50 protein-coding genes and 2 pseudogenes (1 of these 52 running past the window's edge) are annotated in these 50,580 nt (G+C 50.4%); 28 read left to right on the top strand and 24 right to left on the bottom strand.

The features are described from left to right. From OGV52_RS19580 to OGV52_RS19650, 15 genes are all read left to right on the top strand, one after another. Nucleotides 1–233 carry the 3' portion of a hypothetical protein gene (locus tag OGV52_RS19580; RefSeq protein WP_287108990.1) on the top strand. Its footprint begins 67 nt before the window's first position, so the window shows 233 of its 300 coding nt (coding positions 68–300); its start codon lies off the left edge, out of view; it ends in the stop codon at nt 231–233. Between the two features lie 2 nt (nt 234–235). Then, nucleotides 236–616: a DUF7370 family protein gene (locus tag OGV52_RS19585; RefSeq protein WP_287108991.1), complete on the top strand. Its 381-nt coding sequence runs from the start codon at nt 236–238 to the stop codon at nt 614–616. Nucleotides 617–788: 172 nt separating this feature from the next. Then, nucleotides 789–1,139 carry a hypothetical protein gene (locus OGV52_RS19590; RefSeq protein ID WP_142417436.1) on the top strand — a complete coding sequence of 117 codons (351 nt, stop codon included), beginning with the start codon at nt 789–791 and terminating at the stop codon, nt 1,137–1,139. Nucleotides 1,140–1,324: 185 nt separating this feature from the next. Further along, complete coding sequence (locus tag OGV52_RS19595) at nt 1,325–1,474, top strand: hypothetical protein (RefSeq protein WP_232584968.1); 150 nt, start codon at nt 1,325–1,327, stop codon at nt 1,472–1,474. Between the two features lie 63 nt (nt 1,475–1,537). Then, complete coding sequence (locus OGV52_RS19600; protein WP_232585356.1) at nt 1,538–2,002, top strand: HK97 gp10 family phage protein; 465 nt, start codon at nt 1,538–1,540, stop codon at nt 2,000–2,002. After that, nucleotides 1,999–2,382, top strand: coding sequence for a phage tail termination protein (locus OGV52_RS19605; RefSeq protein WP_287108993.1), 384 nt, complete (start codon nt 1,999–2,001; stop codon nt 2,380–2,382). The genes OGV52_RS19600 and OGV52_RS19605 overlap by 4 nt, the downstream gene beginning before the upstream one ends. Before the next feature lie 63 nt (nt 2,383–2,445). Further along, nucleotides 2,446–3,189: an Ig-like domain-containing protein gene (locus OGV52_RS19610; RefSeq protein WP_252838318.1), complete on the top strand. Its 744-nt coding sequence runs from the start codon at nt 2,446–2,448 to the stop codon at nt 3,187–3,189. A 57-nt stretch (nt 3,190–3,246) separates the two neighbouring features. After that, a complete protein-coding gene (locus tag OGV52_RS19615) occupies nt 3,247–3,924 on the top strand; it encodes a DUF6246 family protein (RefSeq protein ID WP_287108994.1) in 678 nt (225 codons plus the stop codon). A gap of 1 nt (nt 3,925) precedes the next feature. Next, a complete protein-coding gene (locus OGV52_RS19620; protein WP_287108996.1) occupies nt 3,926–6,865 on the top strand; it encodes a tail protein (tape measure) in 2,940 nt (979 codons plus the stop codon). An 8-nt stretch (nt 6,866–6,873) separates the two neighbouring features. Next, entirely contained in the window at nt 6,874–7,104 is a 231-nt protein-coding gene (locus OGV52_RS19625) for a hypothetical protein (protein WP_049003439.1), read from the top strand. A gap of 37 nt (nt 7,105–7,141) precedes the next feature. Beyond that, nucleotides 7,142–7,639, top strand: coding sequence for a hypothetical protein (locus tag OGV52_RS19630; RefSeq protein WP_287108999.1), 498 nt, complete (start codon nt 7,142–7,144; stop codon nt 7,637–7,639). Continuing rightward, the gene (locus OGV52_RS19635; protein ID WP_287109000.1) at nt 7,639–8,109 is read left to right on the top strand and encodes a hypothetical protein; all 471 of its coding nucleotides are present in this window, start codon (nt 7,639–7,641) and stop codon (nt 8,107–8,109) included. The genes OGV52_RS19630 and OGV52_RS19635 overlap by 1 nt, the downstream gene beginning before the upstream one ends. Then, the gene (locus OGV52_RS19640; RefSeq protein WP_287109001.1) at nt 8,072–8,488 is read left to right on the top strand and encodes an NlpC/P60 family protein; all 417 of its coding nucleotides are present in this window, start codon (nt 8,072–8,074) and stop codon (nt 8,486–8,488) included. The genes OGV52_RS19635 and OGV52_RS19640 overlap by 38 nt, the downstream gene beginning before the upstream one ends. Further along, nucleotides 8,475–10,952: a host specificity factor TipJ family phage tail protein gene (locus OGV52_RS19645; protein ID WP_287109002.1), complete on the top strand. Its 2,478-nt coding sequence runs from the start codon at nt 8,475–8,477 to the stop codon at nt 10,950–10,952. Before OGV52_RS19640 ends, OGV52_RS19645 begins: the two co-directional genes overlap by 14 nt. Nucleotides 10,953–11,010: 58 nt before the next feature. Then, nucleotides 11,011–12,741, top strand: coding sequence for a tail fiber/spike domain-containing protein (locus OGV52_RS19650; protein ID WP_287109004.1), 1,731 nt, complete (start codon nt 11,011–11,013; stop codon nt 12,739–12,741). Nucleotides 12,742–12,807: 66 nt separating this feature from the next. On the opposite strand, the gene OGV52_RS19655 is transcribed toward OGV52_RS19650, so the two are convergent. From OGV52_RS19655 to nhaB, 6 genes are all read right to left on the bottom strand, one after another. After that, nucleotides 12,808–14,241 (bottom strand): glucosyltransferase domain-containing protein, encoded by a 1,434-nt coding sequence (locus OGV52_RS19655; RefSeq protein WP_287109006.1) that lies wholly within the window; start codon nt 14,239–14,241, stop codon nt 12,808–12,810. Then, complete coding sequence (locus OGV52_RS19660; RefSeq protein ID WP_287109007.1) at nt 14,238–15,164, bottom strand: glycosyltransferase family 2 protein; 927 nt, start codon at nt 15,162–15,164, stop codon at nt 14,238–14,240. The genes OGV52_RS19655 and OGV52_RS19660 overlap by 4 nt, the downstream gene beginning before the upstream one ends. Next, nucleotides 15,161–15,523 carry a GtrA family protein gene (locus OGV52_RS19665; RefSeq protein ID WP_287109008.1) on the bottom strand — a complete coding sequence of 121 codons (363 nt, stop codon included), beginning with the start codon at nt 15,521–15,523 and terminating at the stop codon, nt 15,161–15,163. Before OGV52_RS19665 ends, OGV52_RS19660 begins: the two co-directional genes overlap by 4 nt. A 346-nt stretch (nt 15,524–15,869) precedes the next feature. Beyond that, nucleotides 15,870–16,211 carry a TehB family protein gene (locus OGV52_RS19670; RefSeq protein ID WP_016153372.1) on the bottom strand — a complete coding sequence of 114 codons (342 nt, stop codon included), beginning with the start codon at nt 16,209–16,211 and terminating at the stop codon, nt 15,870–15,872. A 110-nt stretch (nt 16,212–16,321) separates the two neighbouring features. Continuing rightward, nucleotides 16,322–16,852 (bottom strand): disulfide bond formation protein DsbB, encoded by a 531-nt coding sequence (gene dsbB / locus OGV52_RS19675; protein WP_003844060.1) that lies wholly within the window; start codon nt 16,850–16,852, stop codon nt 16,322–16,324. A gap of 141 nt (nt 16,853–16,993) precedes the next feature. Continuing rightward, a complete protein-coding gene (nhaB, locus tag OGV52_RS19680; protein WP_047502172.1) occupies nt 16,994–18,538 on the bottom strand; it encodes a Na(+)/H(+) antiporter NhaB in 1,545 nt (514 codons plus the stop codon). 236 nt (nt 18,539–18,774) lie between these two features. Between nhaB and fadR the strand changes: the two genes are divergently transcribed. Continuing rightward, a complete protein-coding gene (fadR, locus tag OGV52_RS19685) occupies nt 18,775–19,494 on the top strand; it encodes a fatty acid metabolism transcriptional regulator FadR (protein WP_016153370.1) in 720 nt (239 codons plus the stop codon). A gap of 75 nt (nt 19,495–19,569) precedes the next feature. Here the strand turns inward: fadR and OGV52_RS19690 are convergent, their stop codons facing one another. Further along, nucleotides 19,570–21,102: a SpoVR family protein gene (locus OGV52_RS19690; protein ID WP_003833557.1), complete on the bottom strand. Its 1,533-nt coding sequence runs from the start codon at nt 21,100–21,102 to the stop codon at nt 19,570–19,572. Between the two features lie 322 nt (nt 21,103–21,424). Between OGV52_RS19690 and OGV52_RS19695 the strand changes: the two genes are divergently transcribed. The 3 genes and pseudogenes from OGV52_RS19695 to OGV52_RS23590 all read left to right on the top strand — a co-directional run. Continuing rightward, nucleotides 21,425–22,723, top strand: coding sequence for a D-amino acid dehydrogenase (locus OGV52_RS19695; protein WP_016156783.1), 1,299 nt, complete (start codon nt 21,425–21,427; stop codon nt 22,721–22,723). A gap of 12 nt (nt 22,724–22,735) precedes the next feature. Continuing rightward, nucleotides 22,736–23,806: a catabolic alanine racemase DadX gene (dadX, locus tag OGV52_RS19700; RefSeq protein ID WP_016156782.1), complete on the top strand. Its 1,071-nt coding sequence runs from the start codon at nt 22,736–22,738 to the stop codon at nt 23,804–23,806. 53 nt (nt 23,807–23,859) lie between these two features. After that, nucleotides 23,860–23,982, top strand: a pseudogene (locus tag OGV52_RS23590) (hypothetical protein); the annotation flags it as partial. Here the strand turns inward: OGV52_RS23590 and OGV52_RS19705 are convergent. Continuing rightward, nucleotides 23,923–25,653: pseudogene (locus OGV52_RS19705) on the bottom strand (potassium/proton antiporter); the annotation flags it as partial. The pseudogenes OGV52_RS23590 and OGV52_RS19705 sit on opposite strands and share 60 nt — an antisense overlap. 97 nt (nt 25,654–25,750) lie before the next feature. Then, nucleotides 25,751–26,665 carry a muramoyltetrapeptide carboxypeptidase gene (ldcA, locus tag OGV52_RS19710; protein ID WP_200052074.1) on the bottom strand — a complete coding sequence of 305 codons (915 nt, stop codon included), beginning with the start codon at nt 26,663–26,665 and terminating at the stop codon, nt 25,751–25,753. A gap of 98 nt (nt 26,666–26,763) precedes the next feature. Between ldcA and emtA the strand changes: the two genes are divergently transcribed. After that, nucleotides 26,764–27,375: a membrane-bound lytic murein transglycosylase EmtA gene (gene emtA / locus OGV52_RS19715; RefSeq protein ID WP_016153365.1), complete on the top strand. Its 612-nt coding sequence runs from the start codon at nt 26,764–26,766 to the stop codon at nt 27,373–27,375. A gap of 11 nt (nt 27,376–27,386) precedes the next feature. On the opposite strand, the gene ycgR is transcribed toward emtA, so the two are convergent. Next, entirely contained in the window at nt 27,387–28,121 is a 735-nt protein-coding gene (gene ycgR / locus OGV52_RS19720) for a flagellar brake protein YcgR (protein ID WP_095715404.1), read from the bottom strand. Nucleotides 28,122–28,321: 200 nt separating this feature from the next. Here ycgR and OGV52_RS19725 point away from each other — a divergent pair, with 200 nt between their 5' ends. Then, nucleotides 28,322–28,576 carry a GlsB/YeaQ/YmgE family stress response membrane protein gene (locus OGV52_RS19725; protein ID WP_016153363.1) on the top strand — a complete coding sequence of 85 codons (255 nt, stop codon included), beginning with the start codon at nt 28,322–28,324 and terminating at the stop codon, nt 28,574–28,576. A 332-nt stretch (nt 28,577–28,908) separates the two neighbouring features. Here OGV52_RS19725 and OGV52_RS19730 read toward each other — a convergent pair whose 3' ends face one another. From OGV52_RS19730 to OGV52_RS19780, 11 genes are all read right to left on the bottom strand, one after another. Next, entirely contained in the window at nt 28,909–30,621 is a 1,713-nt protein-coding gene (locus OGV52_RS19730; RefSeq protein WP_287109009.1) for an alpha,alpha-trehalase, read from the bottom strand. A 171-nt stretch (nt 30,622–30,792) separates the two neighbouring features. Then, complete coding sequence (dhaM, locus tag OGV52_RS19735; protein ID WP_200052072.1) at nt 30,793–32,223, bottom strand: dihydroxyacetone kinase phosphoryl donor subunit DhaM; 1,431 nt, start codon at nt 32,221–32,223, stop codon at nt 30,793–30,795. Between the two features lie 10 nt (nt 32,224–32,233). Further along, nucleotides 32,234–32,866: a dihydroxyacetone kinase subunit DhaL gene (gene dhaL / locus OGV52_RS19740; RefSeq protein ID WP_016153354.1), complete on the bottom strand. Its 633-nt coding sequence runs from the start codon at nt 32,864–32,866 to the stop codon at nt 32,234–32,236. Nucleotides 32,867–32,877: 11 nt separating this feature from the next. After that, a complete protein-coding gene (dhaK, locus tag OGV52_RS19745) occupies nt 32,878–33,948 on the bottom strand; it encodes a dihydroxyacetone kinase subunit DhaK (protein WP_200052071.1) in 1,071 nt (356 codons plus the stop codon). A gap of 325 nt (nt 33,949–34,273) precedes the next feature. Continuing rightward, nucleotides 34,274–35,548 carry a Glu/Leu/Phe/Val family dehydrogenase gene (locus OGV52_RS19750; protein WP_016153352.1) on the bottom strand — a complete coding sequence of 425 codons (1,275 nt, stop codon included), beginning with the start codon at nt 35,546–35,548 and terminating at the stop codon, nt 34,274–34,276. Between the two features lie 321 nt (nt 35,549–35,869). Then, nucleotides 35,870–36,838, bottom strand: a complete 969-nt coding sequence (locus tag OGV52_RS19755; protein ID WP_200107845.1) for a Csu type fimbrial protein — start codon at nt 36,836–36,838, stop codon at nt 35,870–35,872. A 13-nt stretch (nt 36,839–36,851) separates the two neighbouring features. After that, nucleotides 36,852–39,137 carry a fimbria/pilus outer membrane usher protein gene (locus OGV52_RS19760; protein ID WP_287109012.1) on the bottom strand — a complete coding sequence of 762 codons (2,286 nt, stop codon included), beginning with the start codon at nt 39,135–39,137 and terminating at the stop codon, nt 36,852–36,854. A 55-nt stretch (nt 39,138–39,192) separates the two neighbouring features. Continuing rightward, the gene (locus OGV52_RS19765; protein ID WP_016153349.1) at nt 39,193–39,915 is read right to left on the bottom strand and encodes a fimbrial biogenesis chaperone; all 723 of its coding nucleotides are present in this window, start codon (nt 39,913–39,915) and stop codon (nt 39,193–39,195) included. 14 nt (nt 39,916–39,929) lie between these two features. Next, nucleotides 39,930–40,460, bottom strand: coding sequence for a Csu type fimbrial protein (locus OGV52_RS19770; RefSeq protein WP_016153348.1), 531 nt, complete (start codon nt 40,458–40,460; stop codon nt 39,930–39,932). A 320-nt stretch (nt 40,461–40,780) separates the two neighbouring features. Beyond that, on the bottom strand, nt 40,781–41,512 hold the full coding sequence (locus tag OGV52_RS19775) for a MerR family transcriptional regulator (RefSeq protein ID WP_032931597.1): 732 nt from the start codon (nt 41,510–41,512) through the stop codon (nt 40,781–40,783). Nucleotides 41,513–41,733: 221 nt separating this feature from the next. Further along, nucleotides 41,734–42,945 carry a diguanylate phosphodiesterase gene (locus OGV52_RS19780; RefSeq protein ID WP_016156768.1) on the bottom strand — a complete coding sequence of 404 codons (1,212 nt, stop codon included), beginning with the start codon at nt 42,943–42,945 and terminating at the stop codon, nt 41,734–41,736. Between the two features lie 319 nt (nt 42,946–43,264). Here OGV52_RS19780 and ycgZ point away from each other — a divergent pair, with 319 nt between their 5' ends. From ycgZ to OGV52_RS19805, 5 genes are all read left to right on the top strand, one after another. Then, entirely contained in the window at nt 43,265–43,501 is a 237-nt protein-coding gene (ycgZ, locus tag OGV52_RS19785) for a regulatory protein YcgZ (protein WP_016153345.1), read from the top strand. A 42-nt stretch (nt 43,502–43,543) separates the two neighbouring features. Further along, nucleotides 43,544–43,816, top strand: a complete 273-nt coding sequence (locus OGV52_RS19790) for a hypothetical protein (protein WP_047502190.1) — start codon at nt 43,544–43,546, stop codon at nt 43,814–43,816. A gap of 34 nt (nt 43,817–43,850) precedes the next feature. Then, nucleotides 43,851–44,117 carry a biofilm development regulator YmgB/AriR family protein gene (locus OGV52_RS19795; RefSeq protein ID WP_016153343.1) on the top strand — a complete coding sequence of 89 codons (267 nt, stop codon included), beginning with the start codon at nt 43,851–43,853 and terminating at the stop codon, nt 44,115–44,117. Between the two features lie 128 nt (nt 44,118–44,245). Continuing rightward, nucleotides 44,246–44,491: a hypothetical protein gene (locus tag OGV52_RS19800; RefSeq protein ID WP_016156767.1), complete on the top strand. Its 246-nt coding sequence runs from the start codon at nt 44,246–44,248 to the stop codon at nt 44,489–44,491. Then, nucleotides 44,491–45,042: a LuxR C-terminal-related transcriptional regulator gene (locus OGV52_RS19805; protein ID WP_141875267.1), complete on the top strand. Its 552-nt coding sequence runs from the start codon at nt 44,491–44,493 to the stop codon at nt 45,040–45,042. Before OGV52_RS19800 ends, OGV52_RS19805 begins: the two co-directional genes overlap by 1 nt. A 142-nt stretch (nt 45,043–45,184) precedes the next feature. On the opposite strand, the gene OGV52_RS19810 is transcribed toward OGV52_RS19805, so the two are convergent. Beyond that, nucleotides 45,185–45,976, bottom strand: coding sequence for an SDR family oxidoreductase (locus tag OGV52_RS19810; RefSeq protein WP_287109014.1), 792 nt, complete (start codon nt 45,974–45,976; stop codon nt 45,185–45,187). Between the two features lie 148 nt (nt 45,977–46,124). Here OGV52_RS19810 and OGV52_RS19815 point away from each other — a divergent pair, with 148 nt between their 5' ends. After that, a complete protein-coding gene (locus tag OGV52_RS19815) occupies nt 46,125–47,018 on the top strand; it encodes a LysR family transcriptional regulator (RefSeq protein WP_016156764.1) in 894 nt (297 codons plus the stop codon). Between the two features lie 24 nt (nt 47,019–47,042). Here OGV52_RS19815 and OGV52_RS19820 read toward each other — a convergent pair whose 3' ends face one another. Then, nucleotides 47,043–48,032, bottom strand: a complete 990-nt coding sequence (locus OGV52_RS19820) for an aldo/keto reductase (protein WP_047502198.1) — start codon at nt 48,030–48,032, stop codon at nt 47,043–47,045. A 26-nt stretch (nt 48,033–48,058) separates the two neighbouring features. Next, nucleotides 48,059–48,910 carry an aldo/keto reductase gene (locus tag OGV52_RS19825; protein ID WP_016153337.1) on the bottom strand — a complete coding sequence of 284 codons (852 nt, stop codon included), beginning with the start codon at nt 48,908–48,910 and terminating at the stop codon, nt 48,059–48,061. Nucleotides 48,911–49,771: 861 nt separating this feature from the next. On the opposite strand from OGV52_RS19825, the gene OGV52_RS19830 reads away from it, so the two are divergent. Continuing rightward, nucleotides 49,772–50,580 (top strand): branched-chain amino acid transport system II carrier protein (locus tag OGV52_RS19830; protein WP_287109094.1); only part of this gene is annotated, 809 nt, incomplete at its 3' end.

The raw sequence follows: 50,580 nt of genomic DNA on the forward strand, positions 1-50,580 counted from the left end.
GCGCAAAGGTGGAAGTAAGCGAAGAAACTGCGAATAAGTGGAAAGCCGCTGGCCTAGTGGAAATCGTGTCAGGTAGTGATCGCAAGCTTGAAGTTGCCACGCCGGGTGATAATCCTGCAGAGCAGGCAGAGCAGGCAGAGCAGGCAGAGCAGGCAGAGCAGGCAGAGCAGGCAGAGCAGGCAGAGCAGGCAGAGCAGGCAGACACCTCCGCTAAATCGAAAAAGGCGAAATAACCATGGCTGACCCAATCACAGCGGCAGACGTGCAGGCGTTCCTCGGTGAATTGGGTTACTCCATCCCGGGCGCGCTGCTGGATCCGATTCTCTGCGTGGTGAACAAGATTATCCCGTGCCTCGATGGCGCTGGCTATGACGAGTGCACCGCGAAGCTGATCCTGATGTATGCCGCAGCGCTTATGGCAACGTCGTCCGGGGCTCGCCGAATAAAATCACAGGGTGCGCCGTCTGGCGCGTCACGCTCGTTCGATTACGATGCTGACAGCATCACCTGGTTGCGCGACTCGCTGGCCAGACTTGATACCAGCGGCTGCACCAGTGAGTTGCCAATCAGCGCCGGTAACAGTGTTGGCCTGTTTCTTGTTGTTGGGGGCTGCTGATGACGTTCAAATCAGTTAAGCACGGGCTTCCGCGCTTATTCACCCGCGTCTGGGTGATGACTGACACCGGGCGGGAGACGACCGGCTACGTTAAATCGGACGGCGAGTGGTTCATTAACTGCCCGCGCATCCGGGCGACTGGCGCGAAGGTTTTACGCTGGAAGGAGGGCTGATGTCATCGGTAGCGAACTGGAGCTATACAGCCACGGCGACCATCTGGCGAAAGCTGGAAGGCAATGATGAATACGGCGATCCGCTGGGCTATGCCGAGCCTGAGCAAATCCTCTGTGATTACGAGGGCGGGCTCAGCAAGAAGTTAGCCAGCCTGGGTGCCGAAATCGTCGTCAAGAACACCGTCTGGACAGAGTTTGCGCTGGCGGCGGCGGGTGATTACTTGTTGATTGGCGTATCGACCGAAGCCGACCCGGTTGTGGCCGGTGCCGACGAGGTGCGGCAGGTTATCCGCTACGCCGACACTTTCGAGCGTGTGACTGATGATTACGCCATCCTTACTGGAATCTGATAAACCTGTGCAATAATAGGGGAAAAAATTACGTGGATTGAAAGGTAATGGGATTTCAATATTGGTTCACGGTGTGCGCGGTTTTTTTGGTTGGCCCAATCTCCTTGGTACAATCGTTTGTCTACTGTCGTCGGGGTGTTTATACCAAAACATTCAAAGGAACGCTCCGAAAGGAGTACATTCACGTGGATGAAAAGCCTATTGAATTCTGGTTCAGCATTATCTTTCACATGGTAATGGGCATGGCGATGATTGTTTTAGGCTTCTGGTTTTTAGATGACCTACCTGCTTTTCATGGTTGGTACACTGAAATTCGCGCAATGCTCCCTTTTTGATTCACCGTTTAAATGACACCAAACCTCGCTCAGGCGGGTTTTTTTTATTGCCTGGAGAAAGCTATGGGCATCAAAGTGAAGGGCATCAGCCAGGCGAAAAAGCACCTGAGCGATGTCATCAATGACGTTAAGGGCCGCAAGGTAATCCGCGCGCTGCAGTCGGCGATGATGCTTATCGGCACCCGGGCGGCATATTACACTCCGATCGACACCTCAACGCTGATTAACAGTCAGTTCCGGGAAATCGACGCTGGCGGCGTGCTCATCACCGGGCGAATCGGTTACTCAGCCAACTATGCCGCCTACGTGCATGAGGCGTCAGGCAAGCTGAAAGGCCAGCCGCGCGCGCACTTCGGCGTGACCAGCAACCGGTCTGAGTTCGGCCCGCAGAAACCGAAAGAGTTCGGCGGCGGGACCGGAAAGGGCAACTACTGGGATCCACATGGTGAGCCGCAATTCCTGACCAAAGGCGCGAATGACGAGCGCGATAACGTTGACGCGGTGATGCGCAAGGAGCTTTCGCTATGACACCCATGATGCACGAGCGGGTGCGCAACATGTTCGGTGACGCCGGGCTAACGACCGGATTTACGGTGCAGCAGCTGATGTACGACGACCCGGGTGACCAGTCGAAGGCGATCATGGTGTTCAGGCCAAACGGCGGCTCGAATATCCGCACCGATCTTGGCTCTGAGTATCACGTCCTGGTCGACGTCGTAGGCGCAAAAGATAAGCGCAAAGACGCGCTCAACGCTGTGCAGCGCATCGTCGATTATGTACAGTCCAACCCCATGGCAGACGAATGTGTCGGCTACATCCAGAACATGGGCGCAATCCCCGCGCCGGTGCTCACAGAAGAAGGGAGAATAGTCTTCCGACTCCAGTTCGCCTGTACTTACGGCGAATAGCCATTCCCAACCAAATAACCCGCTTAGGCGGGTTTTCTTTTATACGTCAAAGAGGAGTTTCACATGGCTAATTGCCAGAACTCGAACGAACGCCTGTTCGGCGGTGCGGTCGTGCTGGAAGTCGCCGATGGCTGCCCGGACGTCAAACCACTTGAATCTGAGTGGAAGGCGCTGGCTGCTGGTACGTCGAAAGGCTTCGACTTCAACCCGAACTCGGTTACCTCTGATGCGGATGACGGCGGCGGCTATGTCGAGACCATCATCACCAACAGTGACTTCACACTGAGCTTTGAAGGTGAAGTGCGCAAGAAGGACAAACTGGATCAGTACGGTGTTGGCAAGTTCATCAAGTATTTCGCTGACGAACTTAAGGCCAAGCGCCAGCCCGGTATCTGGGTGCGTATGGACTACGGCCCGGTCGAATTCATCGGTTACATGAACATTACGGCTCTGAGCTCTGACGGCGGAACCAACGACATCGTCACGTTCTCTACCGAGTTCAAAGTCGGCGATGCAAGCACTATCGAGGTGAACGAAATCACTGCGGTAGCGGTGACTGGCGTGACGGTAACTCCGGCAACCAGTACTGGCGCGGCGGGAGGTACCAGCACATTCACGGTGAACATCGCACCAACCGGAGCAACCAACAAAGATTTCACCGTTGCTTCCACCGATCCAGCCAAAGCCACTGCCACAGCTTCCGGGACCACAGTCACGGTGAACCGTGTCGCCGCTGGCAGCGCACAGATCATCATCAACACCGAAGACGGAAACTTTGTTGCCGTGCATACGGTGACCGTTACCTAACGGATATTCCAAAGGGCGGCGTGCTGCCCTTGATAATGACCGTTTACTGGAATGCCTATGACCGCTTTAACCGATATTGGCGAAATCTCCATCAGCGACAGCCGCGAAGGCGGGAAAGACTACCTGCTGCGGCCTTCATTCGAGGCCATGACCAGGATCGGCACTCCGGAAGAGATTGTGCAGGCGTATGCCACCATCCACGGCAATGACGTCGCTCAGCTCATTGAGGTTTGTGCTGGCACGCTGGGGCGTTTCCCTGCCTGGCTGTCACCATCATTCAACCGCGCCGCTGAAAAGCTTTTATCAACGTGTATGCATGTTTTACAGGCGTGCTGTGAGAGCGATCTGACGCCGATGATAGGCGAGTGGAAAGGTTGGCGGCATTGTGTCGTCTACCGCCCAGGCCAGATGCCGAAAAACGACATTATTGTGCTGGCTCAGCATCTCATGCAACACGGAGTGGTCGGTAAAGCCAAGGTTCGCCAGTTGCAGCGTCACGAGACGGGTGAACGTACGACCGAGTTTAAAGCCTTCGACTACATCAGCGCGGCACGCAGCCACTTTGGCATGAATCGCACTGAGGCCTCTCAGTTAACGATGACCGAATTTCAGATGCTGCTGGCAGCGAAATACCCTGATCAGAAGGGATTCACCCGCGAAGAGTACGACAGCATCGCCGACGAATACCTGGCTAAACAAGCCGCACGCAGGGCAAAAGCAATAACCGGAGAATGACATGGCAGGTGAGAAGAGCGCCGGTAGCATCGTTTATGAAATCAGCGCCGACGTTGAGCCGCTGTTACAAGGCGGCAAACAGGCCATTGATGCTCTGGATAAACTGGACGCTGCAGCCCAGCAATCCGGTAAGGGAATGGATAACCTCGACCAGAGTACCTCACAAACCGGATCCGCGTTTACCGAACTGGCTGGTTATGCCAACTCGATGGATAACCAACTGCGCAAGCTGAACACCAATGTGAGTGGCATTGCCCGCGCAATGGAAGAGGCTCGTAGCGGGACCGGCGGCGCTAACAGTGAGTTTAATCGCGCTGAATCCATCATCGAGGCGCTGGGTAACCAGTTGGCTGTGCTTGACGAAGCGCAGGAGAATGGCGCGCGCAGTGCCGCAGTCCTCGCTGCACAGCTTCGCGCAGGGTCGAAAGCGACAGACGAAGAGAAGCAAAAGATCGGCGAGTTGACTGGCCGCCTGTATGACATGAAGACTGGCGTTGAGAATGGCGCAAAAGGTACTGGCAGCTGGAAGTCCAGCATGCAGCAGGCAGGCTATCAGGTTCAGGACTTCATTATTCAGGTTCAGGGCGGACAATCTGCTCTGGTAGCGTTCGCGCAGCAGGGATCACAACTTGCTGGTGCGTTCGGCCCTGGCGGAGCGATTGTCGGTTCTATCATTGCGTTGAGTTCAGTTCTGGCTGGAGTTCTTATCACTTCGCTTAATGGCGGCAAGAACGCCATGGATGCGTTGAAGGATGCAGCGGAAGCAATGGATAAGGTCATCACCGTCTCTCAGAATGGTGTGGCCGCCCTTTCAGATAAGTACGCCAATTTGGCAAGAACTAACGCAGAAGCAGCAACCATCCTGAGAAATCAGGCAATGATTGAATACAATGCTGCCATTGCGAAGATCCCAAAATCTATAAACGATGCATCAAACTCTATTGTTGGCTTCACAGATAAGCTGAAAACGTCATTCGTAGGCGGTATCGCGTCGGTTGACGAATTCAATAAAAACCTTTCGACCGTCGGCGTAACTGCAGGCTCCTATTCGAAAGCCATGGAGCAGGCAAGGAATGCGGGGGCGGAATTCACCGTCAATGCAAACGCTATTCAGAATACCGTAACCACGCTTGCGGATAAATTTGGCGTATCGGAGCAGCGCGCATTCGAACTAAGCAAGCAACTCTCAGATGTGGCGAATAACCCAACACCTGAAGCGCTGCAAAGACTGGTTCTTGAACTCCAGAGCACTGAGAGTTCGACCAAATCAGGAGCTGATGCAATCAGAACTTTCCTTGGTCCTCTCACCGAGCTTGTGCGAGTGGCTGGAGAGGCGCAGATCAACCTATCCGGAATGAAAAAAGAGGTCGATAACCTTACTTCTGGGCAGAAGAACCTAATTAAACAGTCAGAGCGCAACCTGGCACTGTCGAAGTTGCAGGGTGAAGCCCGCGCGCGGTTGCAGGCACAATACGCTGCAGAAGATGCCGGGTTTTCGAAGGATGATCCGCATGCCAAGCAGATGGAAGATGACGCTGCAGCTACGTACAAAAATACGCAGGCGCAGAAGACGCTTAAGTCAGAGCAGAGCAAGGGAGCCTCGCAGGCGGAGAGAAACGCAAAGGTTCTGGAAGAGTATCGGCAAAAAGCAAACCTTTCAGCTGACTCAACTGCGGATCTTTCTCGGGAGCAGGCGATTCTTGCCGCTCGACAGAAGCTTACCAATCCGACACCTCAACAGATCGCTCAGGTAGAGCGTGATGCGGCGGCCGCTTGGGATAAAGCTGCGGCTCTAAAAGCACAGAATGCAGTTCCTACTCTCAAGGAAAACGCTGATTACGCAGCGCAGAAGAAAGCTCTTGAGAGCTTGAAGGGCCAAAAGGACGCTAACGGTCAGCTAATTCTCTCTCAGGAGCAATACAACCAGGCATCTGAAAAGCTTGAGCAGGACCATCAAGTGGCGCTTGCAAAAATCAGGGCGCAGCAGGTTGTAACCCCGCAGCAGTCGGCTAAAGGCGAAGTAGATCCGGTTCAGAGGCTTGCTAACCAGCACGCTCAAGAGTTGGCGTTAATCCAGCAGTTTGAAAGCCAGAAGGGGCAGTTAACCCAGAGAGGGCTTGAACTGACGAATGCGGCGAACAAGAAGTATGAGCAGGAGAGGATTGCAGCTCAGTGGGAGATATTCAGAAACCAAAACGCCGGGACGGAAGCGCTGGCCGCTTCAATCGACGCGCTGGCAGGAAATGCTTCCAACGCATTAACGGGAATTATCACCGGTAGCATGACGGCCAGTGATGCAATGCGCTCTCTGGGTAGCACAGTGCTAAACAGCCTTGTTAATACCTTTGTGCAAATGGGGGTTGATTGGGTCAAATCGGCAATTATGGGATCTGCGGCTCAGACATCGGCCATCGGAACTGTAACGGCCGTGCAGACCGCAGCGACTGGTGTTCAGACTGCGACAAGCGTTGCGGCCGCTGGCACGGTAGCAGCAGCATGGACCCCGGCAGCGATCCTGTCCTCCATTGCCTCGATGGGTACGGCGGCGGCTATCGGTCTCGGAGCGGTGGCTGGCGTTATTGGCGCAAACCTGCTTGGAAAACGCAAGAACGGCGGGCCTGTCTCGGCTGGCGGAATGTATCAGGTCGGCGAAGGCGGCATGCCGGAGATTTACCAGGCCAGCACTGGTAAGCAGTACATGATACCGGGTGACAACGGCAGGGTGATCAGCAATAAGGATATGACTGCAGGCGGAGGTGTGAACGTCATAATCAACGTTCAGAATATGACGGGGTCCACATTTGATGCTCAGGCTACAAGTAATGGAGATGGTACAATAACCGTGGATGCCATCATTGCTGATCTAAATAATGGCGGTCCAATTTCTCAGGGCATAACAAGTAATTTCAATGCCAAAAGAACACCACGCGGTCAAAATTGAGAGGGAACATGGATAGTATTTTGCCGGGCGAATCAAAAAGCATGCCACTTGAAAGCGGGAAGGTTGTCAAATACTCAACTAACCGGGCTGTTAATTTTGAGTTTTTGCTTACAGATGGCACTTACATTACCGGTGTTATTCCTGCTGGTGAGACACTTGAGTTCAAGAGTAACGGCTCTATTCAAGAATTTAACATTAAAATTTTTGAAGCTCCGAGACGACCAACTGCCATAGATTAAACCCGCTTCGGCGGGTTTTTTAATGCCTGGAGTTTAGATGCCAATAATCGACTATCCCGACTGGCTGCCGCTGGCGCAGAAAGCCAGCAAAAATATGACGATCGATACCGGGTTCCAGACAGATCAGCCAGCGGTCGGCCCGGCTATCTTTCAGAACCAGACCGATGACCTGAAAGTGACGTGGTCACTGACGTGGATCTTTACGTCGGCAGAGGAGCGTGCATTTCAGCAGTGGTTGCGCAGCCCTAACTACCTAAACCGTGGGCTAAATTGGTTCCGTATGAAGGTGAATCTCGGTGGCAGTGGGGTACAGTTGCAGGAACTCCACTTCACGCAGATGCCTGTTCAGGCAAACATCACAAACGGCGTTGTTACATGGACTGGAACCGTGATTGCAAACCACCTCTACAACGCTGACGACGAGTTTGACGACATCATTGTTGAATTGCCGCCGCCGTGGGATTCGTGGCTGGACATCGTGGTTACGGGTTACCCGGACGGTCGCGACCCAGAATCACTTCCGAGAGTTCCGTAATGTCTACATTCAGAGCTTATAAGCAGCAGCGCCCGACGCGCGGGCTGTACGACACCATCACGTTCTACCATCCATCCTTTGGCTACGTCCGCCTGGTCGATAAGCAGTTCTTCCCGAAGGCACTAGGAGGCCAGACGTACACGCCAGCGCGCTTTGAAATCGAAGAGAGCCAGCAGAGCGGCACGCCGGTGATAGACGCGACGGTCAAGTTAGGGCGCCTGTCGTCTGATATTAAAACTCTGATGAAGCAGTGGAAGGGTACGGCGCGACTGACGGCCATAACGGCCACCCGGCAAATCTTCGACAGTGGAGACGTGTCAGTGCCTATTAAGTCGTGGCAGTTATACGTCAAGACGGTCGATATTGATGCCGACGCCGCGTCGGTCACTTTGTCTGTCACCAACCCGCTGAACAACAACATAGGTCGACTTTATGATCCGCAGGAATACACCGGTCTGCAGTACCTCTGATTTCATCAGCAAGGTGATCGGCGTGCAGTGGGCTAATCGTGCCTGTTCGTTCGATAGAGTGGATTGCTGGGGACTGGTGGTGTTGTATTACCGTCACGTTCTCGGCATTGAGTTGCACCAGACTCCGGACTACGAAGCCGGAGCTGACTTCTTCACCTGCTATCAGGGCGACGTCGTTTTCTGGCGCCAGGCCGATAAACCTGTCGAAGGCGGGATATTTGTCGGGTACCGCGGCGCGAAACCGGCGCACGTTGGCCTGGTGCTTAACAGGCAGGCGCTGCACTCGAGGGGCGAGAACGGCAGCGTGCGCATGGACTCATTGCTGGTTATTAAACGGGCATTCACTAAAGTGGAGTTTTTCGAATATGGCGCTGGTTGAGATATCGAATTTTCCAGGAACGCCTAAGTTGCGTTGCAGGGTGCCAAACGGCACCCTTTTTTATGACTGGCTGTTTTCCAATGATGGCAACTTTCACCGTGATCTGCTGATCGTCCGAAACGGCGTGAGGTTAAATGATGATGATGAGCTGGCGTTTGAGCTGAGCGAACTGGATACCATCCAGATATTCGACCAGCCAAAGGGCATCATTAGCGACATTCTCAGCCCGATCTTCAAAGTTGTTGGCGCTGTGTTTTCATTCCTTGCCCCGAAGCCAGCAATAGCTAATAACGGTGGAAACACTGTCGATTCTCCGAACAACAGTCTGACCGGGCAAACGAATACCGCAAGGGTATACAAAGCGAAGCCTGATATTTACGGGCAGGTCAGATCGTTTCCAGACTTGATTCAGGAATCGATGTTTGAATATGTGCGCCAGAGTGAGAATGACGGCGGCCTGAAATACGTCACTGAGTGGATGTGTATCGGTATCGGTAAGTATGACTATGAATCTGTTCGTTACTCAGAGTCGAGTCTCGGATCGATGGCCGGTGCTGAGTATCAGTTTTATCAGCCTGGTGAAGTAATACCGACTATTAACGAGGGATATTCGTTCGATGATGTCGACGGACAGGAGATGCCAGGGCCAAACGAAAGCGACAATTTCCCGGTAGAATCGGCTACGGCCAATACCGTGGTAAGTGGTGAATATGCTGGCGGGCAGATAGCGATGAAAATCGTCAAGCAGGCTGAATTCGACTACTTCATGGGGCTGGCACTTCCACACTCCGTCACCTTTACTATCAACGTCACTTATGACACGACATCAGGCAGTATTACTGAAGATGTGCTTTTCTCTGGAACGTTAATTTCTGCTGTGCAGAGTGATGATGGTTCTGTGATAAACCCTATTAAGTGGTACACGTTCACCATGACAGATTTGCAGGGGCCACCTACCGTTCCATCTACAGCCACCATCAACACAACGAAATTTATTCTCAACGATAATGAGGCGCTTGTTGTGGGGCCTTTCTTCTCACCGGTTGAATCAACAGAGCTTTGGCTGCATACACAGTCATCACTGGGTGGCGGTAACTGGACTGACTGGACGGTGACAATCTGGAAAATCGACGACGATTACAATCAGATCCCCGGCACACAACAAACCTTTACCTATCACCAGGGAACGCCGCATAAGTCGACCAGCGAAGTGTTTTATCGCACGGATAAAATAATCCCGGCAGGAGGATTTGGTAAGTATGCCATCAACTTCCAGCGCACAAACAACTCAAATGATGCGTCCATTCTTAAGGTTGAGGAAATACACGCTGTCAACATCAGAAACAACGTAGTTCATCCGACCGATACGTTGGTTCGCGTCAAGGTGAGGGCGACAGAGAACGCACTGGGAAGCCGTGACCGAAAATATAATGCTCTGGTGACTCGTCAGACTATCAGTTACAACCTGACTACACAGACCGTCGATTATACATTGCGTCCATCGCGTTCCTTTGCTGACGCGGTTGCACATACCTGGCTTGTAATGGGCGGGCAGCCAGAAAGCAGCATTGATCTGTACGGGTTGTACTCTATAGCTGAGAGTCTACATGATGAGCGTCTTGGTTACTTCGACTATACGTTTGACGATGAGAACGACTCACTCGGCGACCGGGTGCAGGCGATCTGTAATGCGGCGTCTGTTATGGCGTACTGGGATGACGGTGTACTGACGTTCACCCGCGATCAGAAAGTCGATTACCCGGCAGCAGTGTTCAACCGGGCAAACATGAAGACGGATGAATACAAAATGACGTATGAGGCCACGCTGCCTGGCGGTTACGACGGCGTTCAGATCTCCTACGTTCACCCGACAACGAATAACAAGACGTACATCAACTATCGCGTACTTAACGGCGCCATCGTCGAGCAGGAGGCGGAGAACCCGAACAAGCTTGAGATAGTGGGTTTCCGTAATGAGTACCAGGCTCGGGACCGAGCGCTACGCGAAACAAAGCGTCTGATTTACTCGCGGGTGAAGATGAACGCCAAGGTATTCGAGGACGGGATTATCCAGGTTGGAAGCGTCATTCAGATGCCGGACATCTACGACAGCAACCAGCAACAGGGTTACATCACCGGCCGCACCGGGAATGACTTCGACACCAGCGAGCCGATCACATTTTTCGGTTCTATGTATGTTCTGGTCACAGATAGTCTTGGTAACCCGACACTGCGTTATTCCGCAATGCCACGCAGCGACACAAAATACGGCTTCACTGCGGCAATTCCCAATATTCAGCTCAACATATGGAACGGAGACACAGTGCAACTCCCGTCGCGCTATCTCATAGCGACTGTGGCAGAACTGGACAGTCAGCTATGGACGGTCAACAGCATCAAACCAAATTCAGATAATACGGTATCTCTTACCGTCGCAGAGTACAGCGACGCCATCTACCAATGAGAACCTTCACCGACCAACAAGACCCGGCCACCGTGCCGGGTTTTTTAATGGAAAAATTATGAGCACTACACCTACTAATCTGCCAGTACCAAGCGAAAAGCCGCAAGACCTGAGGTTCAATGCGGGGAAAATTGACGAGTTTGTCACGTCTATGGCTCTTCAGTACATCGATCGTTTTGGTCATGCTCATTATACGATTGAAGGACTTAAGCAGCTAACTCTCCAGCATATCTACAATCTCGGATGGAGTCTTGCAGGAACATTTCAGGGAGGGGGAACAGTAACCGCTGCTGGTGATGTATTGCAGGACACGTCAACAAATGTCTGGTATCGATGGGATGACCTGACAACATTACCTAAAACAGTCCCGCCAGGATCAACGCCAGAATCTTCTGGTGGAACTGGTGAAGGGAAATGGCAGCCGGTAGATATTAGTGATGTTTTGAGAAAAGATTTAGCCGCCGGAACAGGTTCACTTCTTGTTGGATATAACCTCAATCAACCATCATCAAAATTAACCACTGTAGACAGAAAACTCAGAAACTCTATCGACCTGGCTGCTGATTTTGTCCCTGGCGGGGTAATCACAGGTCAACCAGATCTGACAGCAAACCTGCAGGCCGCAATCGTTGCTGCTCACACGTTAGGGATTCCTGAGGTAACAGTAGTTGGTGATTTCTACATTTCGAATACGGTATTGTTATATCCTGGTGTTACGTTGAAGGGAGGAGGTTACGATAAGACTCTAATCCGCGCCTCATCAACTTTTCCCGTAGGAAACACAATGATCAGGTCACATAGACCATCTGGATGGGTTCCTGGATGCAATAATATTGGAATTAAGGACGTATATCTTGTCGGTCGTGCAGCCAAGGATATTCATGCCATAGATTTTGGTGATTGTAACTACTTTCATTTATATAGGTTAAGAGCTGATCTTTTCGATAAAGCAATTTCTTTTAACAGATGGATTGATGAGGGCAGGACAGGAACTTCACCAAACCTAACTTATCCGCGTGCTTTATTTCCATCATTAGGTGGGCAAGTATATTTTGGTAAGATTGAAATGTGCGCCGCTATTAATTGCGTTAGGGCATTATATTTTGCAGGTGTATATAATCGTAATACTGAAATCAGTTGTACGTGGTCATCTTGCGCATTAGCTTATGACCTAAGTAATGAGCGTGGTGTATACGAAACAAACACATTTATATCTACAAACGTTGAAGGTTGCGAAGAGGTATGGACATGGTTTTATAGCATAAATTCCCCTTATGCTAATACATGGATTACGATGTCTATCGATAATAGTAACGAATTTACTTGTCAGGCTCGCGATGGAGGAAGGCAAACATTCATCAACCTTTCATTATTTCCATACAACGATCCAAACAAAGTTAACTGGATTCTTGATAATCCAAACGGGCATAGAAGTACCGTCGTTGGTACTGATATAGGTGAAAATTTGGGCGATTATCAACTAAAAACCCAGTTTCGTGAAGAAATACATAGCATGGTGGGTTTTTATAATAAGATATTTGCTTCTGGGTCGTTATCATCAACGATTGCAGCAAATGGCGGAACATATAACACATCTGTTTTAGTTCCTGGGCTACCTTCAGGATCTGCAGTAAGTTGGACTCTGGGTAATCTATATCCTGGTATAGTTGTACAAGTAGCGTCAATATTAGCAGGGGCGGTTAATGTTCAAGTTGTCAATATTTCATCTAGTTCTATTACTATTAACACTAACATTCAAATTACAGGTATATCAAAAAGTTTCTTATAAGATATATCATCGATGCTCAATTTAGTTAGTAATGAGGCATGCCAAATTTATTGGCATGCCTTCAATTTACTTAAAGTAAATAATTGATATATTATTGTATACGTAATAATTATATACATTGTTTGATGTTGCTGGATTCAAGGATGCTATATTAGCACGTATAAAGTCAATTTCCTTATCAGAAGCAAATTGTTTCCTTGGCATTCCATTTGCTAACAATGTATACCTTCCACCATCATATCCACCTCTAAATACTACAGGTAACAAGTCTTCTATGATTGGGAAAGATCTTAGTGCTGGTATTGTCCTTGGTGCGTGGCTTGGCTTGCCTATGATGGCTATTTTTTCACCTGATCCATATTGTTGCATATCAAATATTATAGATTTTGATATGGAATCAGCTTGACTAATCTCAAATTTTGATGCGTTTAAAGTAGTAGAGCACAAAACCAATTGAGGTATAAGTAGGAACAAACAAACTGGTATGGCAATTATATTACTGGCTCTAACTTTATGTAATACAATGATAGGAAGTACTAAGAAAACAGAAAGACCACAAAAAACTCTAGGGAAGAATGATGCGAACTTACCAAAATATACTATCCCACATATAGAGAATGCACATGTAATTACAGCAATAAAATAAAAAATCAGGATGTAAACATCTCTGTTTTTCAGTGAACTGTGAATAACATACGCCAACGACACAATATAAGCGAAAGTGATTGGATATAATAATCCGCTTCCTAAAAGTTTTTTCACATATATTAGTGATGTGCTTATATTATTAATAAATATATTCACACCTTCAATGGATGGATCAATGGCTTTATTAAACTCAGTGAAATGGGAATTCAATGGAATAAATTTCAATATAAAAGCATATATTGCATAAGATAAAACAAAAATAATTGCACTATGCAAAATTGAAATTATTGATTTTTTTAAATCTCGGGTTTTGCAGTAGGCAACATAAGCATATATAGAAGTAAAGCCAATAAAAATATTTACAGATGACTGGTACAAACAAAAAGATGAAACCAGTGATATTACTGTTAATACAGACCATATCCATTTATTATCTCTATTCAATGCAAATGGAAGTGATGATAAAACCATGGCCAGAAGCATAAATGCTCCGTCAAATCTAAATAATAGATTTGAAATAAAGAAGGTGTTGGATAAAAATATAATTGGTATAATGTATTTAAAACTTCCTTCTTCATCGCAAAAGTTTTCTACTACTTTGTAAAAAACAAAAGAAAATAAAATTGAAGATGTCAGTAATGGTATAGGGTAAACATCTGGAAGATATGATGAATTTAATGGCAAAAATATCCTGTAAAAAATATCTGCCAAAGGTCGACCATCATCACCCCATAAAAAATAAGCATCTACAACTCTGAATAAATCATCTCCATAATAAATGTCTGCAATTATAAATTGCAAAATATAAGCTATTACGCTAAATAAAATTAAAAACTTCCAGTCCTTAATCATTTTTTAATCACCATCTTTTTTAAAATGTACCTAGGCCTTGATTTCGACTCCACGTAAATTCTACCTATATACTCACCAAGAACTCCAATTCCAATTAATTGAACTCCACCAAGGAAAAGTATAGACACTAACAGAGATGGATATCCTCTGACAGGGTTACCAAATGCTAATGTGTCAACAATCATCAATGCACCATACATGAAAGAAATACCAGCTACTACAATTCCTATGTATGTCCACATGCGGAGAGGGAAAGTTGAAAAACTTGTGATCCCCTCAAGAGCAAGATTCCAAAGTTTCCAGCCGTTAAATTTTGAATCTCCAGCCACACGCTCAGCTCTGGCATATTCAACAACATCAGTTTTTCCTCCTACCCAGCTAAGAATACCTTTCATGAAGAGATTACGCTCTGGCAATTGCTTTATGTTCTCAACCACCTCACGTGACATTAGTCTAAAATCTCCAACATTCTCCTCAATTTTAGGAGTGCTTATCTTATTGTGTAGTTTGTAAAACCACTCTGCTGTCTTGCGCTTAAGTCTACCATCTGTAGAACGATCGGAGCGTTTTGCCAATACCATATCGGCGCCGGATTTCCATTTCTCAATGAGTCGAGGGATGACATCTATTGGGTCCTGCAGATCAACATCAATCGGGATTATTGCGTCTCCAGTTGCATGATCGAGGCCTGCGAAAAGTGCTGGCTCTTTTCCAAAGTTCCTGGTGAATGATAATGGCATTACGAGCGAGTCAGAAACTGCCAGTGCATTGATAATTGACTCTGTATTGTCCTTACTTCCATCATTGATGAATATTATCTCAACTTCGTATGGTTTCAGATCTTCAAATTCTCTAACGGTTTTATAAAAAATTGGTATGGTGGCTTCTTCATTGAAGACAGGAACAACCAAAGAAATTTTCATTTCGCATCCCTAAAGACTATGAACTTAGAATAAATAAAACCGCACACCAGACTGATGGCGGAGAAAGCGATTAATGTAATGATAGGTGCTAGGCCGGATTTGTCAGCACCCCAACCAACAGCGGCACTCAGGGTGCCCATGAACCCGACATACAGCACATAGCGTAGCGTGGTAGTCGATGACTTAAACGTGAACCTTGCGTTAGCGAAGAAGCTGAACGAAACAGCGACAACGAATCCGGAAAAGTTGCCAAGCGCCTGCCCAGTATGGAATGCGTATATGCAAATAGCGAAAACCACCCAGTGAATTAGAGTGTTAATGACACCTATTGTTGTGTACTTAGCGAATAGCTTTAGCATTATAAAAATCAGTAAATTCCTAAAGATAGGGAGTTTATCATCTGAAAGGGCTGCGATCGACCTATGAAATTCAGGTGTAAGACAAAAAATCACACACAAAGCTTTGCAGGCTTGCAGGGTTTTGCATGTCTTAAGATGATGGGATTTGTTATGGGGCATCGATGGGGCAAAAAATTAGCGCAAAACAACTCAAAACCTATGTAGGAATTGATTCGTCTTGCGCTAACACTCTGCTTTATGACTGCCTTCAGCTCACTTCGACGTACAATAATTTAATAGTGCCGTCTATCCTGAACAAACCTTCATGGGCGGACTGAGCCGCCCATCGATTAGCAGGCGTTAAGGGTTAAGACTTTTTCGCCTGATACATCTCATCGGAGTGGTTGTCATCTTCCACCCAGAAGTTAATGTTGAATTGCGCATCGTCGCTTAATTCAACGCGATGCCAGTACTGCGGTGGGCTGGTCGCGAACTGACCGGCATTAATCACCACTTTCACTTCAGGTTCTTTTGCGTCTTCATTGGCAAAGCCATAATACGTTACCGTACCTTCCATCACGCAGAGCTGTCCAAACACGCCTGCTGCGGTGTTATGGTGAGAAAGAAGTGCTGCCGGGACGTTGTCTTTGGTAAAGAAGGGAGTAGAGCGTTTTACTTTCCAGTTTGCCGGGATGCGTAAATGGGACATCAGACATCTCCTTGGTGTGGCATCTATAAGATGCATTTAATATACATTTTATAGATGCCAGCAGGCAATGAATTTAAGGCAAAAAAAACGCTCCCGAAGGAGCGTCTCTGTTAGCGACCGAAGAGGTCACGTTTTTTCGGTTTAAACGGCTGTGCTATGACTACCAGCACGGCGACCACCAGGTAAGCGGCGAAGATCCCCAACAGCCACTGTGGCATTTCCAGGGTTAAAAAAGACCACTGGCGTTCAGCACAGTCACCGGATGCTAAAAACACCTGCGGCAGCCATTTGTCCAGCGGCAGCCAGCTCGGGAAGCGTGCGGCAAAATCACAGGTCATAAACGGTGATGGGTGCAACTGAATCATGGTGTGCTCATACGCTAACTGCAGTCCGCGCCAGGCACTGTAAATCCAGATAATCATCGCCACATAGCGCAGCGGCGTTTTTGGTGCGATAGCCCCCACCAGCCCCGCGCCCATCACGCCAAATAATGCGCTACGTTCGTAAATACACAACACGCAAGGTTTTAGCAGCATGACGTGCTGGAACCACAGCGCGACAAGCTCCAGCGCAAAGGCGGTTAACGCCAACAATAACCATGCACCACGACCTCGGGAGCACTGGTTTAAAAATCGCAACATAATAATTTCCCTGCAACATGCGTAGAGAGCGCAGTTTAAACCAATTCAATTTATGCGCCACTAGCAGGAATTGAAAATTTGAGTAATCGGATAATTATCATGCAAAAAGTCAAACCGGGCAGTGATTTGCCCGGTAAATTGTTATGAAAGTGTAGCTAACCAGCCCGCCTGGGTCATCCACTCAGTCACCGGTACAAGCGTGAACTCGACGCAAAGCAGACCAACCAGCGTCAGGACGAGAGTATAAGGCAGAGCCATCCACACCATGCGGCCATAAGAGAGTCGAATCAATGGTGCCAGCGCGGAGGTCAGCAGGAACAGGAATGCCGCCTGGCCGTTTGGTGTAGCAACGGAAGGCAGGTTAGTCCCGGTATTGATCGCCACCGCTAACAGCTCAAATTGGTTAAGGCTGATGGTCCCATGTTCCAACGCGGCTTTGGCTTCGTTAATGTAGATGGTGCCGACAAACACGTTATCCGAGATAGAAGACAGCAGGCCGTTAAAGAGATAGAACAGCGTCAGTTGAGCATGTTCAGAGGACTGCAAAACAAACTGAATAATCGGTGAAAAGAGCTGTTGATCGATAATCACCGCAACGATAGAGAAGAACACGGTCAGCAGGGCGGTGAAAGGCAGCGACTCGGTAAACGCTTTACCAATCGCGTGTTCGTCAGTAACGCCGGTCAACGACGTGGCCAGGATAATGACGGACAGACCGATTAATCCGACTTCCGCCAGATGCAGGGCCAGGGCAACCACCAGCCAGATACCGATAATCGCCTGGATAATCAGTTTGATTTTTTCCTGACGAGTACGCTGCTGACGGCTTTGATCGTCAAACTGTTGCAGGACATCGCGGACGGTCTCCGGCAGCGTTTCGCCATAGCCAAACCAGCGCAATTTCTCAACCAGCATGCAGGTTAACAGGCCGCAAATCAGCACCGGGACGGTGACCGGCGACATGCGTAGGAAAAAGTCACCAAAATGCCAGCCAGCCGCTTTGGCGATAATCAGGTTTTGCGGTTCGCCGACCATAGTCATTACGCCGCCTAACGCTGTACCGACACCCGCATGCATCATCAGGCTGCGCAGAAAACCACGGAACTGCTCCAGTACGATCTTATTGTGCTGATCGATATGGCTATCATCGAGCATATTGTTGTCTTCCGTGCGGGAAGAGGCGAAGCGATGGTAGATACCATAAAAACCAACCGCTACGCTGATTACCACGGCAACGACGGTCAGCGCATCCAGGAATGCAGAAAGGAAGGCGGCGGCAACGCAAAATGCCAGCGACAGCAGCATCTTGGAGCGAATCGTAAGCAGTAGGCGGGTGAAAATAAACAGCAGCAACTGCTTCATAAAGTAGATGCCAGCCACCATAAACATCAGCAGCAATAGCACCTCAAGGTTAGCGGCAACCTCTTCACGCACATGTGTGGCGCTGGTCATGCCGATGATGACCGCCTCGATGGCTAGCAGCCCGCCTGGTAGCAGCGGGTAACATTTTAACGCCATCGCCAGCGTAAAAATGAACTCGGCCACCAACAGCCAGCCCGCAATAAAGGGATTGATGAAAAATATAACCGGGTTAACGACTAAGAATACGAGTAGTGCAAGTTTGTACCAGTCAGGTGATTGACCTAAAAAATTGCGCCACATAGCGCGGCCCCATGATAGCTCCATGGTGATTTCCCTACCTTTAAAAATGAAATCATGTTTTTATGTTTGACCGCAAAGCTTAGCGGGAGGAGGGAGTACAGGCAAGCTATTCACGCGACGGACAAGGCTGGCTGTGCTTCAGCGTAATCTGGAAAATGAAGCCTTGATCCACTTTTTCTTCATTGCGTCAGCTATCAGCCATGTAGCCCGTCTGGTATGATAACTGTAACTATGTTTTGCTGTGTAATGGAATTATCACTATGGTCATTAAGGCGCAAAGCCCGGCTGGGTTCGCGGAAGAGTACATCATTGAAAGTATCTGGAATAACCGCTTCCCACCTGGCACTATTTTGCCTGCTGAACGTGAACTCTCTGAACTGATTGGAGTGACACGTACCACGTTACGCGAGGTATTACAGCGTCTGGCGCGGGACGGCTGGTTGACCATTCAACACGGCAAGCCGACGAAGGTGAATAACTTCTGGGAAACCTCCGGGCTAAATATCCTTGAAACGCTGGCGCGTCTCGATCACGAGAGCGTGCCGCAGCTTATTGATAATCTGCTGTCCGTGCGTACCAACATCTCGACGATCTTTGTTCGTACCGCGTTTCGCCAGCATCCTGATAAAGCGCAGGAGGTTCTGGCAACGGCAAATCAGGTGGCCGACCATGCTGATGCGTTCGCCGATCTGGACTATAACATTTTCCGCGGTCTGGCATTTGCCTCTGGCAATCCGATTTACGGTTTGATCCTCAATGGAATGAAGGGATTATATACCCGCATTGGCCGCCATTATTTCGCCAATCCGGAAGCCCGCGCACTGGCGCTGAGCTTTTACCGTAAGCTGTCAGAACTTTGTGATCAGGGTGCTCATGAGCAGGTATATGAAACGGTGCGTCGCTATGGTCACGACAGCGGCGAAATTTGGCATCGTATGCAGAAAAACCTGCCGGGCGATTTAGCTATTCAGGGGCGCTAATCGCAGCTTATCCGGCCTACGAAATGCATTGTAGGCCGGATAAGACGTTTTCGCGTCGCCATCCGGCAATAAGATTTACAGACCGTTCATCCTCGGCGGGCAACGCTCCAGCAGTTCCACACTGCCGTCTTCATTCTGCTGCTCCAGCATCACGTCAAAACCCCAGAGCCGGTGCACATGCTTGAGCACCTCTTTGCGTCCTTTATCCAGCGGAGCGCGGTTATGCGGAATATAGCGCAAGGTGAGCGAGCGGTCGCCGCGCAGATCGACATTCCAGATTTGAATATTCGGCTCAAGGTTGCTCAGGTTATATTGCGACGACAGCCTGTTGCGGATCTCACGATATCCTTCCTCGTTGTGAATCGCGGAAATCTCCAGATAATTATGACGATCGTCATCCAGCACGGTGAACAGACGGAAATCACGCATAACCTTCGGTGACAGAAACTGGCTGATGAAGCTCTCATCTTTGAAATCGCGCATCGCGAAATGCAGGGTTTCCAGCCAGTCAGAACCTGCTATATCCGGGAACCAGTATTTGTCCTCTTCGGTAGGCGACTGACAAATTCGTTTAATATCCTGGAACATGGCAAAACCCAGAGCATAGGGATTTATCCCGCTATACCACGGGCTGTTGTACGGCGGCTGGAATACCACGTTGGTATGGCTATGTAAAAACTCCAGCATAAACCGTTCGGTGACTTTACCTTCGTCATAAAGGTGATTAAGGATGGTGTAATGCCAGAAAGTGGCCCACCCTTCGTTCATCACCTGCGTCTGTTTCTGCGGATAAAAATACTGGCTGACCTTGCGCACAATGCGCAGCACTTCGCGTTGCCAGGATTCCAGCAGCGGGGCGTTCTTCTCCATGAAGTACAGAAGGTTCTCCTGCGGTTCAGAAGGATAACGTCGGGCTTCCGCAACGGTTTTCTCTTCCTCTTTCTTCGGCAGCGTACGCCACAACATATTTACCTGGCTTTGCAGATACTCTTCACGGCTTTTCTGTCGGGCTTTCTCTTCCTGTAGGGAGATTTTTTGCGGGCGTTTGTAACGATCCACGCCGTAGTTCATCAGCGCGTGACAGGAGTCGAGGAGCTTTTCGACTTCATCCACGCCGTAACGCTCTTCACACTGGGTAATATAGTTTCGCGCGAAGATCAGGTAATCAACGATGGAGCTGGCATCCGTCCAACTACGGAACAAATAGTTGTTTTTAAAGAAGGAGTTATGTCCGTAGCAGGCATGCGCCATCACCAACGCCTGCATGGTGATGGTGTTCTCCTCCATCAAATACGCGATACACGGATTGGAGTTGATAACAATCTCATAGGCCAGCCCCTGCTGACCATGCTTATACAAACGCTCGGTTTCAATAAATTTTTTACCAAACGACCAGTGCGGATAGTTGATTGGCATCCCGACGCTGGAGTAAGCGTCCATCATTTGTTCGGAGGTGATCACCTCGATTTGGTGCGGGTAGGTATCCAGTCTGTAGAGTTTCGCCACGCGGTCTATTTCCGCCAGATAGACATCCAGCAGATCAAACGTCCAGTCGGGTCCATCGCTTAACCGTGTGCTGTCCTTGTTCATGGAATCAATCGTAGCCATTCGCGCACCCTCATTGTTGGCGGCACTCTCTGTCTGGAGTACCTCATTTCAAGCATAGATCATGGTGTTAAAAAACGTGCTGCGGCTGAAATTTTTTCTTTGCGATTTCTTGTTAGCGAGGCGTCGAAAAACGGTATGGCCGCAAAATTTTATGCTGGATAAAAATAACGCACAGCAGGAGATACCAAAGCAGGGAGTTCCCCGCCATCACCGCCATATGTGAGATAAGTCACCATAAAAAAGCCATATGTTGAATAATATTTTCAACTGAGTTATCAAGATGTAATCAGATGATTGTTCTTTTACTGTTAACGGAGTGGCTATGCGAGTTGTCATACTGGGAAGTGGTGTCGTTGGCGTGACCAGCGCCTGGTACTTAAGTCAGGCTGGACACGAAGTCACCGTCATTGATCGTGAGCCCGGTCCGGCACTGGAAACCAGTGCGGCGAACGCGGGGCAAATCTCTCCAGGTTATGCAGCACCCTGGGCGGCGCCAGGCGTCCCGCTTAAAGCAATTAAATGGATGTTTCAGCGCCATGCGCCGCTGGCCGTTCGCCTCGACGGGACGCAGTTCCAGTTGAAATGGATGTGGCAGATGCTACGCAACTGCGACACCAGCCATTACATGGAAAACAAGGGCCGGATGGTGCGACTGGCGGAATACAGCCGTGATTGCCTGAAAGCGCTACGCGCCTCTACCGGTATCGAGTACGAAGGACGCCAGGGCGGAACGTTGCAACTGTTCCGTACCGCTCAACAGTATGAGAACGCGACCCGCGACATCGCCGTCCTCGAAGACGCCGGCGTGCCGTATCAGCTCCTGGAAGCAAGCCGTCTGGCGGAAGTTGAACCGGCGCTGGCGGAAGTGGCACACAAGCTCACCGGCGGTCTGCGTTTACCGAATGACGAAACGGGTGACTGCCAGCTGTTTACCCAGCGTCTGGCGCTGATGGCGGAGCAGGCGGGTGTGAAATTTCGCTTTAATACTCCGGTCGATAAGCTGCTGAGCGATGGTGAGCAGATTTATGGCGTTCAGTGTGGCGAGGAGATAGTCAAAGCCGATGCCTATGTGATGGCATTCGGTTCGTACTCTACGGCGATGCTAAAAGGGATCGTTGATATTCCGGTCTATCCGCTCAAAGGCTATTCATTGACCATTCCGGTGGCGCAAGATGACGGTGCGCCGGTTTCAACGATCCTTGATGAAACCTACAAAATCGCCATTACCCGCTTTGATAACCGTATTCGCGTTGGCGGCATGGCGGAGATTGTCGGCTTCAATACGGAATTGCTGCAACCCCGTCGTGAGACGCTGGAGATGGTCGTCCGCGATCTCTTCCCACGCGGTGGGCATGTGGAGCAGGCAACCTTCTGGACCGGGCTGCGTCCGATGACGCCGGACGGTACGCCAGTGATCGGGCGAACGCGCTTTAAGAATCTACTGCTTAATACCGGCCACGGCACGCTGGGCTGGACCATGGCCTGCGGTTCGGGTCAGTTGCTGAGCGACATTCTGTCTGGCCGCACACCAGCCATTCCTTACGACGATCTGAGCGTGGCGCGTTACAGCCCGGGGTTTACCCCATCTCGTCCACGGCATTTACATGGCGCACATAACTGATAAGGACGTGAGATGACTCGCCCGATACTGGCCAGCATTGACCTGCAGGCGTTGAAACAAAACCTGACCATTACTCGCCAGGCCGCGCCGGACGCCCGCGTCTGGTCGGTGGTGAAAGCCAATGCCTACGGACACGGCATTGAACGTGTCTGGAATGCGCTGGGCACAACCGACGGTTTTGCCATGCTCAATCTTGAAGAAGCGATAACCCTGCGTGAGCGCGGGTGGAAAGGCCCGATACTCATGCTGGAGGGATTTTTCCACGCCGAAGACCTGATGGTGTATGACAAATATCGTCTGACCACCTGTGTACACAGTAACTGGCAATTAAAAGCGCTGCAAAATGCGCGCCTCAACGCGCCGCTGGATGTTTACCTGAAGGTGAACAGCGGCATGAACCGACTGGGTTTCTTACCGGAAAGAGTATCAACGGTCTGGCAACAGCTGCGGGCAATGCCCAACGTCGGTGAAATGACGCTGATGTCCCACTTTGCAGATGCGGAGCACCCGGAAGGTATTCAGGAAGCTATGGCGCGGATTGCACAGGCGACAGAAGGGCTGGAGTGCAGACGGTCGCTGTCCAATTCGGCCGCCACGCTGTGGCACCCTGAAGCACATTATGACTGGGTGCGCCCGGGCATTATTTTGTATGGCGCATCACCTTCGGGACAGTGGCGGGACATCGCCAATACCGGCCTGAAACCGGTCATGACCCTGAGCAGCGAGATAATCGGCATACAGACGCTGAAAGCTGGAGATCGGGTGGGCTACGGGGGACGCTATACCGCCAGCGGCGAGCAGCGCATTGGCATTGTGGCGACCGGGTATGCAGACGGTTATCCGCGCCATGCGCCAAGCGGAACGCCGGTGCTGGTGGACGGCGTACGCACTACAACGGTGGGGACGGTCTCAATGGATATGCTGGCGGTAGATCTGACACCGTGTCCGCAGGCGGGGATCGGGACGCCGGTAGAGCTGTGGGGCAAAGAGATTAAAATTGACGATGTGGCCAGCGCCGCGGGTACGGTGGGCTACGAGTTGATGTGTTCTCTGGCGCTGCGCGTGCCGGTTGTGACGGTGTAACGTATCTGAAGCCGGATGTCGACGCTGATGTGTTTCATCCGGCTACACCGTTTATGCGACGCAGAGCGCAAACCGGGCAAAGCGCTGCCGCCGCCCGGCAAAAAGCATCAACGCGCCTCATCCTCATCTTCAGCAACGCGAACACCGACCTTCAGCACCGCATTATCTTCTTTCTCAGCAACCGTCCAGATCATGCCAGCAAATTCAACCTGGTCACCGACGACCGGCGCGGCGCCAAGCAGATGCTGAACAATTTCACCCAGCGTTTGCTGTTTATCACGATACTCTGTGCCATCTTCCAGGCCATAAATCAGTGCCACATCGGCATATTTCGCGCTGGCCTCAAGAATAAAATCACCGAAGAAGCGCTGGTCTAACGACACCGGCGGCGACTGGCTGAACAGCTTGCCGAGAGCCGGGAGATCGCGCTCGCGGCCAATGACGCACAGAACATCGCCTTCACGCAGCCGCGTACTGCCGGATGGGTGAAACAGCACGTTGTCACGAAACAGGGCGGCAATTCGCGTCTCTTCCGGCATATGCAGGTCGCGCAGTGCGGCTCCTACACACCACTTATCCGCGCTGAGCTGATAAACAAACTGCTCCCAGGGGTTTTCCGGATGAATATCCAGACCAATGCGCGAAACGGGCCAGCCGACGGGAGGAACCACCACTTTGGCTTTTTTGGCGGCCCAGGAAAGTGACGTTCCCTGAAACAGCAGCGAGATCAGAACCACGAAGAACGCGACGTTAAAGAACAGGCGCGCATTCTCCAGACCCGCCATCATTGGGAACACGGCGAGGATGATGGGGACTGCACCGCGCAGGCCCACCCAACTGATGAAAATGCGCTCGCGCAGATTGAAGCCACGAAACGGCAACAGTCCGGCGAAGACCGAAAGCGGACGGGCAATGAATATCATCCATGCAGACAAAATCAGCGCAGGGATCGCGATAGGCAGCAGGTCGGACGGCGTAACCAGAAGTCCCAGGACCAGGAACATGGCGATTTGCGCCAGCCAGGCCAGACCGTCGAAGTTTTGCAGAATGCCAAATCGGTTGCGGATGGGGCGATTACCCAGCAGGAAACCACACAGATAGACCGCCAGAATACCGCTGCCTTCCAGTGCAGTGGTCAGGGCAAAAATCAGGATCCCACCGCTTAAGGCCAGTAGCGGATAAAGCCCGGCAGGCAGTGAAATGCGGTTAATCATTTGCTGAAGCAGGTAGCCCCCACCGAGACCCAGTATGATCCCTAAGCCGAACTGCTGGATAATATGCACCGCAAACATCCAGCTTAAACCGGTCTCGTGATTTTGAATCATGGCGATAAGCGTGATGGTTAAAAACACCGCCATCGGGTCATTACTCCCGGATTCAATTTCCAGCGTAGAGCCAACACGTTCGTTAAGCCCCTTGCCGCCGAGCAGGGAAAAAACCGCCGCGGCATCGGTTGAACCGACAATCGCGCCAATCAGGAGTCCTTCGATAAGATCCAGATGAAACAGCCACGCGGCCATCATGCCGGTGAGTCCGGAGGTAATCAGCACCCCGACGGTCGCCAGCGACAGCGCCGGGCCTAACGCGACACGAAATGAGCTGGCCTGGGTGCGCATCCCGCCGTCGAGCAGGATAACCGCCAGCGCCAGGTTACTCACCATATAGGCGAAAGGGTAGTTATCGAAAGGAATACCGCCCACGCCGTCGACTCCCGCTAACATACCGATAGCGAGAAATATCACCAGAATAGGGATACCAAGACGTGATGAGAATGAACTGAGTAAGATACTGCAGGTGACGAGTACGGAACCCAAAATAAAAAGGCTAATTATTGCTGCGGCATCCAACGTTCGGTTACTCCTGAATTACGCTGTTTCGTATTTATAAACCCTAACATAATAACGACAGAAACAGCGTTTTACTTAGCCCTGTTAACCGCTTTTTTTACGATTTAAGTACCGGATGCCCACTTAAGGTGAGCTGAGCGCCGTTTTTATCATTTTTCAGTACCGCTCTGGCCCCCAACGGCAAGGTGACGGTGCGTTGTTCATGACCAAAATCGAGGCCGTCGATCACCGGAACCGATAACCTGGCGCGTAGAAAATCACAAACTGAGCCAAGACTGTAACCCGCGTCGTAATCATTAGGTGCGCTGCCGCTAAAACTGCCGAGGATAATGGCGTTTTGTTGGGCCAGTATTCCTGCGTGATACAGTTGCAGCAGCATGCGTTCAATGCGAAAAGGATGCTCGTTAATGTCTTCCAGCACCAAAATGCCGTTTTCGATAGCGGGCATCCACGGCGTGCCCATCAGAGAAATGAGCATCGCCAGATTTCCGCCCCATAGCGTACCTTCGGTCGCACATGCCGGACCGTTACCTTGCCACTCGAGGGTAAATTGGGCATTGCGAACAGCCTGCCAGAAATGGTGCTCGGTAAATGCGTTCATCTCCTCGGCGCCAAAGTTAGCCGCCAGCATCGGGCCGCTGAAGCTAATCACATTCCCCTGCGCCAGCAGACCACACTGGATCGCGGTAAAATCGCTGTGTCCGCACAGCAGCAGTGGGTTGTGTTGCTGACGGTTCGCCAGCGCCTGCCAGTCAATATCTGCCAGTAAACGGCTCGCACCATAGCCGCCGCGTACTGCCATGACAATGGTATCGGGCGTGTTCAGATTTACGAGCGCGTTCACATCAGCAAGCCGTTCTGCTTCTGTACCCGCAAAACGCTGGCAGCGGCGCGCAATGACCGCTGAATTGTCGACCTGATGACCGGCCTCAGTAAGACGCGCCAGCCCGCGTAAGGCAGCCTGCTGGTTGATACAGTAGCCCGACGGGGCAATTAAGTGAAACCGGGACATGGCATTTCCTTGCTACAACTAAAACCAAATGTATATCATGCCGCGTAGGTATGTCGTTGTCACCTCAGCGACAGGTTCCGGCTATAAGGATAGATGACGTGAAATTGAGATGGTTTGCTTTTTTGGTTGTATTACTTGCGGGCTGTAGTTCAAAACAGGATTACAAAAATCCGCCGTGGAATGCTGAAGTTCCGGTTAAACGCGCAATGCAATGGATGCCGATCAGCGAAAAAGCCGGTGCGGCCTGGGGTGTCAGTCCACAATTGATTACCGCTATCATCGCTATTGAATCAGGTGGAAACCCGAATGCGGTCAGTAAGTCTAATGCGATTGGCCTGATGCAGTTAAAAGCCTCTACGTCAGGGCGTGATGTTTATCGTCGCATGGGGTGGAGTGGCGAGCCGTCAACCAGCGAGCTGAAAAATCCTGAGCGCAATATCTCGATGGGGGCCGCATACCTGAGCATTCTTGAGACCGGGCCGCTGGCCGGGATCGAAGATCCGCAGGTGATGCAATATGCGCTGGTGGTATCGTACGCCAACGGTGCGGGCGCGCTGCTGCGAACGTTCTCCTCCGACAGGAAAAAAGCCATTAATAAGATAAACGATCTCAGCCCGGATGAATTTATTGAACATGTTGCGGATAATCATCCGGCGCCGCAGGCTCCGCGCTATATCTGGAAGCTTCAACAAGCGCTGGATGTGATGTAATTCAGGTGATGCTAATCGCGCACCTTATTCGACTTTTCCCGGGCCTCGCGCTCGAGGGAAAAAATAATTCGCTGTAGGTTACGCTCCACCGCCGGGCCGACGTTGAGAAAACGAAAGCTCAGGCGGGGAGTGGTAATTGTTTCGTTTTTCCCGTCGATAACTTTGCGTTCGCTAATGGAAATTAGCTGGGCGTCCACCTGATACACTCCCCATTGCTCCATGTTCAGTTCAACCTGTGAAAAGCGCATGCCTTCTACCAGTCCCTCTGGTTTTGCCGTTTCTAACAGCCCGCCCATACCGCCAAGAGACAAATCGAATAAGCGAAAACACAGCGTGCTGTTATCCGGCATTTTTACCGTGCAGCGATAGGGGGGATGCAGCGGAGCACCGATACGGAAATATTCCCGACGCTGGACGAACCACAGAGATGGCGGCAATGATGAGATAAATGCGGGTAACCGCTGGTATTCGCCTTTTTTCAGCTGTGGCAGGGTGAACTCCACTTTGGCTCCCTGTGTTTCGGCGATAATCGTTATCTGACTGGCCCGCTGCACGGCCTGGTTTTCATATTCCTGACTACCAAAATCCATGATCAGTTCGTCCGGGCTGACCGCCAGTATTTTGCTGATGAACTGGCCACCAGACCAGGAGATACGCAGCGGAACCTGCTGCGAATTTAAGTCCCGGAGTACGCCTAACACCGCTAACGGATTTTGCTTCAGGAACTGCTCATTGTAGTTACTCACACCTAATGACTCCTGGATGCCTGGTTTATCGTTGGATTATCGGCATCAATCAACGGAACTTAATACAAATGGATGAAATTTTTTACCAAACCCAATGAATTAAGTCTGAGGGAAAAAGCACGTAGCGATGGCTTGCCTATACTTAACGTGCTGGCGCAAGAATGTCTTGCGCGTGCGTTCACTGGAAAGAGGGCCTGGAAATGGGAATTATTACCTGGATTATTTTTGGTCTGATTGCGGGGGTTATCGCCAAACTGATTATGCCGGGGCGCGATGGCGGTGGATTTATCCTGACCTGCATTCTCGGTATTATCGGTGCTGTGGTCGGTGGATGGCTGGCTACGATGTTCGGTATCGGCGGCGATATCAGCGGGTTTAATCTCCACAGCTTCCTGGTGGCCGTGGTCGGCGCGATTGTTGTGCTGGGTGTCTTTCGGCTTGTGCGACGAGATTAATCGAACGGCCCCTGACGGGGTAATACTTGTCAGTTAATGATGAGTGGTCGTAGCGACAACGTAGAGTGGCACATTCGGAGGTAACGAATCTGTTGCCTCCGGCATATTGCTACGTTCACCTTATGTTTGTCACTTCTCTGAGGCAATACGACCTGTGAACGTGTTAAGGGTACTATCACCGTACCCTTGCGAATCAATTTCTCACGGATGAAAACCCGGAATACCCCATAAGGGCTAGATGGCGTAGAGACAACAGGAATGGCGAAATATAAGCCAGAAAAAATCCGCGACGCAGCGCGGATTCGGGGAGTAAAACGCTTCAGGTAACGGCATTAAGATGTCGGCTGAGCCAGTTTTTTAGGCTCGACTGGCGTGGTACTTGCCGGGGCCGGGCGCGATGCGGGCACGCTGTCACAGGGCTTTTCTTTGGCGCAGATCAGGTCGAGCATTTTTAGCGTTACGCCGTTGGTCCAGCCAAAACCATCCTGCAACGGATATTCGCCGCCGCCTCCGCCAGTGCCTGTGCTGCTCACGTCATACTTTTCAACCAGCTTTTTCTCACGATCGTAGGTGTGCTGCACGTTGGTGAGGAATCGCCAGGTCACGTCCATGGCGACGTTATCCTGACCGTAATTCTGTAATCCCGATGCGGCGACCCACTGGAGCGGGGCCCAGCCGTTGGGAGCATCCCACTGCTGGCCGCTTTTCACCGACGTGGTGGCCAGGCCGCCGGGTTGCAGCAAATGCGCCTGGGTTGCCGCGGCCACTTTACTGGCGCGATCTTTTGCTGCTGCATTGACATACAACGGGAACAGGGCAGCGGCCGTGAGTTGGTTACGTACTTTGTGGCTCTTCAGATCGTAATCGGCATACCAGCCTTCTTTGTCGTTCCACAGGTGCTTTTCGATCCCTTTTTGTCGGGCATTAGCGAAGCCTTCATATTGTGCAGCTTTGGCATTATCCCCGGCGGCCTTGCTGGCGAGGGCGATCATCTTTTCCATTTTGTACATCAACGCATTGAGATCGACCGGAACGATGCTGGTGGTGCGCAGGGTGCCTAGTTGATTGGGGTTATCCATCCAGCGGGAACTAAAGTCCCAACCCGACGCGGCGGCAGAACGCAGGTCGCGGTAGATTTCTGTGGCCGGTCGGTTCGGATTGCTTTTCGCTGTGGCGATATCCTCCACCCAGGACTCTGGCCGCGGCGTATCGCGGTCATCCCAGTAGCGATTCAAAATGGTGCCGTCATCCAGCTTAACCACGCGCTTATTCTGCTGGCCGGGCTGGAGCGTTTCGACGCCTTCCATCCAGTAGGTGTATTCTTTGAGCATCTGCGGGAGGTATTTTTTCAGCGCGTCATCCCCGTCATGCTGCGCCAGCAGTTCCACCATAAAGGCAAAGAATGGCGGTTGAGAACGGCTCAGATAGTAGGTGCGGTTGCCGTTAGGAATGTGTCCCCAGGAATCAATCTCGTAAGCAAAGTTTGCCACCATGTCGGAGACCTTATCCCAGTGATTGCTCTCGGCAAGCCCCAGCATGGTGAAATAGCTGTCCCAATAATATATTTCGCGAAAACGCCCGCCAGGCACGACATACGGTTCCGGGAGCGGCAGCAGAGAGTCCCATTTTTCAGCGTCGGTTGTCGAACGGGTGAGTACCGGCCACAGTCCGTCAATATGCTCGCGCAGCGATTGCCCGGCTGGGGGGACGTATTTCTCGCCAGCTTTCGGCAAGGTGAAATTCACTTCCACAAAATGACGTAAGTCGAATCCGGACTGGTTTTTCTGCATCCGGTAATCGGCAAGGATCATTAATGGATCGCTGTTAGGAACGGCATCAGCAAAGGTTTTCTGGTCAGGAAACAGTTTGGCCGTTTGTACATCGTTAAACAGAGGGCCAAGCAAAATATCAGGCGGCTGAGGCGTTGCGGTTGGCGCGTCCTCGGCGTTGACGGCAAAAGAGGAAAGGGCAAAAAAGGTGCTTGCGAGCGTCAGTTTTATTGCAATAGAGAGCAGGCCTGGATGGCGAGTTGCAGGCGTTATCATCGGTTAATCTCCTTAGGGTGTGCCGAAGCAGCGGCATTTACCATGAGAAAACCTTAGTTCAGGATCGACCGTTGCGCGTGATCGACGCCCCATTTTGCGAATAAACAGACATTTCCCGACGCGAATCGAAAAGATGCACACCCTTTGTCGGGAAAGGGCGTGCAACCGACATCAGCCCGCGCGGGTTATCCGCTGGGCCACGCAGTCAAGGGTCAGGGTATCACCCATCGTGATACTCTCGATGGCCTCGCCTTGCTGACATAACCAACATAACCCCATTGCACGGGCGATAATCGCCGGGTGGGACGCTTCGCTCCCGTCCCGCAGGCAGATGCCTTTGATGGTCTTCGGATCGAGTTGCAGCACCGTAGAAGGATAGATGACCTCCGCGACCAAAATAGTGGGGCGGATGAACGCGGGAATTTGTGCAGTCTCTCCCGTCAAATACTGCAGTGAACGAGACAACAAATCTTCAATATCGATGTATCGCGCCTGCAGGTAAGGATCGTCGAGCTGTAAATACTGCTGGCTGAGATCGCTCAGCACGTGATGCCAGGCCCAGGCCGCGCTGCACTGCGTTTCACGCATTAGATCGCAGGCCATATCGAACAGATCCGGATCGTCCAACAGCGTGTGGTGACCAGAGAAAATAGCGGCGATATCTGCGGAATATCTCTCTTCTGCAAGCGCGGTTAGCTCGCTTAAGTCGTTCAGCGTGCTTTGGATAGCGACCCGTAACCGTTGCTGCTCAATCTGGAGTGAGGCTATAGGCTGTTGGCTTACCTGCGGTGAGAACGGTGTGTAACAGAATGCCGTCCCCGTGACCTGTGAGGGAACCTTCGTCACCACGGTATCAGCATGCGCGGGCTCGAGCGATTCACCAAAATTCTCAGCTGCCAGCTGTTTGAATGCGGCCAGCGCATCCTCTGCCTGTTCGCCCTTGGCAATCAGGCGCAGCGTGTCGTTACAGCGTACCTGCAGCAGGGCAATCTGATTCAGGCTATCAGGGACGACGCACTTGCCATTTTTCTCCAGCCACATATCGGCGTTAAAGCCAGACAGCGCGGAAACCAGCCGTGAAGCTGGACGCACATGAATGCCGTTTGGGTTTTTCACCACAATGGCCACTGAATGAGCATCTGCATCGGGCGCGAATTCGGCAGATGTCGGCTTTGCTGCAGATGACGAAGGTAAACCCAGTTGCTCACATTTGGCGTCGAGGGCGTTCATGGCATCACAGATGACCCGCTCAATGTCAGCACCTGCGGCAGCGCTAACCGTTGCGGCGAGCGTGCCTTCGACCAGCGGCGCGGCGCACAGACGTACTTTGGCGGCAATGGCCGGATCGAGCAGTTCCAGCGCGGTTTCCGCACTCAGTAGCGCACTACCGATATCCATCATCACCAGCACGTGATCCGTATCGGCCACGGACTCAATGGCTTCCATCACCTTGATAGGATCGGTGCCAATCGGATTCTCAGGATCGTCAATGCCTGCGGCAATAGCGATTTTGCAACCATCACCCATTAACATCTGCCGGGCTAGCGCGCCGACGCCTTCGCCCAACTGGGCGCTGTGAGAAACAATAACCAGGTTTACCATCGCTTTATCCTTACTCTCTGGACGCCTGAGCCAGCATTTGCATCATAAACATTACGGACGTTGCGCCGGGATCCTGATGCCCAATGCTGCGCTCACCGAGATAGCTGGCGCGGCCTTTGCGGGCCTGCATGGTGATGGTGCTTTGCGCTGCTGCTTCCGCTTGTTGGCTTGCCGCTTCCAGCGCCGCCTGCACGCTCAGCTTTTGCTCGCAGGATTGGCGTAAAGATTCCACTACCGGCAGCCAGACATCGCACATGGTTTTGTCGCCAGGTTCAGCTTTACCGCGGCTAATCACACCTTCCGCGCCATCACGAATCATTTGATACAACTCCTCAAGCGTCAGGCTTTGATGAGCCTGGGTCACCTGGGCGGCACGGATAAAAAAGGTACCAAACAGTGGACCGCTGGCCCCCCCGACGCTTGAGAGCAGCACCATGCCGGTGTTTTTCAAAATAAAACCAATGTCTTTATCGGCGATGGACGGCAACTTTTCGACGACTTTGCTAAAGCCGCGGTGCATGTTCAGACCGTGGTCGGCATCACCAATTTCCCGATCAAGACCGGTGAGAAAATCGCTTTCGGTGGTGAAGATCTCACCGCAGCGATAGAGCCAGTTAACAATTTGTGTTCTGTTGAGGGACATCATGTATCTCCTTATTTACCCCAGTTGAGAGCAGGGGTGTGAACCGGTGCATCCCATAAGCTCAGCGTGTCGTCATCCACCTGTAACAGGGTGATTGAGAAGCCGGTCATATCCAGAGAGGTACAGTAAGAACCGATCAGGTTGCGCTCAATGACGATGCCGGCGTCCTGGCAACGGCTTTCGAGGCGGTTATACACGCCGAAGAGTTCTGACAGCGGCGTCGCACCGAGATTATTGACCAGCGCAATGACACGATCGCCGCTTTGCAACGCGCGTTTGCATTCTTTGCCTTCCTGCCACGCGCCCTGAACGTTGTCCCAGTGGCGGAGCGTACGGCTGTAGTTGCCGTTTTCCAGCAGGGTATCGAACATTTCATCAACGGTTTGATCGAGGGAAGTGAAGGTGCGGCGGTCAATGCCGGGTTCCCCGTGGATACCCACGCCAAACTCCATTTCGTTATCCTGCAACGTGAACGACGGTTGTCCGGCGGCCGGAACGGTACAGGCGCCAATGGCTATCCCAATGGAGTGGCCCTGGTTATTCAGTTTACGACCCAGCGCCGCACAAACTTCCAGTGAGTCACCGCGTTCAGCGGCAGCGCCGACCAGTTTTTCGATCAATACGGTATTCGCCACACCACGACGACCGGCGGTATACAGACTGTCTTTCACCGCCACGTCGTCATCCACTACCATGGTGGTGACTTTGACGCCGCTTTCATGCAACAGCTCGGTGGCGGTTTCGAAATTAAGAATATCGCCGGTGTAATTTTTGATGATCAGCAGTACGCCTTCGCCGCCATCAATTTGCATGGCGCATTCGAACATTTTATCCGGCGTGGGTGAGGTAAAAATTTCACCCGGGCAGGCACCAGAGAGCATGCCCTGACCAATGTAACCGCAGTGCATAGGCTCGTGTCCGCTGCCGCCGCCGGAAAGCAGCGCCACTTTGCCCATTACCGGCGCATCTACGCGGGTGACATATACCGGATCCTGATGCAGGGCCAGGGAAGGATACGCTTTCGCCAGTCCGGCGAGTTGTTCAGTCAGTACGTCTTCAACACGGTTAATCAATTTTTTCATTATTTATGCTCCGCAGACAGTCCTGGATGGCTGCCAGATTCGGGCAGGCATCTGATGTAGGGTATCGGGTTATACAACGCCACGGCGACTGCTCGCTGCCGATAAGGTAATTTTGCACACGGGTTGGCAAAAGAAAATTGCTGCAATGGGCGTTTCAATACGAAACGTAGCAACATAATAATGTTCCGTATTGGAACGTCATGGTGCATAAAACAGCGAAAATGAGAGGTTGGGCCGTATTTGGCCGGGAAGCTGATTAACGGGTGTTTATGGAAAACAAACCACCTGCAGAGCAGGTGGTTTGTAGGCAAGGTCGATTTCGGCGTTAGCCCGGATAAATTCCGCGATCTTTACGTGCCAGTAGAATGCGTTCGCAGGCAACAATGTAGGCTGCCGTACGCAGTGAGCAGGATTTCTCTGCCGCTTTTTCCCACACGTGTACCATCGCATCGGTCATGATTTTGTCCATGCGATTGTTAATCTCTTCTTCGCTCCAGAAGAAGCTAGCCATGTCCTGAACCCATTCGAAGTAGCTGACGGTTACGCCGCCGGCGTTACAAACAACGTCTGGGACAACCACGATACCGCGGCTTGCCAGAACGTCGTCTGCATCCGGATAGGTTGGGCCGTTAGCGCCTTCGAGTACCAGTTTACAGGTCAGCGTTTCCGCGCGGTGACGGGTGATCTGGCCTTCGAGCGCGGCCGGGATCAGAATATCCATCTCCAGGCTCCAGAAGGCTTCGCTGGCAATGGTTTCAGCGCCCGGGAAACCGGCAATCTGTTTGTGCTCCAGCTGCCAGGCAGACAACGCGGCCATGTCGATACCCGTTGAGTTAAACAGCGTTGCGGTGTGATCCTGAATCGCGACCACGCGTGCTCCTGCTGCCGCGAACAGGCGGGCGGCTTCGCTGCCGACGTTACCAAAACCTTGCACCGCTACGCGAGCGCCTTCAACGTCGATGTTGGCACGACGCGCCACTTCCAGACCGCTGACGAAAACACCACGACCGGTGGCTTTATCACGGCCTAACGAGCCGCCAAGGTGAATAGGTTTACCGGTGACCACGCTGGTCACGGTGGTGCCGTGGTTCATGGAGTAGGTATCCATCATCCAGGCCATTACTTTTCCGTTAGTCCCCACATCCGGCGCAGGAATATCTTTCTGCGGCCCGATGATAATGCCGATTTCGCTGGTATAACGGCGGGTTAAACGCTCCAGTTCACCTTCGGAAAGCGAGAACGGATCGACGCGCACGCCACCTTTCGCACCGCCGTACGGCAGGTTCAACGCTGCGCATTTGATGGTCATCCATGCGGACAGGGCCATCACTTCATTAAGATCAACATCAGGATGATAACGCACACCGCCTTTGCCCGGCCCGCGGGAGAGGTTATGTTGCACGCGATACCCTTCAAAATGACGGATAGTACCGTCATCCATCTGCACCGGGATATCGACAATCAGCGCGCGTTTTGGGTGGCGCAGGGTATCCACCCAATGGGAAAGTTCGCCCAGGTAAGGGGCCACACGCTCGATTTGTTGCAGGTAGGTATTCCAGGCAGATGTGCTGCTATCTGAAGCGTAAGATAACTTATCCATGATAAACCTTAGTTATAAAAGTAATATGTTCTTAATTTGGCCGTGGTATACAGTGAATCACACCATATGAACCTAAATTTAACATTTATTTCATAGAATGGCCTGTCCGGCTAACACGGTTTATCGGCATGAAGGGTATGGGCTTTAGCTGGGAAGTGAATAGTTATTCTCTGATTATGCTGATATTTCGGTTATCTTGCTGATTGGGTAATTTAATATGCATGATTTATAAAAATCGCAATTTGTCAGATTTATGACGCACCTCTAAAAGTAAATAATATGATAATAAAATGTGTTTGCTTTATTGCGATTAAGCTGAGGTCAGTAGGTCACGGCGATGGTAACGGTATCAGCATAGTTGTCAGGCGTGTAGTTCGCGCTGGGAACGGTGGCGTAAACCGGGTAGGTGGTGGTGGTTCCCGTACCGTTGCCCGCGACAGTATTGAGCGATGAATTGCCCCAAACCGTACCGGACGGCCCCGGCGTCGAGCTAAGCTGGTAGGGGACCTTGTCCGTATTTGACCCCGTGCCGGACATCACGCCGCTGCCTGCCGTATTGCCGTTAGAGGGCTGAAGTCCGATGGTGTAAGGCGTGTTATTGGAACATGCAACGCCCACGGTATTTGAAGCCGTTAGGTTACGCCCGGTCGCCCCGGCTGGCGCAAAGCTAATATTGGTTGCAGAGGTGATATTGCACTGTTTGCTGACCGTCGCCGATACGGTGAAGGGAAGCCTGGCGGCAACGGTATCGCCACAGGTGGTCGGCGGGAAAAGCAATCCAGGATTGAGGGTGACAAGGGCTGTCGCCGCCGTATAGCTATCCTGATAGCTTCCGGGGACGGCTGAAGTTTGTGGCGTGACAATCTGCGCTGATACCGTGAGTGAGCCCGTCACTGGCGTCAGATTCAGCAGGTTAAGCTGTACCATTGGAAAAGTTGTTCCCGACTGATACTGACTCCCCCAGACTTTGGTGTGTCCGGCATCCTGGTAAAGCTGGTATGCCAGCGTTCTGGCAGGTGTTCCGTTTAATGACATATTTCGAGGTGTCACCTGGCCACTGACGGCTGAGGCGCCAATATTAAAACAGAGGTTGATCCCTGCCAGCACGTCGCCAAGCTCTTTGGTGCAGGTGTAGTTGAACGTCATTGATGACGTTGCGCCTGTCGCAGACAGCGGATTGACTGAGCCCAAATTTATGGGTTGCACATTGCTCACCGAACAGGTTACGGCATGGCTAATCGCCGGACAAAAGAGTACGGCTGCGATGAGTAACAGATGCCTTAACCTCATGAGCGCACTCCTGTTAGTGTGGCCGGCAAACCAGTGGACCTATTTGCACAATCCCCTTTGCGGAAGTGGGATAGTCAAATTGCACGCGACAACTGCCGGTGTCTGTCTCAACGCGCAGCGCGTTGTGCTGTTCCAGCATTTCGAACCAGGTCATCCCATCAAAACCAACGACAGACGATTGTCCTGCTCCGCTGATGGCGTATGCCATGCTGCCTTCGGGAATGGGTTTACCCTGATTGTCGACGAGGATGACCTGCGCAGCGCGTACCGGGGTAATGCCAAAGCTAACCAATGTACCGGAACGATCGGCAGGCGTTGCATTCGCCTCAACGCGCGCGATCCGCATATTGTCGGGGAGATCCATTGGGTCAATACTGATCAGGTTTTTTTGATAACTGTTCAGCGGCGTGACCAGCAATAGCCCCTGGTCGTCGCTGCGACCAATCAGGTTATTTTGTAATTTAATCGGGACGTCAGGAACGCCGTCAGTTGATACGACGGCAAAGCCATTGTTGATTTCTCGTGCTGCAAACAGGCCGCCTCCCATGGTAACAAGCGATCCGGTGGCGCCTGCGTAGCCGTAATGGTTATCCGGTAAACGGCTGAATCCCGCGTACGCTTTACCATAACGCCCCAGATATCCCACTTCTCCCTGACCGCTTTGCCGGGAAGCCTGCTGACTGGCGGCCAGATTCCAGCCCCAACCGCCGTCGGCAGGAGGCGTCAGGCTGGCGTTGAGCTGGTAGCCGGTCTCATCATTGGTACGTTGTAGGGTGCTGCTGGCACTGAGATTGTTATCAGTGGTCATTGTCACCATCAGATAGAGACTGCGATCGCGGTTATCGTCGATGTTTTGGTTGAATCCGGCATTCAGTGAAATGTTGTCGGTAATCGATTTGAACCAGCTGGCGTTGGCGTAGCGCACCGCATTTTCGTGCGGATAACGAAACTGCAGGTAACTCAGACTGACATTACCGGCAGCTTCCAGCGAATAGCCAATGACCGTATTGCTGTTAAGCGTCGGTGGCGGCTCGCCAAAATGGGTGGCGACATCACGATAATCGCCGGAAGTGGCCGTCGTACTGGTACTGAAATTAAACCGTTCGCCGGACCAACGGTAACCAAAACTGTACAGAAAACCGTTCTTTCCTGCGTCGGTACTTGCGGCAACTGAGGTCGAAAAGGTGCCGCTGCGGGTGCCTGGGATCCAGTCGTTACTGAAGCCTGCGTTAATCAGTCCATCGCTGGTTTCAGCGTGAGTCCCGGCGGTGAACGTATTGCTAAACCCACGACGCCATGTACCGCTCAGTACCGGTGCGCTGGCATAATCAAAAGAGGAGTAACCATAGTTTTCGCGTACCGTGCCCAATTCTGCAGACCAGGCAGTTAATCCTTCCCGCAGCAGTTGCTGATCGTTGTAGAACGAGAAATTTTGTACGCTCGTTCTGCCCAGCGCATCCGTCATCATTACCTGACCCGTTCCCGCGCCGCTGATGTTCGGCATTGTGTTGATCTGAAAGCTACCCGCGGGGACTTCTCCGTTGTAGTACCTGACGCCGTCGACGTACAGCTCAACGTTTGACGGTAACGTCGCGGAGCCAAGATATGCAGGGAGCGGGGTGGTTGGCATATAGGGCCGCAAACCAAAATCGGTTCCTATCTGAATGCCGCCAATACGCGTCGGTCGGGACCAGATAAGTGAACTGGTCAGGGTATCGCCAACGGTTACCGCCAGCATCGTTTCGGGAAATGACGTACGCCAACTGGTATCGAGTCGCTCAACGCTGTTATCCGCATTTTCCTCGGTGGAATACTGCGTCAACTGGGTGGTGCTGAGCACGCCTGCAGCATTGAAAGCGCGGAGTTCGCTGAAGGTATTTATTGCGCTTTCATCCCCCTGTTGGGTATAGATATCGTAATTGAGCAGCGCTCCGCGTGATGTTGTCGCCGTCGGCGCGGTCTCTACGGGGGAATTAAGCTGCGTGGTCGCAAGAGCGAGTGAACTGAGTGGCGCAGTAAGCGAAAGCGTTTGCAACTGAACGTTATAGTCAATGGTTAGCTCGGGGATATCGTTCAGGCAGACGGCGTGAGTGGCGTCAGGCGCAAAGCGAAAGCCCATTTTTCGCAGGGTATCTGCCCCTGCATAGAGCTTTCCATTATCGTAACCCAAATGCACCAGCCCAACGGGATTCCCATTTAAGGTGACGTCGAGATACAAATTGATCCCCACGAGCTGCGCTGCGCCATTAATAACACCATCTTCGCTCTGGTTATTATTCAGCGTTTGTGCGCAAACCATTCCCGATATTAATACTCCATTGAGAAAGCAATATTTCACCAGAAGCCAGGATCTGTTACAGATCTTGTACTGTTTTTTGGCCATTGATTGTGACTTCAACTTTCCCGCCATCATGAGTATTACTGGCCGACGGAGAGACTATCCAGCGCATCGTTGAGCCGGGTAAAACGTAGCCTAACAGTCCGGGCGTAATAACTTTTTTAGCACCGTCAGGGCTTATAAATGTTGCAGCAGATAATTGTGCATGCCCATTTCCCTGGTTACTCACTTCAATAAATTTTTTGCCATCAAGCTGTTGTAATTTCCATTGCAATTTAGCCTGCGTTTGCGCCGCTGATGTTGGTTGAATGAAAACGGGGACGGAATAATGCAGCACAAACTGAAGCTTATTTTTTTCTACTTTTGCAGGCGGTAACTCATCTATCGATAACCGATAAGCGTCTTCAGCATGTGCCGAAGGTGGGCCGGTCCGAATAACGCGAATCAACTGACGTTCTCCGGGGGCTAATGCCAGCATCGGCGGGCTAATGACCAGCCCCTGAGAGGGGGAAAGTTTGTCGCCGTAAGCGCTCTGGCTCCAGCGAAAAACCCGAACCTGGGCATTGAGCACATTTTCACCCGCATTACTAAGCCAGATACCATCGGCATTTTGCGTCGCGAGCAAAGTTAATGTGACCGGGGCGATTTGCAGTCCGCTGGCGGCAGCAGGGTTGAGGCTCGCAACCATCCCTAACAGGCATGCGCAGGCACACTGCTGAACAGGCAGTTTTACTCTCATGTGGCTTCCTGAAGTTAGTAGTTAACGTTAACCGTTACCGTGTCGGCATAGTCGTCAGGAGTGAAGTTGGCGCTCGGTGCGGTGGCATAAACAGTAAACGTTTGCACCAGCCCGGTCCCCGTCGCCGCTACGCCGTTTCCAGGCGCGGTGTCGGTGGCGGTGTTCCCCCACACCGGACCTGTTGCTGATGTTCGATTTAGCTGGTAGGGCACTTTATCGGTATTGGTGGCTGCGTTAGCCACGGAGGACATGGCGCCTGAGCCCGTCGTCGTCCCCCCATTGGCGGCCGACGGCGCCAGACCGATAAAATAGGGCGTAGTTTTTGAGCAATTAATCGAAATCGTGTTGCTTGCATTGGTATTTGTTGCCGTGGTATTCACCGGCCCAAGCGTGATATTTGAAGCCGAACCAGCAGTCACGGTACAGGCCTTTTGAATCGTCATCAGTACCTGAAATGTTCCGTTAACGGTTGCTGCATTTGCCACGGGAATAATGGAAAAGGCGCAGCAACAAAGAATTAAGCGTTTGTCTAAGACTAGAGCCATATCCTTTACCTTTTTCAAATAACCACATTTATTACTTTAGAAAAACAATAATGTGGTACAGGAAGACATGGTTTAACCCTAGAATAAGTATTAGGCGTGCGCCAGTTGATCTAATAAATTTTACTTAGGAAAAAGGTGATGTCGTTTGCAAAAAAATAATACCCACGGGTGAGTATATTGTTTTGTTTTTATGCTACTGCGGGTATTAAGTCAGGCGGGTAGGGAACACAGATTCATTGGATGGCATTCAAAATAACCACCCAAAAAATGAGAATTAGTAAGATTTATCTTACTCAGCTCATTACTGCGATACATGTTGGTTACGGGCTGTGAAAAATGACTTTATAACCTTGTTCGTTCCAGTGTTGTAGAAGTTCATTTTGTCTGCGGGTTGGCGTGATACCAGTCCAGACAAAAAGCGTTTGCCCGGGGAAGAGTTCAGGTCTTGGCGATTCAATGGGTTCAGCAAGCACGGCAATATGCCAGCCCGATTGCGATAAACGCCAGGCTTCGAGCCATAAACGGGTTCGGTCTTCAACATCCCAGGCCATCAGGATGGCATCTTTCCCTGATTTGCGCCGCGTTTCAGACAGCAGGGTGGCTACATATTCAATCAATGCGCCATCAAGCATACTGTTCATGATGCGGGATGTATTATGGTCAAGTATCAACCGCTGACGCACGGGAAGATAAACGCGATCAATCAACGCATCTACGGGGTAGGCGCGACCGAGTGCGATAATTTTGGCTCGCAGCTTCGGGGGATACGCCATACGAAGAATGCCCATCATCTCTTCTTGCAATTGATTCCAGTCGTCGTCAGTTTCACGGGTACTGGTTTCCAGCAATGCTTTAACTTTGCCAACGGGTGTGCCACTGCTAATCCAACGTTTTATTTCTTCAATACGTTGAATATCCTCTTCATCAAAGAGTCGGTGGCCACCTTCGCTGCGTTGAGGTTTGAGTAAGCCGTAACGTCGTTGCCATGCCCGAAGGGTGACAGGATTTATCCCGCAACGTTCTGCGACATCCCCAATGCTGTAATAAGCCATAATTCCCCCAGACACTCATGATTCTCCGTCACCGATATGCGGTTCCTGCTACTTTGTACAACATGCATCAAATTGTACAAAACATACATAGGATTCTAGCAAAATTAAGATTTACTTTACTATCACGTAGGGAGTAAATGCTGAATTTTTATGTTCAGCATAAAAGAGGTGGCGGGATTATTGTGTAATAACAATACGTTAATTATTATAACGCTGAGAAATCATTTTTTCTCTGGCCACGCGACAGACGGAGTACCATTCAGGCAGGCTCTTGCAAACAGGTTACCCTGGAAGATCTCAATACCCGCGGATTCAAGCCACATCCACTCTTCAGGTTTTTCGACGCCGACCGCAGAAATCATTATCTCCAGTGAAGCGCAGCATTTGATTATGGCCTGAATGATGGCCTGCCGTGGTCCACTTTTATGCACATCAGTGATGAGTTCGCGGCTTATCTTAATTCGGTCCGGTTGAAAGCGAGACAAAAGCTGAAGCCCGGCAAAACCTGCCCCGAAATGATCTATCGCCACACATATACCCGCTGCCTTGAGTGACTTCACGGCCTGCGCGAACGTATCAAAACGCGAAATAACTTCACTTTCGGTAAACTCTACAATGATTTGTTCAGGCACCAGTCCATGCGCCGCGATTTCGTTTATAAGAAAGCTGACTGCATCGGGTCTGTTTACCAGGGTCATGGGTAACAGATTAACCGACAGCATTTTGTGATTAAGTCCCAGTGCGCTTGCCATTGCAAATGCAGTCTTTTTGCTCTGCAGATCAGCGGTATACACATCTTCAGGTTTGAATTTGTCAAAATACGTTGCGGGCGTTTCACCGTCTTTACCGCGAATAAGGGCTTCCAGCGCAATGACGCGCTGTGACATAGGATCGATAATTGGTTGAAAAGCAAAGCTGAAATCTGTATCTGACGGGAGTGTGCTTTCATCCAGGATGGTACAGGTATTGTCGGTTATAAAACTCCAGTAATCAGGCGCAGGTATTTCAAAATAGCTCGATTTTTCCGTGGCGAGGACAAATGTGCGGAAAAACTGTAATGCTCTGTCATCATACGTGAGCTGAAATTTGGACGTACCCTTATTGAGTACAGCTTGCAGGACGTCATTCCGTTCATGTTTTTGTAAATCAAATAACTCCATCCCTACATTCCCGAATCTTCTCGCAGGCGCGTAATCACACATCAGTTCAACGATATTGTGGTGCCGGGGGTCGTTACAAATACAACGATAGATCTCTTTTACCTGCTCCTCTGGGCCTTCAAGCAGTTGGAAAAAGTGATGGCCGTTAAAGAGTAAGATCCCCGTAACATCTGATCGCCTGTTTTTGATATTTGCGGCTGTCACCATATCCTCAAGCGCTTTGAGAGGGGCGTCTTCACGTAGATGGCTACGGTAAATAATGGTCGTGAGCATGGACAGTCCGGGATCAAGGAAGGAGAAGAGGTCTGGTCAGTATCAGACAAACCAGGTTACGCCCTGATTTTAATACATAATTCTAACTTTGTCTTTACAAGTAATCGGGCTAATACAGATCAATTATCATTGATAATACAAAGTGATTTGTACAAAGAAATTGAATTTCATGGAGAACTTAACCATCGTAACCGCATGATTTAATTAGTTTAGCATTTTTTGCTAAAAATTAGCGTGCTATGTTGTACACATTTTCGGTACAGCTTTGCTACTGTTATAAAACTTAATATTCACCAGCATTTTGTTACAGGAGCACTCCATGCAGCAGCATACTGTTCGCACTGATTCTGCAAGCGCGATTTCTCGTTACTTTGCTAAAGCGCATCTGCCAACCCAACAGGAAACGTTGGGCGAAATCGTGACTGAGATACTAAAAGATGGGCGCAATCTCAGTCGCAAATCACTGTGTACCAAACTTCTGCACCGTCTTGAAAATGCATCAGGTGAGAATGAACAGAAACATTACAATGCGTTAATCGGCCTGCTTTTCGAATAAAATAAAGCCCTACTATGATAATGGGTAAGTAGTGAAGGAGTTATGAAGAAACCTGACAGTGAACGCTTGAAACATGAAATTACAGGTTTGGCTGTGCTAGAAATTTTGCGAATGCATACAGACGTTTCGTTAGCTGCACTGATTAAGCAATTGCGGCTTATGCATGCCAGTGAAATGGATGGTACACGTAAACAATTAATTGACAGCGTTATCAATGATTTTACAAATGTTAATCCGGGGAAGATAAGCAGAAAACCGGAAAAAACGAGAGATGAGAGTGCTTTCAGTGCCAGCAAAAACCCTAAATTACATTAAAGATAATTCTCCAGACTATACAAGCGAGGTTACCATGCTTCATGAAATTAATGTCCACAGTGTAATGACGGATAAAGCTTTATCAAGTTACTTCCATAATGCAGGTGAACTATTAGCAGATGAGTCAGTGGTATTGGGGCAGGCGGTAACAAATGTAATTCTGGCAGGTGATAATGTTAATAATAAAAACATCATTTTAAGCCTGATTAGTTCTCTGGAGTCAACAACTGACGTTGTCAAGGCAGACATTATCAGAAAAACCCTGGAAATAGTGTTACGTTATACGGCTGATGACGTCTAATGAGATAACACATTAATATAAATACACAGCACAATTATTGTATGATGTAAGTTCTGTCGCTTCGCTTTTTGGATTAAGACTATACATAGCATCCTCTTATTTTTATGACTGCATATTATGGAGTTGATATGGCTAATTCAATTCCGGAAGATTTTATTTTCCGCTGCGCTTTGTATAAGGATATAGAGCGTAATGTCATGTTAAAACAGGGTTGTATCAGTAATGATGTTCTTATTCAGGCATTCAGCACGCAGTTGAAGAATGAGAAGAATGTGATACTGACCGATCTCTATTCACAGATTCTGGCACATCTTCAACTCGATAAAACTTCGCAGCCCGGTGAGGTCAATGGTGATTTTTCGTTGAGGTCATAATGATGAACATCATGCAGGAACATGCTGGAAACGCAGTTTTATGGATTGATGATATCTATATCAGGCAAGGGTTAAAGAATATCCTTGCAGATATCGTTTTTGAAGATGACAAGGCGCGACTTGTTTTCTTCACCGCTAATCACTTTGACGCGGTAAAAAAGCAAAATTACGATCTGAGTACATATCGTCTGGTGCTGCTGATTGATGGCCATCTGTATCAGTATCTCAATGACATCTCACTTTACAGACTGCCAGTAGATAGCGATGTTGCCTCAATCAAGCAATTTATTATTGATATTACTCGTGCTGGTGGTAAGCACGAGCATCAATCGGAACTCAATATCTCCTTGACTGCGCGAGATAAATATATTTTAACGCAGCTAGGGGAGGGGCGAACTGTTTTTGAGATATCTGCCATGTTAAATCTACACTTAAAAACCATTTACCAGGCCAGGCAGAATCTGATCAAGAAACTTGGTTGCTCAGGGCTGATTGATTTTCAGGGAATACTGCAAGCGCAAATATTCCGGAACTGGCTGAAGCATGCCTGATCATCGATACGCTAAACTTACCTTCAGCGATTTGTGTACGTTTAAATCAATCGCTCGGGTTATCTCATCGATGATGTCTTCTGTTCTGAAAATAAATTAACGCGCATTATAAGAGGGCGATGATACAGCCTTGTCGGGATGCTTATGATTTATTTATAGATTTCAGCAACCCCGTGCGGTTCAGCTCGTTAATAATGCACTCAGGTTCTTCAAACAGAGGCATATTGTCTATATCTAAAACGCCATCATTTTTTTGTGGATCATCAGCCTGCAGGTCTGCAAACAGTGGAGTAAGATCCGGCCGTGCTTCGCCTCGTTCGGCCACCAGCTCAAACGTTTTATTTTTTGCCGCCTCGTTAGTCAGGGCACTGACCAGAACCTGGGCGATTTGCTGCCTTGATATCACACCATCTTCTGGTGTTCCTGCATGGCGACGATCCCCCTGAAGCAAAACGATTCTGTGTTCATCATCATTGTTGTAATCAAACCAGCCGGGTCTGACGATGGTATACGGGTGACCACTCGCTCTGACCAGACGTTCGGCACGTCTTTTCCAGTCATGAACCTCAGTGCGTTGATTCCAGGTGCTGAGTCGTTCAGTCACGCCAATCGTGGTCATTAAACCGATGCGTACAGGTGTATCCCTGAAGAGTCGTAAAATGTTGCGCACACCGCCGTAATCTATCGCTCTGGAGCCAATACGCCCCTGGCCATCGGAACCGAGCGTGAAGATGATGGCATCAATATCTTTCGGCAAATCGGTAAGTGTTTCAGGCATTGAAACATCGCCGTAAAAAACATCCGTTCCACGCGGAAGTAATTTTACTTTCCGTTTATTTCTGACCAGCGCCACGGGCTGATGGCCCATTTCGATAGCGGTATTCACGACATGAAGACCAATACTTCCGGTCGCGCCTGCAATGAGTATTTTCATGATAAACCTTATGATAATTCAGACTTATTTTCTCTACAGCCAGAATATCAATTATCATTATTGTCAGTAATAGGGCTAAAATGATTGTGTCTATGAACACCCTTCATGAGTGCGCGATGAAGGGAATGCCACCATAAGGAAATCGCCGATGCTCAAAGAAAACTTCAACGAACTGCAAATCTTTCTGGTGGTGGCAAGGGAGCGAAGTTTTACCAAAGCAGCGGGCAAACTGGGTGTATCTCAGTCTGCACTCAGCCATGCGATGAAGGCGCTGGAGGAAAGGCTCAATATCCGCCTTCTGACCCGTACGACCCGAAGCGTTGCCCCTACAGAGGCCGGTGAGAGAATTATTGCCTGCCTTGAACCGCGTATTGCCGATCTTGAACAGGAGCTGGAATCGCTGGTTCAACTGAACGGCACTGCCTCCGGCAATATCCGCTTATCTGCTGGGGAGCATGCCGCGCGAAGTCTGGTATGGCCAAAGTTAAAACCTTTCCTCAGGGAATATCCGGAAATTAATCTCGAACTGGTGGTTGATAACGGCTTTGTCGATATTGTTGAGGGCCGTTTTGATGCCGGGATCCGCCTGGGCGAAAGCGTGGATAAGGATATGGTTGCTGTAAGAATTGGCCCGGACATGCGCATGGCCGTGGTGGGAGCACCGTCTTACTTCGCGGCAAACCCTGCACCTGAAACGCCGCACGAGCTACAAAATCATCGGTGCATCAATATGCGCCTGCCGACTGCCGGTGGGCTTTATCACTGGGAGTTTGAGAAGGAAGGGAAACCGTTACGGGTCAGAGTGGAAGGGCAGGTAACGTTTAACCAGCAGGCAGAAAGGATTGATGCTGCTTTATCCGGTTTTGGCATTGCCTGTATGCCTGAAGACAGGGTGCAGGATTATATAAAGTCAGGAGAGCTTATTCAGGTTCTGCAGGACTGGTGCCCATCTTTTCCCGGATATTATCTCTACTACCCGAGCCGTAAGCAGCACCCGCCCGCATTTGCGCTGATGATCGATGCACTTCGCTACGCCCAATAACGGGTCCGTAGACCCGTTCGGGTATTAACGGCCTACGCGGGCCAGGTGCTCAGGAGAGTAACGTTCACCGACGATGTTAATCGTTTCCAGCGCCTGGGTTATCTGCTGCGTATCCTTCTGCGAAAGAATGATGTCGGCAGCCCCCAGGTTTTCCTCCAGCCGGTGCAGTTTGGTGGTACCAGGGATAGGAACAATCCACGGCTTTTGTGCCAACAGCCATGCCAGCGCGATTTGCGCAGACGTCACACCTTTCTCTGCCGCCAGTTCACCCAGCAAGGTGACCAGCTTTTCATTGGCTTCAATCGCCTGCTCGGCGAAACGCGGCACTTGGCTTCTGTAATCATCCTTGCCAAAAGTGGTTCCTGGCTTAATCGATCCCGTCAGGAAGCCTTTGCCTAATGGGCTGAAGGGAACGAAACCAATACCCAGTTCCTCCAGTAACGGCAGGATTTCCTGCTCAGGTTCGCGCCACCACAGAGAGTATTCGCTTTGCAGCGCAGTAACCGGTTGAACAGCATGTGCACGACGAATGGTATGTGCGCCCGCTTCGGACAGACCGAAATGTTTGACTTTGCCTTCCGCTATCAGGTCTTTCACCGTTCCCGCAACATCTTCAATGGGGACATCCGGGTCGACACGGTGTTGGTACAGCAGATCAATGACATCAGTCTTAAGGCGGCGTAATGATCCTTCCACAGCTTCACGGATATGTTCAGGACGGCTGTTTAAAATCTGCTGCTTGTTGTCCGCACCGAAGGTAAAACCAAACTTGGTGGCAATAACCACACGGTCACGAAACGGTTTTAAGGCTTCGCCTACAACCTCTTCATTAAGAAAGGGGCCATACACTTCAGCGGTATCGAAGAAGGTGACGCCACGTTCAACCGCAGCGCGAATAAGCTCGATAGCCTGACGGGTATCGGTCGCCGGACCGTAGCCATGGCTTAAGCCCATGCAGCCGAGCCCAAGCGCGGATACTTCGAGTCGGGATTTGCCCAGATAACGTTTTTGCATTGAATGAATACCTCTTTTATCGCGACTTAAACATCAAGTTTGCGGCCGGTCAGCCATTCCACCATCGCCGGATCGCGGTGAGAGAAGAAGGCGCTGGTTGCAGTGTCGAGGGCAGCAATCTGCAGCATATCTTCAGAACTGAGTTCAAAATCGAGAATGTTAATGTTCTCTGCCATGCGTTCTTTGCGCACCGATTTCGCCAGTGAAATGATGCCTCGCTGGAAGATCCAACGCAGAACAACCTGGCCCACGCTTTTGCCGTACTTCTGACCAATTGCCGTTAACACGGGATGCTGGAACAGACCATTTTTCCCTTCAGCAAACGGAGCCCAGGCTTCCGGCTGAATGCCACGGCTTTGATTCCAAGGAACGGCATGCAACTGCTGGTTGAAGGGGTTAACTTCAATCTGGTTTACCGCAGGGGCAACGTTGTTGAAGGCGATAAGGTCGGCCAGTCTGTCAGGATGGAAGTTGCTGACGCCAATGGCGCGAATTTTTCCTGCCTGTTGCAATTCTTCCATGGCACGCCATGCCCCATGAACATCACCGTAAGGCTGGTGAATCAGATACAGGTCAACATAATCAAGTTGCAGACGATTCAGGGAGCGTTCGAACTGGGCTTTAGCGCCTTCGTAATGAGTATCCTGCAGCCACAGCTTGGTCGTTACAAAGAGTTCGTTACGGGCGATACCGCTTTGTTTCAGAGCGTTCCCGACCTGGGTTTCATTCTGGTAAGACGCGGCGGTATCGATCAGGCGGTATCCCGTATCGATGGCATCAATCACGGCTCTTTCGCATTCAGCGGCATCAGACATTTGAAACACACCAAAGCCCAGCAGGGGCATTTCAATACCGTTGTTCAGTTTTACAGTTTGCATGACGTTATCCTTTGGCTGTTGTCGAGGAAAAGCATAACGCAAAGTTATTTATTCGATTAGATGGGGTAATTAGCTAGGGTTTATTAGATGTGTTCATTAATTTTGTGGCGTGCTGACGGTCAACTTTTTGTCAGAAGCGGCTGTTGCTAACTCCCCACGATAATAATCGTTGGGGTTCTTCTCAAGCACAGAGCGTTGAACTTTTTTGTTAATGCCTGAGCGATAGTGCTTTTCCCACTTCCTGGCATGAAGCTGAGGATGATTAGCATAGTTTGGCTGTGAAATGATGAAATCCAAAAGTATTAAAACACACTACACTCTGACTTGGGGATTTTGCGGCTCTATTACTACAAGCGATATGACAAGCGTCGAAAAGTGTTACTGCCAGCGTTACTCGTGGCGATCTCTGGGTCTGCCCGCTTAGCCGTTACATGCCAAAATCGGATGTAGTTGGTATTGTTAATAAGTTAACAAGTTATTAATTCATCAAAAAATATACATTACCGTAACAAGGAATATATTTTTAACTGCTCAACACTCCCCTATAAATATTAAACAAATGCTTGTTTGCATCTACCTTTGGTTGAAAGTCATGTTGTCGTATGTTTATTTAACTCGTTACCGCTGGAGTTAGGAATATTGATTAGAAGAAAATACTGGAGGTGATAGCAAAACGGTTAATAATTGTTCTCTGAAAAGTATATATCAGTGATAAAAATCACAAAACAATCTTAAATTCGGCTAATTGTCCTGTAATCTATATTATCTCCACTAAATGAATCGCACAAAACCTGAGCGTTTTTAAAAAATATGACAAAGAATTGTAAACTGCCTCTATCCGAGACTATAGCTCTTGGGGGGATGACGCTGGCTCTTTTTCTTGGTGCTGGCAATATTATATTCCCGCCGCTGGTCGGCATGCAGGCGGGCGCAAACGCCTTTAATGCAGGCTTTGGCTTTATCATCACAGCGGTTCTGTTCCCGGCACTGGCGATTATTTCCCTTGCCATTAATGGCGGTGATATCGCGGAATTAACGAAACCTTTAGGCAAATGGCCGAGCCTGATTTTTATTGGCATTTGCTTTTTAACGCTGGGGGTTTTATTTGGTACGCCACGCACCGCGACGATTAGCTACGAAGTCATCACCGATGGCGCAGCTAGTTCCCTGATGCAGAAGATTATATTTTCCGCCGCGTTCTTTGGCCTTGCTGGCGCGACGCTGGCTAAGCCGGGGAAAATGCTGGAAATCGTCGGTTTCTTCCTTTCGCCCATTAAAATTAGTGCCCTGATTTTTATCGGCATATGTGCCTGGTTACATCCGATTGGTGACCTCACGACCGCCACAATCGCATATCAAACTCGCGCGTTCGATACAGGGTTCGTCAACGGTTATCAGACCCTGGATGTGATCAGTGCGCTGTGCTTTGGCGCCATTATCACCCACACGCTTAAACAGCGCGGGATCCACCATCCGCGGGGCATCTTTACCCATTCCATCGCCGCAGCCTTTATCGCCGCTGCAGGTCTGGCCGTGATTTATATCTGCTATCTGTCGATGGGGTCCCACAGCCCGGTGCGGGGCGCAACAAACGGTATGCAGGTGATGAGCGCCTATGTCGAGACTGTTTTTGGCGTTTATGGCCGGGTGTTGTTGGCGGCGATCATTAC

The organism is Citrobacter sp. Cb041 (genome assembly GCF_030336655.1).
Taxonomy (GTDB): Bacteria; Pseudomonadota; Gammaproteobacteria; order Enterobacterales; family Enterobacteriaceae; genus Citrobacter; species Citrobacter braakii.

Coding starts and splice junctions, on each gene's coding strand:
- OGV52_RS19585 (WP_287108991.1), top strand. CDS start 236: ATGGCTGACCCAATCACAGCGGCAGACGTGCAGGCGTTCCTCGGTGAA.
- OGV52_RS19590 (WP_142417436.1), top strand. CDS start 789: ATGTCATCGGTAGCGAACTGGAGCTATACAGCCACGGCGACCATCTGG.
- OGV52_RS19600 (WP_232585356.1), top strand. CDS start 1,538: ATGGGCATCAAAGTGAAGGGCATCAGCCAGGCGAAAAAGCACCTGAGC.
- OGV52_RS19605 (WP_287108993.1), top strand. CDS start 1,999: ATGACACCCATGATGCACGAGCGGGTGCGCAACATGTTCGGTGACGCC.
- OGV52_RS19610 (WP_252838318.1), top strand. CDS start 2,446: ATGGCTAATTGCCAGAACTCGAACGAACGCCTGTTCGGCGGTGCGGTC.
- OGV52_RS19615 (WP_287108994.1), top strand. CDS start 3,247: ATGACCGCTTTAACCGATATTGGCGAAATCTCCATCAGCGACAGCCGC.
- OGV52_RS19620 (WP_287108996.1), top strand. CDS start 3,926: ATGGCAGGTGAGAAGAGCGCCGGTAGCATCGTTTATGAAATCAGCGCC.
- OGV52_RS19625 (WP_049003439.1), top strand. CDS start 6,874: ATGGATAGTATTTTGCCGGGCGAATCAAAAAGCATGCCACTTGAAAGC.
- OGV52_RS19630 (WP_287108999.1), top strand. CDS start 7,142: ATGCCAATAATCGACTATCCCGACTGGCTGCCGCTGGCGCAGAAAGCC.
- OGV52_RS19635 (WP_287109000.1), top strand. CDS start 7,639: ATGTCTACATTCAGAGCTTATAAGCAGCAGCGCCCGACGCGCGGGCTG.
- OGV52_RS19640 (WP_287109001.1), top strand. CDS start 8,072: ATGATCCGCAGGAATACACCGGTCTGCAGTACCTCTGATTTCATCAGC.
- OGV52_RS19645 (WP_287109002.1), top strand. CDS start 8,475: ATGGCGCTGGTTGAGATATCGAATTTTCCAGGAACGCCTAAGTTGCGT.
- OGV52_RS19650 (WP_287109004.1), top strand. CDS start 11,011: ATGAGCACTACACCTACTAATCTGCCAGTACCAAGCGAAAAGCCGCAA.
- OGV52_RS19655 (WP_287109006.1), bottom strand. CDS start 14,241: ATGATTAAGGACTGGAAGTTTTTAATTTTATTTAGCGTAATAGCTTAT.
- OGV52_RS19660 (WP_287109007.1), bottom strand. CDS start 15,164: ATGAAAATTTCTTTGGTTGTTCCTGTCTTCAATGAAGAAGCCACCATA.
- OGV52_RS19665 (WP_287109008.1), bottom strand. CDS start 15,523: ATGCTAAAGCTATTCGCTAAGTACACAACAATAGGTGTCATTAACACT.
- OGV52_RS19670 (WP_016153372.1), bottom strand. CDS start 16,211: ATGTCCCATTTACGCATCCCGGCAAACTGGAAAGTAAAACGCTCTACT.
- dsbB (WP_003844060.1), bottom strand. CDS start 16,852: ATGTTGCGATTTTTAAACCAGTGCTCCCGAGGTCGTGGTGCATGGTTA.
- nhaB (WP_047502172.1), bottom strand. CDS start 18,538: ATGGAGCTATCATGGGGCCGCGCTATGTGGCGCAATTTTTTAGGTCAA.
- fadR (WP_016153370.1), top strand. CDS start 18,775: ATGGTCATTAAGGCGCAAAGCCCGGCTGGGTTCGCGGAAGAGTACATC.
- OGV52_RS19690 (WP_003833557.1), bottom strand. CDS start 21,102: ATGGCTACGATTGATTCCATGAACAAGGACAGCACACGGTTAAGCGAT.
- OGV52_RS19695 (WP_016156783.1), top strand. CDS start 21,425: ATGCGAGTTGTCATACTGGGAAGTGGTGTCGTTGGCGTGACCAGCGCC.
- dadX (WP_016156782.1), top strand. CDS start 22,736: ATGACTCGCCCGATACTGGCCAGCATTGACCTGCAGGCGTTGAAACAA.
- ldcA (WP_200052074.1), bottom strand. CDS start 26,665: ATGTCCCGGTTTCACTTAATTGCCCCGTCGGGCTACTGTATCAACCAG.
- OGV52_RS19725 (WP_016153363.1), top strand. CDS start 28,322: ATGGGAATTATTACCTGGATTATTTTTGGTCTGATTGCGGGGGTTATC.
- OGV52_RS19730 (WP_287109009.1), bottom strand. CDS start 30,621: ATGATAACGCCTGCAACTCGCCATCCAGGCCTGCTCTCTATTGCAATA.
- dhaM (WP_200052072.1), bottom strand. CDS start 32,223: ATGGTAAACCTGGTTATTGTTTCTCACAGCGCCCAGTTGGGCGAAGGC.
- dhaL (WP_016153354.1), bottom strand. CDS start 32,866: ATGTCCCTCAACAGAACACAAATTGTTAACTGGCTCTATCGCTGCGGT.
- dhaK (WP_200052071.1), bottom strand. CDS start 33,948: ATGAAAAAATTGATTAACCGTGTTGAAGACGTACTGACTGAACAACTC.
- OGV52_RS19750 (WP_016153352.1), bottom strand. CDS start 35,548: ATGGATAAGTTATCTTACGCTTCAGATAGCAGCACATCTGCCTGGAAT.
- OGV52_RS19755 (WP_200107845.1), bottom strand. CDS start 36,838: ATGAGGTTAAGGCATCTGTTACTCATCGCAGCCGTACTCTTTTGTCCG.
- OGV52_RS19760 (WP_287109012.1), bottom strand. CDS start 39,137: ATGGTTTGCGCACAAACGCTGAATAATAACCAGAGCGAAGATGGTGTT.
- OGV52_RS19765 (WP_016153349.1), bottom strand. CDS start 39,915: ATGAGAGTAAAACTGCCTGTTCAGCAGTGTGCCTGCGCATGCCTGTTA.
- OGV52_RS19770 (WP_016153348.1), bottom strand. CDS start 40,460: ATGGCTCTAGTCTTAGACAAACGCTTAATTCTTTGTTGCTGCGCCTTT.
- OGV52_RS19775 (WP_032931597.1), bottom strand. CDS start 41,512: ATGGCTTATTACAGCATTGGGGATGTCGCAGAACGTTGCGGGATAAAT.
- OGV52_RS19780 (WP_016156768.1), bottom strand. CDS start 42,945: ATGCTCACGACCATTATTTACCGTAGCCATCTACGTGAAGACGCCCCT.
- ycgZ (WP_016153345.1), top strand. CDS start 43,265: ATGCAGCAGCATACTGTTCGCACTGATTCTGCAAGCGCGATTTCTCGT.
- OGV52_RS19790 (WP_047502190.1), top strand. CDS start 43,544: ATGAAGAAACCTGACAGTGAACGCTTGAAACATGAAATTACAGGTTTG.
- OGV52_RS19795 (WP_016153343.1), top strand. CDS start 43,851: ATGCTTCATGAAATTAATGTCCACAGTGTAATGACGGATAAAGCTTTA.
- OGV52_RS19800 (WP_016156767.1), top strand. CDS start 44,246: ATGGCTAATTCAATTCCGGAAGATTTTATTTTCCGCTGCGCTTTGTAT.
- OGV52_RS19805 (WP_141875267.1), top strand. CDS start 44,491: ATGATGAACATCATGCAGGAACATGCTGGAAACGCAGTTTTATGGATT.
- OGV52_RS19810 (WP_287109014.1), bottom strand. CDS start 45,976: ATGAAAATACTCATTGCAGGCGCGACCGGAAGTATTGGTCTTCATGTC.
- OGV52_RS19815 (WP_016156764.1), top strand. CDS start 46,125: ATGCTCAAAGAAAACTTCAACGAACTGCAAATCTTTCTGGTGGTGGCA.
- OGV52_RS19820 (WP_047502198.1), bottom strand. CDS start 48,032: ATGCAAAAACGTTATCTGGGCAAATCCCGACTCGAAGTATCCGCGCTT.
- OGV52_RS19825 (WP_016153337.1), bottom strand. CDS start 48,910: ATGCAAACTGTAAAACTGAACAACGGTATTGAAATGCCCCTGCTGGGC.